Here is a 57,123-nt window from a genome sequence, read left to right as displayed (position 1 = left end):
AGGTGCTTGATTTTGCCGATGGGCGGGTGCGGCTGGTGGGCATCAAGGCGTTTTATGGTGGTCCCTTGGTGGGCAATGAGCTTTCAACCCTGTATGAGCATATGCCCAATGTGGATGCCAGAGTGGCGGCCATCTACCGGGAGGGTGAGGTGATCCAGCCCCAGGGGGATACGGAGATCAAGGCGGAGGATGAGGTCTTCTTCATTGCCGCAGCGGAAAATATCCGCTCGGTGATGAGTGAGCTACAGAAACTGGAAAAGCCCTATAAACGACTGATCCTGGCCGGTGGCGGCAATATTGGCCGACGGCTGGCCTCCTCACTGGAACAGAAATACCGGATCAAACTGATCGAAAACAATCAGTCCCGGGCACGGGAGATTGCAGAGCGTCTCGATATGACCATTGTGCTGCATGGGGATGCGGCGGATGAAGATCTGCTGCTGGAGGAGAACATCGAGAACACCGATGTGTTCTGTGCTGTCACCAACGATGACGAGGCCAACATACTTTCGGCGATGCTTGCCAAGCGTCTCGGCGCGGCACGGGTGATGGCGCTGATCAACCGCCCCTCCTATGTGGATCTGGTGCAGAGTGGGATCATCGATATCGCCATTTCTCCACAACAGGCCACCATCGGTACCCTGCTGACTCATGTGCGGCGGGGCGATGTGGCCCAGGTTCACTCACTGAGGCGTGGTGCGGCCGAAGCGATCGAGGCGGTTGCCCACGGAGATCGCAGCTCATCCAAGGTGGTTGGCCGGGTGATTGAGGAGATCAAACTGCCCAAGGGCTCAACCATCGGTGCGGTGGTGCGAGGCGAAGACGTCTTGATCGCCCATCATGACACCATGATCGAGAGTGGCGATCACGTGATCCTGTTCCTGGTGGACAAGCGAAAGATCCATGAAGTGGAAAAACTGTTCCAGGTCGGTGTGACCTTTCTATAAGGGCCTGTCTGTAAGATGCATCTGTTTGTGGTACAGCGAATATTGGGTGTGTTGCTGATGGTGTTCAGCCTCACCATGTTGCCGCCCCTGGCGATCTCTGTCTGGGTGGATGATGGTGCGCTGATCGGTTTTACCGATGCCTTCATCGTAACCCTGGGTCTCGGGGTGGCCTTCTGGGCGCCGGTGCGCAATCGGCATCAGGATCTCAGGGTGCGGGATGGCTTTCTGGTGGTGGTGATGTTCTGGGTGGTGCTCGGCCTCACCGGCTCCCTGCCGTTCATGTTTGCCGAGAGCTTCAACATGAGTCTCACCAATGCGGTGTTTGAATCGGTCTCCGGACTGACCACCACCGGGGCGACGGTGATCGTCGGCATCGATGAGCTGCCGATGTCGATCCTCTACTATCGTCAGCAGCTGCAGTGGCTGGGTGGCATGGGCATCATCGTGTTGGCCGTCGCGGTACTGCCGATGCTGGGCATCGGTGGTATGCAGCTCTATCGCGCCGAGACTCCGGGACCGGTAAAGGATAACAAACTGACCCCGAGGATCACCGAAACCGCCAAGGCGCTCTGGTTCATCTATCTGGGGCTGACCCTGAGCTGCATGCTCGCCTACTGGCTGGCCGGCATGAAACCGTTCGATGCCCTGGGGCATGCCTTCTCAACGGTGGCGATCGGCGGTTTTTCCACCCATGATGAGAGCATCGGCTACTACGACAGCACGCTGATCGAGATGATCGCGGTGGTCTTCATGCTCCTCTCCGGCGTCAATTTTGCGCTGCATTTTCTCGCCTTTCGCCGCCGCTCACTGAAAACCTACTTCGAGGATTCGGAGTTTCGCGGCTATATCACCACCCTGAGTATCGTCATTATCCTGGTCTCCGTCGCCCTCTTCCTGATGGGCGTGTACGGTACCTGGAGCGAATCGATCACCCGCGGCATCTTTCAGGCGGTCTCCATCGGCACCACTACCGGCTTCACCACCGCCGACTACTCCCTCTGGCCAGGATTTATCTCGATCCTGTTGCTCTTTGCCAGCTTCATCGGCGGCTGTGCCGGCTCGACCGGCGGTGGCATCAAAGTGATTCGCTTTCTGCTGCTGGTCAAACAGGGGCTGCGGGAGATCAACCGTTTGATCCACCCCAATGCGGTGATTCCGATCCGGGTTGGCGGCAAGACCATACCCTGGCGCATCGTCGATGCGGTGTGGGGCTTCTTCGCCCTCTATGTGGCCAGCTTCGGGGTGATGTATCTGGCACTGGCCTCAACCGGTCTGGATCTGATGACCTCCTTTTCAGCGGTCGCGGCGAGTATCAACAACCTCGGCCCCGGGTTGGGCGATGTCGGAGCCCACTACGATAGCCTCAACGACCCGGCGAAATGGATACTCTGCTTCGCCATGCTGCTGGGACGCCTGGAGATCTTCACCCTGCTGGTGCTGTTGACCCCGGCCTTCTGGCGCAAGTAGTTAAGTAATATATTGCCGTGAATCAGCACCGATTTTCCGCAAGATTTCAAACCCCCAAACAGTAACTTCAAAAGCCCCTCTCCCTTTATGGGAGAGGGGTTGGGGAGAGGGTGGACGCGAAGCGTTACATCTGGTTACGAAAGATAAACACGCAGTGAGCCCTTCTCTTTAGCGTACTTAATTCTGATTTATCAGCGATTACAGTGCTACCTCTGAAAGCCAGATAACTACGGCGTAGCGTATCCCCTTGCCTAATCCGATAAACAACATGGCCAGGCTGAATCTGACGCCTGCCCAGCCGGCAGCCAGGCAGAGTGGATCCCCAACGATAGGCAGCCAGGAGAACAGCAACACCGGGCTGCCGTAGCGGCCGATCCGCTCCAGCGCCTGTCGCTGGTGCTGATCCTTCAGGCCCTTTCCGGGAAAGCGTTTCGCGAGCCACCAACCGATCAGCCAGCTGCTCAGACCACCCAGGGTATTGCCCAGCGTGGCCGTAAGCCAGAGCAGTTGCGCTGGATGAATGTCTTGTTGGAGATTCCATATCAGTATGGCTTCCGAGCCGCCAGGTAGAAGTGTGGAGGCAAGGAAGCTGGATCCGAATAGGGTTAGAATGGAAGACATTGACTATGGATATGTTTTGTAACGAGAGTATGTAAATAGTGATTTACTAAAATCTGCTAAGGGATTGCTATAACCAAACAATCACCTTCCTACTTTACACAACACCGGAACCTCGAAACAGCCTTCCAATATGTTTCATTGAGAACAGTCGAGCGATAAATTCGAGTAAAGAGGTCAGTCTCTATTGCTTGGTGTGCATTTTTCGGTTGTATGGATTGGTAATTTAGTTGGGTAGCTAAGGCTTATTGGCACCAATCAGGATAGCAGGCAATTTGCACGAAATGACCAGGTTAAAAATAGTCCCTCTATCACATGAAAGGCCGTAACCCTGGAAAAATGATGATTATTTGTATAATAAATAGGCAGACAAGGAGGTTGGCGCAGATCGGTTTTCCCTCCTGTAGATCGTAGATAGATGGCAACTATTCCGTTTATCGCGGTGAAGATGGTCTGCTATCCAGTAATAATTGCAGGATAGCGGGAAGGTGTCACTTTGAACTGGGTGATTAGTCTGGATGTAAGGCAATATGCCTTTGAATACATGTTATGCATAGAAGGGAAGTATGAATAGTATTGCAATAATTGGACTACGAATTATTTCAATATACCAGATCGTTATTGGCATCAATGCCATTGCAGGTATGGGTATTGCGTTACCGATAGTTAATTCAAACTTTAAAGAAGAGCTGTCAACTCTCCAGCTTCTTAGTATAGCGATGCCATTATTGAGTGGTATTGTTATTTGGTTGTTATCAGTACCCATTTCAAAGTTTGTTATTAATAATAAAAGTACAGAAGTTAAATTGATTGATGATGTAAATATTGTGGCAGCAGGAACATTCCTAATTGGTGTATATATGGCGTTTTCACAACTTCCGACATTGTATTTCGTTATGGGTAAATACAATGAACTTGAATATGGCATGGATTCAACATCAATTATTACTGCATTAAAGCTGTCATCGATTAGTTTTGTGATTGGATTGTTACTTATGATTGGGCATAGGTTTTTTGTAGAAGTATACAAGTGGTTACGGGGGGCTGGGTAATGCATAACCTGTCGCAGCAGAAGGATGCACGTATCACTCTCGCCTCTGAGCGTAAGCGCTATGTGATTTATAGAAATGACTAAGCCAGCAGAATTAGCAAAAAGTTACATGAAATCATTTTTTGGTAATGAGTCATTGGAAAATATGGAGCCATTGTTGGCGGACAACTTAATTTTTGATGGTCCGTTTCATAAGTCCTCATCTGCAAAAGAGTACTTGGTAGCTTTGCGAAAAAATCCTCCTATAGATGTGCACTACGTCTTAGAGGAGGTTTACGAAAATCAAAACTCGGCGTGCTTGGTGTATATATTCTCAAAGGCAGGAATTCAAACACGCATGGCACAAATCTTTGAGGTTGAAGGTGAAAAAATATGTAAGATCAAACTGGTATTCGATGCCAGTGTTTTCAGATAACAGCGCATTCAAAAGGATGTGGAAATGCTTCCAAAAAAGTAGACGCCTTAATCCAACAGAAAAGAGGTAGAATGCCAAAATCAGGATTAAGAAGGATTCATCGAGACTCAGATTTGTTTAAAGGGTCAAAAGTTGGGATGTCCTTAATTTTGCTCGGTTACTTTCTTGGCTGTCTGCTCCGCACAAACTGTAAAATATCGCCTTTAAATTCGTTGTCTAGATAATCACTATTTTCAGGCTTAGAGAATGAAGATCTATAACCAAGCTCAAGCAGTTTATTTGCAAGTTTGTTTTTCCTGCCTCGCCCAGGATCTACAATTATAACTTCGCATTCTGGATTTGAATGTTCTCGAATAAAGTTAGAAAGTAATCCTATATGCTCATCCTCATACAATAGATCACTGCCAATAATTAAATCAAAACGTCCTAGGTTATCGTTGTTATCCGCCCAACCTGTTCTCTCAAAAGGAATAAGGGCATCTCCGTTAAGCTCGGAATTTCTATTTAAAAAATTTTCGGCTTCTGGGTGATAATCTGTTGCTGTAATATCCACGTGCTGCTTATTGAGCAGCAAGCTACTGAGAGCTGTGCCGCACCCAATCTCTAAAACTCGTTTAGAACCAATACCATAGTTGCAGATATGGTGTGCCAGAACCAAACTTGACGGCCAAACTACTCCGAAAATTGGCCAAGCCGCGGAAGAAATGCCTAGCTTTTCAGCGATACCCTCCGGGTCATGGAATTCCTGTTTATTCCGAAGCGTGCAAAGGTGTATATCTATTTTTCCAAACTCAATGGTTTGGTAACGTAAGCGTGGATTTGTCATTTGACCGCCTCAGTGGTTGAGCGCTTGGTCAGCTATCAAGGATAAATGACAAAACGAAGAGTCTTCAGGGTATAGTAATTGGCTAGGAAAGCAATTTATTTAAACAAATCAATCAATGAGCGCCTCTGGCAGTGCCTTCAGTCGTTTCGCTCCATTCGTCTCCATATTGAGGCGTTAGGGTTGAAAACGAAGAAAACAGAGGTAGCATGGCTAAGTTAAGTCTAAATGGATTTGGCTTTGCTCTATGTTCAGTGTATTTGATATCACTATTCATAAAGAACGTGCTATTGATTATGCTCGATAGATACTATTCGATTAGTAAATATATACGGCTTCTAAATTTGAGATTGGAAGCTGCATTGGAAGCATTGCTGTTAGTGAAGTTGCACTGTATTTACTTACAGGTGGAAGAGTAATGCATATATAACTACTAAAGTGAGAAAGTACTGAAAGTGAATCACACCAACAATTCATTACAGCAAACAAATCGAAGAATGCGATGCTGTGCAATAAATGACATACGATGAAACTAAAGGTTTGGATAAAAAGCAGGGCAGCAGATCGGGTTTTAGCGCCATTACGTAAAGAATTACTAGAGCTAATAGATCATGGTTCATCCATCATTGAAATTGGGTGCGGTACAGGTGATTTGATTTTTCAATCCGCATCAAAAATCCGAAGTGGATATGGTGTCGACCTTGATCGAGATATGATTAACTATGCCGAAGGGAAACGGCGAGAAAAAGAACTGGATCATATTACTTTTGAATGTATCAATGCTCTAAATCTATCTAATTTAAAGTATGATATTGCTACTAGTACATTATGTTTGCATGAACTATGTGAAAAAGATGCATGTAAACTACTGAGAATGATGGTGGACGTTTCAAAAAAAGTCTTGATAGCCGACTACACAAAGGCAAATTCTTTTTCGGGTAAGCTTGGCATTGGCATAGATGAATTATTTACCGGGCACTATGGTAATTACAAACGATATCGAAGAAATGGAGAAATTCCATCATACGTTTCGAAAATTGGCGCCAAAATAATTAGTGTGCAAGCAAGCACAGTAGACGGTATTTCCATATGGGTTATCAGCGATAAAATAAATGCATAACAAGCGCTTGACAACTGATTACGTTCGTTCTCCATAGAGCCTGGGCGTTTTACAATAATTCAGGGCGCCCATATAATAAGAATACTGAGTAAAAAATACCTGGTTCCAAGTTGAAAATTAGGCTGATTGTAAATTTCTTTCTATCATCACGGATTTTTAGAATTTAATTTTACACTATTAGATTGAAGCAACATGTTACAAATTCGGTGTACAGCTAAAGTCCAAAAAGAGCTCGGTATCAAGAAAAGTGAGCTCGCTGTGGTTAAACAAAGTCACACTTTGCTGGGTGACTGGTATGCCAACTTGTTTACAGTGGATAGACGTAAAACGCTAATTTTTGTAAATGAAAAAACACTGCTGTCTTTTATTCTGTTTGGCGTGAAGAAGAGGAACATTAAAAGACTTCCAGAAATATTCCTGGAGAGTCTCGATCAATTGTTAACCATCGAGGGTTTTGATGTTGGCCAAATTAATAAAGTGTTTAGCGGCTATGAAGAACATGAGTTTACAAAAACAGTCAGTAAACGTGTGATCGGTAATATGAACGACCTTGTCTACTTGTATAAGAGTTCAATTCTGTATCACGGCGGGTTTAAATACATCGATATCGGTGAGCTGATTCTAGAGACTAATCGAACCCCTCAAAAAAACCTTGGCTGGTCTTATTCAATCGATTTAGTCGGAGAGTTATTGCAAGGAAACCATAGAAATCTGAGCTGACTGAGTCGCCTAATCGTACAGTCAGACTGCGGCTAAACACGGCTGGTAAAGCTTCCGGGTTTGAAAAAACTTCCTTACTCGGATCTGTCTTTCTCTCTAAGCCTCCTACCCATGCGAATGGGGTAGAAGGTTAATCGTGTAATCGATTTGCAGAGCTACTCGGTTACCAGGTCCCTCGCGGAGTTGGCTGAAGCGGACTCATGCTCATCTTCTGCCGCCTCAGCCTGGTGATCCTTGGCCATCAGGACATAGATGGAGGGTAGTACGAAGAGGGTGAACAGGGTGCCCACCGCCATGCCGCCGACCAGTACCAGGCCAATCGAGTTTCTCGCTGCCGCACCGGCGCCGGTGACCAGGATCAGCGGGAAGTGACCCGCCACCGTGGCGAAGGTGGTCATCAGGATCGGCCGCAGTCTTGTCATCGCCGCTTCCTGTACCGCGTCGATCTTGCTCAGCCCCTGCTCCTGTAGCTTGTTGGCGAACTCGACGATCAGGATGCCGTTTTTCGCAATCAGTCCCACCAGGGTCACCAGGCCGACCTGGGCATAGATATTCAGGGTGGTAGTCCAACCGTTTGTCCAGAAGGGGAGGTTCGGATTGGGCATCTTCAGAAAGGTGAACAGCAGCGCGCCGAACATCGCCAGGGGAACCGAGCCCAAGAGGATGATACCCGGGTCGCGGAAGGAGTTGAACTGGACCGCCAGGGCGAGAAAGATCATCACGATCGCCAGTGCAAAGGCGGGCAGAAACTTATTGCCCTCCTGACGCAGCTGTCTCGACTCGCCGGTGTAGTCGATGCCGTAACCTGGTGGCAGGATCTCGGCCGCCGCCTCTTCAAGTACCGCCAGTCCCTGGTCCAGGGTGCGGTTGGTCATGCCGGAGAGCTTGACCGCATTCAGCTGCTGAAAGCGGTTCAGCGAACGGGGCACCGTGGTGTTTTCGATATGCGCAACCGCACTCAACGGGATCAGCTCACCCTCGGGTCCGCTGACATAGATTTCCGTCAGCTGATCCGGATTGAGCCGCTGGGAGCGTTCGATCTGTGGAATGACCTTGTAACTGCGCCCGGCAATATTGAAGCGATTGACATAATCGCCACCGAGCGCCGCCGCCATATCCAGGCCAACCTGGTTGAGGTTCAGTCCGAGCGCGCCGATCTTATCCCGGTCGAGCACTACCTGGGCCTGTGGCTGGTCATACTTCAGGTCGATCTGTGGCGGAAACATGAACATGCCACTTTCGATTGCCTTGCCCTGGATCTGTTGGGCAAACTCCAGCAGCTGTTTGGCATCCGCCGTCGAGGTGATCAGGAACTCAATCGGAAAATTGCTGCCGCCGGGCAGGGCCGGTGGGGTGGTGGCAAAGATCTGGAAGCCGGGTATGGAGGCGAGCTTGCCCTGGATCTCCTGCTGGATCTCGAACACGGTGCGCTCCCTGGGAGCATGCCAGGGTTTGACCACCACACCGGAGAAGCCGTCGGTATCGAATTGGGCGCCCACCGAAGGGGCGAACAGAATCTGGAAGCTGAGATCCGCCTCCTCCACATCCAGGAAGGCCTTCTCCACCGCAGCGCCATAGAAGCGCTTCTGATCGGCAGTGGCATTGGCCGCTGAGTTGATGATGCCGAACACCACGCTCTGATCCTCACTGGGGGCTAGCTCCTTGGGGGACTGCATGTACATCGGCACAGCCGCGGCGGCCACCACCAACCAGATCACATAGACGTAGGGGCGGGACTGCATGGTTCGGCCGATCAACCGGCCGTAGGCTGCGCGCAGTCGGTCGAAGTGGTGATTGACCCAGCCGGTGAACCCCTTCTCCTCATCGGCGGCACTCTTCAGCATATGAGACGACATCATCGGCGACAGGGTCAGGGCGACGATACCTGAGATGGTGACCGTCCCCGCCAGGGTCAGGGCAAACTCGCGGAACAGGGCGCCGGTCAAGCCTCCCTGCAGAGCGATCGGCATATAGACGGCGGCCAGGGTGACGGTCATCGCGATCACCGGTCCGAGCAGTTCCCGGGCGCCGAGCAGTGCGGCCTCCCGTTTGCTGCGGCCTTCACGAAGATGGCGTTCGATGTTCTCCACCACCACGATGGCATCGTCCACCACCAGTCCCACCGAGAGCACGATGGCCAGCAGGGTCAGCAGATTGAGGGTAAAGCCGAAGATCTGCATCAGAAAGATACTGCCGATCAGCGACACCGGTATCGCGATGGTCGGCACCAGGGCCGACCGGATCGAACCGAGAAACAGAAAGATCACCGCGATCACGATCAGCAGGGTATCTCCCAGAGTCTTGGTCACCTCGGTGATCGCATTGGCGATGTACTCGGAGGCGTCATATCCGATATTCACTTCCAGCCCGGAGGGCAGATCCTTGGCGATGGCGTCGATCTCCACCCGCACCAGCTTGATGACATCGATGGTGTTGGCGCTGGGCAGCGGGAAGATGCCCATGAAGACAGCGGTCTGTCCGGTGTAGCGCACTGAGGTGTCGTAGTCTTCCGCGCCCAGGGTCACATCGGCGATATCCTGCAGGCGAACGATGCTGTCGCCGCTCTGGTGGATGATCAGCTGTTCGAACTCTTCCACCGAATGGAGATCGGTGTTGGCGGTCATGTTGACCTGCACCAGGGAGCCCTTGGTGGTGCCGATGGCGGCGAGAAAGTTGTTGGCGGCCAGTGCCTGGCGCACCTGGGAAGGACTGACGTGCAGCGCCGCCATCTTGTCCGGCTTCAGCCAGATGCGCATGGCGAAGGTGCGGGCACCCAGCACCTCGGCCCGCTGCACCCCGGCGACCGCTGCGAGTCTGGGTTGAACCACCCGGATCAGGTAGTCGGTGATCTCCGCCTGGGAGAGGATATCCGAGGCGAAGCTGAGATAGGCGGAGGCAAACTGGGAGTCGGCGGATTGAATCGAAATCGCCGGCACCTGGGCCTCGGCGGGCAGGTCGTTACGCACCTGATTCACCTTCGCGGTGATTTCCGCGAGGGCCTTGGTGGGTGGATAGTTGAGCTTCAGCCGGGCGTTGATCATGGAGAAGCCCTGCAGACTCTTCGAGTCGATATACTCGATCCCGTCGGCCGAGGCGATCGCCTGCTCCAGGGGCGTGGTGATGAAGCCCCGCACCAACTCCGCATTGGCCCCCACATAGACTGTGGAGATATTCACAGTGGAGTTTTCGCTCAGTGGGTACTGGCGGATATTGAGGCTGTTCCAGGCCTGGATGCCGGCAATCACGATCAGTAAGTTGACCACGATGGCGAGAACCGGGCGCTGGATAAAGAGATCGGTAAAGGCTTTGGTTTTAGCCACAGGATGAATGTCCCTATGTAGTTAACAGGCCCTAAAAGATGCCTGGTTCTGGTTTATTCGTTGGCCGGCTTGGGCTCCAGCTTGGCGTCCAGTGCCAGAGTGTTGTCCACCACCACCGCCATGTTCGGCCGTAACTTGAACACCCCGCTGGTGACCACGGTCTCACCCTCCTTGAGGCCGGTGACGACCGATACATAGTCTCCCCGGGTCTGTCCCAGACGGATGATCTGCTGACGCAGGGTTTTCTGTTCCTCGCCGGTTGCCTCATCCTTGGTGGTGTCGATGACAAACACCGTATCGCCGTAGGGGGCATAGAGCACCGAAGTGGCCGGAATGGCGAGCACATCATCCTGCTGCGGCATAATCACTTTGACGTTGGCAAACATGCCGGGACGCAACAGCTCCTCCTGGTTCGACAGGGTGGATCGGATCCGCACGGTGCGAGTCGCCTGATCGATCTCCGGATTGATGGCGACGATCTTGCCGTTGAAGCTTTTGTCTTCAGCCGCATCGGTGGTAATGCGCACTTCGTTGCCGACGGCGATACTGGAGAAGCGCTGCTGGGGCAGGGAGAAATCCGCATAGATCGGGTCGATGGTCTGCAGGGTGACTACCGGTGTGCCCTGTTCGATGATCTGCCCCAGGTTGACCTGGCGCAGGCCAAGCTGACCGGAGAACGGTGCGCGCAGGGTCTTTTTGGCGATGGTGGCTTTTACATTTTCAACCTGAGCGGTGGCCTGTTTGTAGTTGGCTTCAGAGGTATCCAGATCGGATTGGGAGACGGTCTTGTTGGCGCGCAGGCCGCGATTCCGGTCGAGATTGATTCGCGCCAGCTTCGCCCCGGCCTCGGCCGATCGCAACTGTGCCTCTTCGGCCGTGGTGTCGAGTCGCACCAGCAGGTCGCCGACCTTGACCCGGTCGCCGGATTCAAAGGCGATCTTATTGATCTTACCGCCCAGCTCCGCACTCACGGTCACACCCTGCACGGCAACCAGGGATCCGGTGGCTGAGAGGGTGTTGGGCCACTGTTGCCGTTTCACCTGATCGGCGGTGACGATCTCTGGCGGCATGGTCATCTGCATATCGGCCATGGCCTGGAACTGCTGCATTTTGATTGCGGCTGGAATGCCGATCAGCACGGCCAGTCCGATAATCGTCAGCACTACTTTTGTCAGCATTTGTTCTTCATCCCTGCTAGGTCGCTTAGGTTTTGGATTGTCGCTGTTCGAGAAGGTTTGTGAGTCACTTGTGCAGCGGATTCGACTGCTGGACTGAATCAGAACCGACCCGGTCTATAGCTCGCTATGAGAGTGTAATTTTTGCGTTGCGTCAAGTGTCGGTCTCAATTAACCCGGCGAGCAAATTGTTCACTTTCAGGACTTCAAGCAGACCCTTGATCAAAGCCTGGCATGCTCACTGCGGCTGAAAGTGAGCGTTTTGCTCGCCGGATTATTTGTCAGACAGGTGAATTGGCGGAAGGTGCCGGAAAGGTCCAGCATCGATAGGGCAGACGACGCTTGAAATCTTCCGGCACAATCTGCTGGGTGATCTCCTGGCAACCGGCTCTCTGCGCCAGCTCCGGAGTCAGCTTGAAGCCTTTGCGGTTGGTGGAGAAGATCAGTTGCCCATTCGGGTTGAGCAGAGCAAGACAGGCATCGATCAGTCGCTGCTGATCCCGCTGGATATCCAGGGTCTCATCCATACGTTTGGAGTTGGAGAAACTTGGCGGGTCGAGAATGATCAGGCCAAACTGGCGACGTTCCCGGTTGGCCCGCTGCAGATATTGGAAGACATCCTCCCGGATCAACTCATGCTCATCACCGTTGAAGCCATTCAGCTTGAGGTTTCTGCCGGTCCACTCCTGATAGGTGTTGGACATATCCACACTGACCGTGGCCAGGGCGCCTCCGGCGGCTGCGTAGACGGAAAAACTCCCGGTATAGGCAAACAGATTCAGTACCCGCTTGCCGGCGGCTTTGTCGCGCACCAGCTTGCGGGTGTTGCGGTGGTCGAGGAACAGACCGGTATCCAGATAACGCCTCAGCTCCACTTCAAAGCGCAAGCCCCCCTCACTGACAATCATCGGTTCGCCGTGCTCTCCGGTCTTCTCATACTGATTCAGTCCGCGCTGCCGTTGGCGAGTTTTTACCGCGATCCAGCTTTGCGGGATCTGCAGGGTTTCACTGACCGCTTCACCGATCTGCTGCTGTTGGTGATGATCCAGGGGCTGCATCCCCTTGCCGGCAAAGATCTGCAGATGAACCTGACCGTCATACCAGTCGATGACCAATGGGAACTCGGGGATGTCCCGGTCATAGATGCGGAAACAGCTGATCTCCCGTCGCCTCGCCCATTTGCTCCAGTGGCGATGGTTCTTCTGCAGACGGTTTGAAAAGGCCTGAATATCCATCAGTGGTGTTGCTCAGCGGCGGCTCACGGGTTATCGGGGGTGCAGGTCGGGCAGGCGCCAGGCGCCGATCACCAGGGTTAGCCAGCCGGCAATGAAGGCCGTGCCACCGATCGGGGTCAACAGGGCCAGGCTGCGCAGGTCGGTCAACGCCATCACATAGAGGCTGCCGGAAAACAGCAGAATGCCGGCCAGAAACAGCCAGCCTGAGAGCAGCAGTGCACGAACCGGATGGTGCAGGATCAGCACGCCGACAGCCAGCAGGGCAAGGGTATGCAGCCCCTGATAGTGGACCGCTTTCTGCCACCAGACCATATGGGTTGCGGGGATTGCCCGTTCCAATGCGTGGGCGCCAAAGGCACCCAGGGTGACCAGCAGCAAGCCGCTGATCCCGGCGATGATGATGAAGCGTCTGGCCATGCTACCCCTCGTCCAGCTGTTTCAGCTCATCCAGGATACCCAGCACCATCTTTTCGGTACGGCTGTCCATCCCTTTGCACAGTTTGTCGGCTTCCCGTTCACCGTTGATCATGGGCCTGATCACGGCGGCAAGGTGAGCCATCGGCCCGCCTGCCTTGTTCATCTGGTCGGCCATCTCAGCGATGATCTGCAGAGCCTGAGGGTTGCCGGTACCGGCCGCATGGATCATTGAGGCCAGCCCGGGGGCCGCCAGTGCAGGATCGGGCTTGGCATTGGGGTCGGGCAGGGTGGAGGGGTCCTGCAGGCCCTGCAGGATCGATTCGGCGATCACCCGGTCCTCTTCATCGAGCGGGTTGAGCAGCTCCAAATCCCGTCGACCCTGCTGGAAGATCTTGCGAATGCAGGCGGTCAAGTCGGTCCAGCCGCTCTGCTCAGCCAGAGTCAGCAGCTCTTCGAAATCATCCTGGCGATCGGGTTGCTGTCCGATTGTAACAACCTGATTGATGAACTGAGCATGCATCGTCAGTATCTGATCCCGTCTATCCATTAAACCTCTTCCGCAAATTATGATGGGTTGTGCCAAGCTGGCCACTTGAGTATGGTGTCTCGTATTGCTTGACGATTATAGAAGCTCTCTCTGGCCAGGAGTCAAGGCGCAATGCCTGGCAATGGAGGCATTGCAACACTGGATAGAGTCGCTATCCGCTGACATTGTTCAAAAGCGCCAATGACTCTTCTGCAATCTCCCTGACATCGGGGTGGCTGTCATTGACCATTTCCAATAGTGCCGGCCTGGCATCCGGATGGTGGGTCAGGCCAAGGTAGTGTGCCACATCGGCGCGGATATTGGCCTGCTTCGAGCGACTGAGCGTGATCAGGGTCGGCAGTGCGTGACTGAGTCGGGGGTCGCCTTCCAACTGTTCCATCACCACCCCGATACCGATACGTGCCGCCATCGGGGTGGCATCGTTCTCCTGCAGCTCCAGCAACACCTGCAGATCCTGTGGACTCTCCTCCAGCCAGTGGATCACCTTGTCACTGCGTTGCGCTGCCAGGGATTCACTGAAATAGTCCGCCACACCCGTTTCAAGCGCTGTCCGTTCAATCCATTGGGACACCTCTTTCGGTGACATCACCCCATCCAGTTCAAAACGGCCGATGCGGGTCCAGGGTACACTGCGGACTCCCAACTGCTGGGCGACTTCTGGGCTGTTGACGATGTTGACCGCATCGAGTCGGGCGAGATTGCCCTGTTTGAGCTGCTGAGTCAGGCTCTCCAGTACCATTGGGCAGTGGTGGCAGCCGGTGGCGAGCAGAAACAGGACCTCTGGAGGGTGTGATTGGCTCATGACAATGTTTCAAAAAGTCCCACTCTAACCCAATCCCGGGGAGAAGTTCAGTTTATTGGCCCGGTAGCTGGGAAAGTGGCTGTCAATAAACCTGGTTTTGGTTCTGAAAGTCTTTCACAAGAGGCGCTATGTCAATGGTGTGAGTGATGGAAACTACTCTGTTGGGCATGAGTAGCATCGGTTGCAATCGGTTCTAACTGTCTTCCATGGGAGAGATAAGTTCAGGTAGGTGCCGATGATTGGCTTCTTGGGAGAGAGGCTTTTATGATCTTATCGCTGATTTTTGATATCGATCAAGAGTTGTTAAGATAAGTAAAAGATTAAGATTTACAATGGTGTAGGTCATTTTATCGTCTATTATCTGCCCTCAACGAAGAAAGTTTGGCTAGCGCCCCTCAAGGCGTTAATGTTGTCGCCTGATTTCCGGTCGTGCGTGTGTTTGCGAAGGAGCGCCTACCATCGTGGGCTGGCCGAGGCTGGTTCGTATCACGGGCTTAATCATTAGTGAGAATAAAATCTCCTACGCCGGGATTTTCTTTCGATTGTGCTTTAAAGTCGCTGCTTGGGCGGCAGCTGAATCACTGCAGTGAACCCTTAGGAGAAAAACCCCATGCCTACATTTGTGCGTACTGAGAAGTGCGATGGCTGTAAAGGCCAGGCCATGACAGCTTGTATGTATATCTGTCCTCATGACCTGATGAAGCTGGATATGGACGGTAGTGAAACCGGTCATGCCATGAAGTCATACAATCAGGAGCCTGAGCAGTGCTGGGAGTGCTATTCCTGTGTCAAGATCTGTCCTCAACAGGCGATCGAAGTGCGTCCATACGCCGACATTGTTCCTCTCGGCGCCATGGTACAGCCTCTGCGCGGGACCGACTCCATCATGTGGAGCATCAAGTTGCGCAACGGCACCATGAAGCGCTTCAAATTCCCGATCCGCACCACTCCTGTGGGTTCTATCGATCCTTATGGCGGTAAGCCTGCTGCGGATATGGCTAAGATCGACGAGCCCGGTTTCTTCAATCATAACGAGCAGAACGGCTATCGTGCCGGTGATGCTGACGAGCTGATTCGTAAATAAGCTGGATTCAATCTGATTATTCAGGATATAGAGTTAATTTGAGGTATTGGTATGGCTGAATTCGGAAATCCGGAAGTTGTCCTGGAGGAGGTAGACATCCTCCTGATCGGCGGCGGTATGGCCTGTTGTGGTGCTGCCTACGAAATCGGTCCCTGGGTGCAAGCCGCCGGTGGTGATATCAAAGTCAAGCTGATCGACAAGGCGGCTGTGGATCGGTCCGGTGCGGTTGCCCAGGGTCTCTCCGCAATCAACACTTACATCGGCTCTGAACAGGATCCTGCTGACTACGCCCGTATGGTCTCCAACGATCTGATGGGAATCACCCGTGATGACCTGACTTACGACCTGGGTCGTCACGTCGACGAATCCGTACATCTGTTCGAAGAGTGGGGCCTGCCGATCTGGAAGACTGACGAGAAAGGGGAACGTCACGACGGCTCCAAAGGCATGACTTTGTTGAAAGACGGCGGGAAGCCGGTACGCTCCGGTAAGTGGCAGATCATGATCAATGGTGAGTCCTACAAATGGATCGTTGCCGAGTCGGCGAAGAAAGCGTTGGGTGCGGACAATATTCAAGAGCATGTCTTCATCGTTAAGTTGGTTAACGACAAAAACGACAACAACCGCATTGCCGGTGCTGTCGGATTTTCCGTGCGTGAGAACAAACTCTACATCTTCAAGGCTAAAGCCATCCTGCTGGCCGCCGGTGGTTGTGTAAACATCTTCCGTCCACGCTCGGTGGCTGAGGGTCAGGGTCGTGCCTGGTACCCTGTATGGAATGCCGGTTCCACCTATGCCATGGCTGCTGAGGCGGGTGCAGAGCTGACCATGATGGAAAATCGCTTCGTCCCTACCCGGTTCAAGGACGGATACGGTCCAGTCGGCGCCTGGTTCATGCTGTTCAAGTCGAAAGCTACCAATGCTTTTGGTGAGGACTACATGGACCGCAACAAGGAAATGCTGGATGACTATCCGCCTTACGGAAAGGCGGCCGTTCCCGCATCCTGTCTGCGTAACCACCTGCTGCTGAAAGAGCTGCGTGAAGGTCGCGGTCCGATCTGGATGGATACCGTAACCGCTCTGGGGAATCTTAGTGAGACTCTCTCTCCTCGCGAGGTTAAGCATCTGGAAGCTGAAGCCTGGGAAGACTTCCTCGACATGTGCGTCAGCCAGTGCGGAATCTGGGCCGGTGAGAATATCGAGCCCGAAAAAAAGAATTCCGAGCTGATGCCCACTGAACCCTACCTGCTGGGTTCTCACTCCGGCTGTTGCGGAATCTGGACCTCCGGTCCTGATGATGTGGGTGCGCCGACCGACGAGACTGAAACCGGCGTACCGGATCACCTGCCTAAGGGTTGGCATTGGGGCTACCGCGGTATGACCACAGTTTCAGGTCTGTTTACCGCCGGTGACGGGGTGGGTGCTTCCGGTCACAAGTTCTCTTCCGGTTCACACGCTGAAGGTCGACTGGCTGCCAAGGCGATGGTCAAATACGTCATGGACAACAAAGAGTTCACACCTGAGTTGGACGCCGACGTCGATACCCTGGTCGAAGCGATCTACCGTCCGGTCCGTAACTACCTTGAGCACAAGGACTACACCACGGCGATCGATGTTAACCCCAACTACATCACGCCTCGCATGCTGCAGTTCCGTCTGCAGAAGATTATGGATGAGTACGTTGCCGGTATTTCTACCTATTACACCACCAACGAGCAGATGCTCGGACTGGCTGAGCAGAAGCTGGAAATACTGAAAGAGGATGCGCTCAAGATGCGTGCGAAAGACCTCCACGAATTGCTGCGTGCCTGGGAGAACTATCATCGAATCCTGACTGCTGAAGCTCACATGAAACACATTCAGTTTCGTCAAGAGTCTCGTTATCCCGGTTTCTACTATCGTATGGATAAGAATTTTATCGACGAAGAGAACTGGAAGTGCTTCGTCAACTCGATCTACGACAAAGAGAGTAAGACCTACAAGTGTTTCAAGCGTGCACATGTCGACATCGTCGACAAGTCCAAGCTATTCAAGTGATAGCAGATAGCTGTTACAGACCAAATCGGGTCTATGTTACACAGACAATGTCGTCGCATTCTCTGAGGATCTTGTGGTGAAACAGCCAAACCTGAACTCGGAGCTCCATGATGAGTGAAAAAATCGAGTTTCCCCTCAAGAGCAGTTTCGTACCTGCGGTTCTGGAACCAAGTGCCAAGATTAAATTTGATTGCCACACGGGGATATCCTGCTTCAATGCCTGCTGTAAACACGCGGATATTCAGCTGACGCCTTACGACATATTGCGTCTGAAAGACAATCTGGGGGTCAGTGCCACAGATTTCCTGAAAAACCACACGATTCCCTTCGAGATGGACAAGGATGGGGTGCCGGGTGTGAAATTACGCACCGACAATGGCGGTGCCTGTGATTTCGTTACCGAAGAAGGTTGCAGTGTCTATAAGGATCGTCCGACTGCTTGTCGTTACTATCCGGTTGGTCAACTGGCGCTGAAGGAAGCGGATGCCCCAGAGGAAGAGACCCGTAATTTTCTGATTCAAGAGGATCACTGCAAGGGGCACGGGGAAGATCGTGAAACCGCCGTCGACGACTATCGGCATGAGCAGGAGGTCGAGCTCTATGATCAGATCAACCGGGAGTGGCTGCAGCTGATACTGAAAAAGAGATCGGCCGGACCCGCCATCGGTCGCCCCTCCGATACCAGCCTGCAGTTCTTCTTCATGTGTTCCTACGATGTGGATCGATTACGCCGATTTGTACTGACTGATTCATTCAAAGCGTCATACGATATGGAAGACTCTTTCTATGAGAGAGTTGAGAATGAGGATCTGGCGCTGATGCAGTTTGGCGTCAGGCTGCTGAAACAGGTGCTGTTCGGTGACCTCACCATCCCACTCAAAGAGCGTGCGGTAGCGATGCGTCTCAAACAGCGGAGAGAGTTCCTCGAGATGCGGAAAAAGGCAGAGATCGAGCGGCACAAACAGATGCAGGATCAACAGATGAAGGATGCCCTCTCCTGATAATCCATAAATGCGGTGCGACAATGCTGCGCTTTTTTGAGTTTATTGCCCGCAAATAAGGGCGGCGAATAGGGATAGTGTATGCGCCAGTGGGGCATGCCACCCTAAACTTAGCGCTCATTTGCCGTCTTTCTTACCTTTCTTGCCGCTCACCCGTTATACAGCTGGTCGGTTTTCGCCGCCATGATGAAATCGTTACGGTGCAGGCCTTTGATCTTGTGCGACCACCAGGTTACCGTGGTCTTTCCCCATTCGGTGAGCAGCGCAGGGTGATGGCCCTCATCCTCGGCCAGAGCACCTACCTTGTTGGTGAAATCCAGTGCGGCAACATAGGTTTTGAAAGGGAAGGCTTTCTCCAGCTGCATGATCCCGTCCCGAACCTCGATATTCCAATCCGGAATGGCGCGAATCAGCTCAGCAAGCTCCTGATCGCTGACTTTTGGTGCGTCAGCGCGACAGGCCTCACACTTTTCCTGTGTCAAGGTTTCCATAGGAATATTTCCTCTAATGGTTTATGTCGGATATAGTTGAGTAACGGAACCCCTGAACAAGTCTGAACCGATATCTTGTCGCCAAAATGCACCGCTTCTGCGTTGCAGATCTTCGCAATAGCGGGCTATTAGGTGCGATCTGCGCCTTCAATCGGCACATTTTGATCGACAATCTGTTCGGCCCAGACTTTTTCTGAGGTTCCTAAGCGGGCCGACGTTCAAATCGGGCGGCTTGTAATATGGATTATCATGTAGTTTGCTGAAATAGCATACCTAGAAACAACAGGGGAAAGGATTGGCGTCGTGACGGGATCTCAGACAAAAAAAGCACTCATTGTCGATGACTCGAAAACCGCTCGGCAAGTGCTCTCTAGCAAGCTGCAGAAGTACGGCATTATGGTAGACGCAAGAGAGTCTGCGGCGGCGGCCATCGACTATCTCTATGAGAATGCGCCAGATGCGATTTTCATGGATTATGAGATGCCTGGCATGGATGGCTTTCAGGCACTTAAGGTCATTAAATCCAATCCAAACACAGCGGTTATCCCGGTGATGATGTACACCTCCAAAGAGGGTGGACTGGCGCTCAGTCAGGCACGGGCGCTGGGTGCTGTCGGGGTACTGCCAAAACAGCTCGAAGCCCAGGATTTCGAGGATGTTCTCAGCAGCCTGCATCTGATGCCGGAACAGGACTCACTGGTGCACGACTTCAAAAATGAGGGATTGGATTCAGTGCATCGTCATGTGCGTACGGATAATGTCCACCCGATCAGCGACCATGAGCGTCATAAGCCTGCCAAAGTGGAGATGGTCGGTCTGCCTCTGGATAGCTTTCAGGAGAGTCTCTCTGCCGGGGAGTCACTGAAGCGCTTTTTCCGCCGCGAGCAGAGCATGGCTGAAGAGCGGTTACAACAGAGGCTCGACAAACAGTTTGCTGAGTTACACAGTGAGATGTATGAGCTGGAAGCCATGCAGGAGGAGCAGAGTGGCCGTAGCTCACGCGCGTTCACGGGGGGGTTATTGGGCGGCGTATTAGCCCTGGCCGCCGCCGTGCTGCTCTATCTGAGCCTCTATGGTCAGGAGTTGCCAGCCGCTGCAGGCGGTGACAAACAGCTGACGGAGATGATTGCGCAACAGAATGACAGAATCGAGCAGCTGGCAGCCCAACTCAAGGTGCCGCTACAAGCCCAGGTGGAGGAGCCACAGAAGGAGATTGTACTGCCATTGAAGCTGATCGAATGGGCGGCCAATCAGGGAGCTGAATTTACCTATGGGGAGCGCCCATTTGATGATCAGCGGGCCCTCTGGTTATCGGAACTGGTGGGGCAACTGAAAGAGTCCGGGTTTCAGGGTACGCTGGAGTTGCGGGCGAACCACGGTAACTTCTGTCTACGCAAAAATGCGGCGGGAGAGCTTGCAGTGGCGCCCCGTGAAATGGCGCTGAGTGACTGTGTCTATGCGGTCGACAACCGGAGTAACAATGAGTGGCTGAATGATCAGTCAGTTGCCTTTGCCAACTACATCAACGTGGAGTTGGCGAGGAGTGGCGGCGCGGTTGAGATCATCCTTTTCAGTAACGGTTTCGATGAGCCGTTGATGCCCTATCCGACAGCTTATGAAGCCTCTGCCGCCGGTGAGTGGAATGATGTGGCAGCGCAAAACCAGCGGATTGAAGTGAGTCTCTACAGTAATTGAGGGCCCATTTTTAGAGCAGGGATCTGCTTCTGACCTGTCTGGCGCCTGCTGATCGCCCGTCAATACATCGGATTTCCATTCTTGCTCTCCAGCGGTACTGGCTGAATGGAATCCCAGTGCTCGACGATCTTTCCTGCAGCGTCGAAACGGAAGAAATCCATCGTGACGTACTCCTGATCGCCAGGCCAGCTTTGATGGGTATGCAAGGAGACCAGGTCACCTTCAGCTACGGCTCTGACAAACTCGATGCTTTTTTCCGGATAGCTATTTGCCATTTCGGTGAAATAGTCGATGAAGGCCTGTTTGCCGTTAGCGACCAACGGGTTGTGCTGAATGTAGTGATCACCGACGTAGAGCTCTACCGCTTTGGCGGGATTGCCCAGGTAGGCCATGCGGTAAAAACTGATGGCGTTTTCTTTGTTGGTCTGTAGTGTGTCGTTCATGGTGATAGGCAAGGTTTTTTGAGTAGTGACAACATTATGGAGCCTAGCTGGTAGTTAGGTCTTGAAACATAACCTTGCAGCGATCAGGGTTTGAGTGCCGATCTGGATTTTTTCCGGATCGTCTCGATCTCTGCCTGACTGATACCGATGGATTCAAGGAAGTCCTGATGGGCCTCTGGTGAAGTGGCCTCAAACTCCCGATGCCAAAGCCACATGCCGGATTCATCGAGCCCGGCGGCGCTTAACATCTCAACCCACCTCTCTTTTGTAACGATACGGGTTTTGCTTAGGTTGCCCCGCTTGCTGATCAGGTTGATGATGACCTGTTGCTGATTTCTTAGGGTCTGAATTTCTCTATTTATGGTTAAGAGACGACGCTCCAGGGCGCTTTCAATCTCATCGAAACTCTGATCGATTAAAAGAGATATATCGGCCAGTGGCATACCTGCATTTCTGAGCAGAATGATGCGCTCGAGTTTGTTGATATCCTCAGCTGAATAGACCCGGTAGTTGGCATGATTTCTGCTGCTCGGATTTAGCACACCTTTGTTATCGTAATAGAGCAGTGTGCTCCTGGATAAATGAAATCGTTTTGCAACCTGTCCGACTGTAAGCATGAGTTTTTCCAATCAAGAGCACATGGAATAATAATTTTTCATAACCTATTCCATGTGCAGAGTGAATTAAGCAGAACGGATCTTACTGATCTCTTCAGCAGGAATATCAATCCATTCAAGAAATTCCTGATGACCGTCAGGATGTCTATGCTCGAATTCCTGGTGCCACAGTTGCATTTTGGAATCCGTGAGTCCAATGGCTTGAAAGATTTCAATCCAGATTTTTTTGTTAACGAAATTTGATTTCATAATGAGTATCTCCAAAAGTGAGTTTGCGAAGATGGTGTTGAGCCATCAATGGAGAGTCTCAACTATGAAGTTATAGACAGGTCAAGCTCTGATTTGAAGTTATTGGTTCTTATCTGTAGTGCGTTTTTGGAGTGGATGAAGCTGTCTGCGATTCGGTCATATTTATGTTGGCGATAGAGACCGAATGAGTCTGTATAAAAACAGCGTAATGGGCTTAGTCGACTAGATACGAAACGCCGCAACCATCAGTTGCAGCGATGCGGCCATGCTCGAGAGTTCCTCACAGGCGGCGGAGGTCTGCTGTGTGCCGCTGGCTTTTTGTCAAAGGGTATTCGATCAAGAAGGATCACTCAATTGAATTGCTTGTTTGGAGAACTGTAATCTAGGGCCTATTGGATTAGTGTTAACAGGCCCTAATACTTAAAGAATCGAAATAACTGCTTATGAAAGAGTATAGATTGATTTGTATCAGAAGATTGTTCTGAGAGTTGTCAGTTTACCGTATTGACTAACCAGTGCCTGTTTTTGCCAGTTTCTTGCAGCGATACATCTCCTAGTCAGCCATTTGAAGCAGTTGCTCAGTGGTCATATAGTCATCCGGACCGGTCTGAGCATAGCCGATACTCAACTTGGGATTGTCTGGTTGTTGTACCAGGGCTTCACTGAGTCTTTTTTTCCAGGCATTACTCGCTTCCTGTTTGATACAGTTCGGCATGATGATGCAAAACTCATCGCCACCGTAACGAAAACAGAAATCATCAGTCCGGCTACTGCTCTTCAGGCCTCTGGCGACTCTCTGGAGTATTTCGTCTCCTTGTCGATGGCCTTGTGTGTCGTTAATGTTCTTGAAGTCATTGATGTCGATATAGGCGACGGTAAGCGGCTCATTTCGCCGTTGTGCGGCACGCAATGCCTGGGTCAATATTTCATCGAAATGCTGTCTGTTCAGCAGTCCGGTAAGGGGATCGGTTCTTGATAGCAGTTCAAGCTGCTTGGTACGCTCTTTGACCTTCTCTTCAAGTGCACTGGCATATTGTTCGGATTTGTCTTTGGCGATTTCAATTTCAGAAATCAGGCTTCGTATATAGGTGTCAAATACCAGCGACACATCGAGCATCAATAATTTTTCCAGTGCTGTTATGACGGCATCCGGGTCATTTTCAGCTGGAACGCTATTTTTGATGTGAGTGATGAGCAGTTGTTTGAGGGTCAGAATGGCAGCCAGGTAGAGTTTGGGTTCCACGCCGATACGTTTGTGAACCATGCCGATTCGCAAGCGATTATTGACATATTCAATATCGTAATAGCCTGAAAACAGGTCGGTGATGTAAGCCTTTTGTGCGTTATGCAGTCTACTCAACGTATCGGCATCACCAATCAGCAGTGCGATGTCGGGTACCTCGATCTGGTATTTGTAAAAGGTTTCGACGATTGAGTTCAGGTCAGCCTCGATATAGGGCTTGGCATTTTTAAGTCTCTCTGCATCTTTGGCAGAGATGGAGAACAGACTTTTGCGGTTGGTGATCTCAAAGTCCGTGATCCTCATCTGTTGAATGAGCGATTTTTCTGTGTTTTTCATAGGTATCCCATTTATATGAACACCATTCAGCCTGCGCAATCAGTCAGAATATGATGGGTCTGTTGTTGTGTTTTTATAATATGCGCATATTCACCGCTTTGTAATGGAACGAACCCCTATTTGGGGGATGGATTTAGTCTGGTGGTTCCCCTTGGTAGAAGTTCTTTGCCCATCCGTTTTTGAATGGTATTTGTTTGAGCTGAATAGGCCAATGGTTCCAGTTTGTCTGGTTTGATGCCGATTGGATTCCCTTCTAGAGAGATGGCGTAATCCGGCGTGTTTTCGTTCTGTGGAGAATAGAGACGAATGTTGATCAGGGTAACTGGACGCGTCCCACGGCTGTAATGATGGTTATCACTATGACATGTGTAGTGGTAAATAACCTTACATATTTTCAGGATTAGGCAGTAGATACCTATTAAGTAAATCATTGTTTATTAAAGCTAAAAAAATAACGGCATAAAAATTGCGGTTTTGCAGGGATTCTATCCGCGCCTGGTGAGGTCCAGCGCGATCTTTTTATACCCTGGAGACCGACGATGGCAGAGAGCGATTTCGATTTTTCAGCAGTGGAGAGGCGCCTTGGTGTTTCCCGCCGGACTTTTCTCAAGTTCTGCAGCGGTGTGGCGGCCTCTCTGGGGCTACCCTCCGGTGCTGCCATGGCGATGGCCGAGGCGGTGGCGGATCCCAAGCGTCGTCCGCCGGTGATCTGGCTGCATGGTCAGGAGTGTACCGGCCCCAGTGAATCCCTGCTGCGCTCTGAACAGCCCTCTCTGGAACATCTCATTCTCGATCTCATCTCCCTCGACTACCACCAGACCCTCGACACCGGCGCCGGCCACCAGGTGGAGGATATCAAGAAGCAGGTGATGAAAGAGAACAAGGGTAAATACCTGCTGGTGGTGGAAGGCGCCATTCCCATGGCCAATGACGGCATCTTCTGCAAGATCGGCGGTGAGACCATGGTGGAGATCACCCATGAGGCGGCGGAACATGCCGCCGCGATTGTCGCGTTTGGCTCCTGCGCCAGCTGGGGTGGTGTGCAATCGGCGTCACCCAATCCAACCGGTGCGGTTGGTGCGCCTCAGTTGCTGGAAGGGAAGACCGTGGTAACCATTCCGGGTTGTCCTCCCAATCCGGCCAATTTCATTGGTACCGTGCTCTACTTTGTCACCTACGGCAAGCTGCCGCCGATCGATGAAAAAGGGCGTCCAAAGTGGGCCTACGGCCGTCTGATCCATGAAAACTGTTATCGCCGTCCCCACTTCGATGCCGGGCGCTTTGCGCTGGAGTTTGGCGATGAAGGACACCGCAAAGGCTACTGCCTCTATAAACTCGGTTGTAAGGGGCCCGAGACCTATAACAACTGTCCCTCACTGGAATACAACAATGTGGGCGGTGGTGTCTGGCCAATTGGGGTGGGCCATCCCTGTTTTGGTTGTTCCGAAGGGGGTGTTGGCTTCAACAAACCCCTATTCAGTCTGGCGGATGTGAAGACCCACACCCCGCCCAACATGTTTCCCTCCATCGATGACCGGGAAGGCAATGCGCCTGTCTCGGCCGGTGCAGCGGCGATTGCCGGAGCTGCCGTCGGTCTGGCGGTGGGCGCCACCGCCATGGCGTCAAAGAAGCTGGATAAAAAAGAGTCGGATGGGGAGTAGGGGGAGCGGACATGAAACGCAGAGATTTTCTTAAGGCCTCCCTTGGTGGTGCTGCCCTGTTGGGTGCTGGCGCTGCGCAGGGTCGGGGCAACCTGAAGCCGGCGGAAGAGGCTGTCGGCATGCTGTTTGACTCGACCCTCTGCATCGGCTGTAAGGCCTGTGTGAGCAAATGCAAAGAGGTCAACGGTATGCCGCCTACTCCGTTGGAGGATGAGACCTATTGGGATGCGGCCAGGGATCTCTCCCATGAGACCCTGAATGTGATCAAGGTCTATCAGGAGGGTGAAGCGAGTATCAAGGATGCGGCGGAGAACGGTTACGCCTTCGAGAAGCGCAGCTGTATGCACTGTGTGGATCCGGGGTGTGTCTCGGTCTGTCCGGTTACCGCCATGCGCCGTGATCCCAAGACCGGTATCGTCACCCATCATCCGGATGCCTGTATCGGGTGTCGTACCTGTATGGTTGGCTGTCCCTATAACGTTCCTCAGTTCGATTACGACAACCCCTTTGGCGAGATCCACAAGTGCCAGATGTGTAATCAACAAGGGGTTGCCCGTATCGACAATGGGGAGATGACCGGCTGTGCCGAGGTCTGTCCAACCGGCGCCACCCTGTTCGGCTCTCGCAAAGCCCTACTTGAGGAGGCGAAACGTCGCATGACCCTGAAGCCGGGTGAGACCTACAACTATCCCCGAGGGGATGTGCGCAAGCCGGAAAGTCACCATGAAAAGGCGGTGCCCAGCTATCAGAATCATATCTGGGGTGAAAAGGAAGCGGGTGGCACCAATGTTCTGCACATCTCTTCAATCCCGTTTGAAAAACTGGGTATGCCGCCGCTCGAGGAGCGTTCCTACGCTTCGATCTCTGAGACTGTGCAACACACGATCTACAACTATATGGCTCTGCCGGCAGCAGCCCTGGCCGGGCTCACCTATATCGTACGTCGCAATACTGAAGATGAAGATGGAGGTGAATCATGAGTGCCTATCAACCGCTGAAGCGGCCGGTGATTACCTTCCCGTTTCTGGTGCTGAGTGTGGTGGCGTTGATTGGTACCTATTTTCTGGTACAGCGCTTTCTCCACGGTATGGGGCCGGTGACCAATATCAATGGCGGTTACGCCTGGGGTATCTGGGTGGTCTACGACGTGGTGGTGGGTACCGCCCTGGCCTGTGGCGGGTATGCTCTGGCGATCACTGTCTATGTGATGAACAAGGGCAAGTACCACCCGCTGATTCGACCGGCGCTGCTTGCCAGTCTGCTCGGCTACGGTCTGGGTGGTATCGGTGCGATGATCGATATGGGGCGCTGGTGGCAGTTCTATAACATCTTTACCCCCTGGCATATGAACTTCAACTCAGTGATGTTGGAGGTCGGACTCTGTGTCGCCACCTATATCCTGGTGCTCTGTATCGAGTTCGCTCCAGCTCTGTTGGAGAAGATCGGTGCACAAGGGGTGATAAAGGCGCTCAACAAGGTGTTGTTTTTCTTCATCGCCTTGGGAGTGCTGCTGCCGACCATGCATCAGTCCTCACTGGGCTCGATGCTGATCGCCATGGGTTACAAGGTGCATCCTCTATGGCAGTCGCTGCATCTGCAACCACTGCTGGCGATTCTCACCGCCTTGACGATGGGCTTTGCGGTGGTGGTCTTTGAAGCCTCCTTTAGCAGTGCCGGTTTCCGTCGTCCCGATGAGACGCCGATCCTGTCCGGACTGGGCAAGGCGATCATGGGGCTGATCAGTGTCTATCTGCTGGTCCGCTTTGGTGAGATTCTGATCAACGGCAAACTTGGGCTGATCTTTGCCGGTGACCTGGGGAGCCTGATGTTTCTCCTCGAGACGACGCTGTTTGTCTTTCCTTTGATTGTGCTGTTGTCTGAAAAACGACGAGGGCATGGACCGCTGCTGCTCTGGGCCTCGGTTTCGATGCTGTTTGCCGGCGCTCTCTATCGCTTCAATGCGTTTCTCATTACCTATGATCCGGGCCCGGGTTACAGCTACTTCCCCTCCACACCGGAGATCATGGTAACCGCCGGTATGGTGGCCATTGAGATCATGGCCTACCTGATCATCGTGAAAAAATTCCCCGTGCTACATAACGCAGAAACTGCGTAATACTGATTAGGAGATTTGATTGTGACAACACGTATTACTGTCGACCCGATAACCCGTATCGAAGGTCATCTGCGTATCGATGTGGAAGTGGATGATGGCAAGGTCAGTAAGGCCTGGTCATCCGGTCAGATGTGGCGCGGCATAGAGAAGATTCTGGTGGGGCGCGATCCGCGCGAGGCCTGGACCTACACGCAAAGGTTCTGTGGCGTATGCACCACGGTGCATGCGATCACCTCAGTACGGGCGGTTGAAAACGCCCTCGATCTGGAAGTGCCGGTGAATGCTCAGTTGATCCGCAATATCATTCAGACCGCTCACGCGATTCAGGATCACATCGTCCACTTCTACCACCTCTCGGCGGTGGATTGGGTGGATGTGGTCTCGGCGCTGGATGCAGACCCGGTGGCCACCGCCAAGCTGGCGGAGAGCCTCTCTGACTGGCCGCTCAACGGTCCCCATGAGATGAAGGCGGTGCAGGAGCGGCTGAAGACCTTCGTCGGCAGCGGTCAGCTCGGCCCCTTTGCCAGTGGTTATTGGGGACATCCGGCGATGAAGCTGCCGCCTGAAGTGAATCTGTTGGCGGTGGCCCACTATCTGCAGGCCCTGGATGTGCAGAACAACGCCAACAAGATCGTCGCCATTCTCGGCGGCAAGAGTCCGCATATCCAGAATGTGGCGGTGGGTGGTGTGAGTAACTCCATCAGCCATGATGCCCCATCGGTGCTCAATATCGAGCGTCTGATGTTGATCAAAGGCTTCATCGACAAGCTGGAGCATTTCGTTAAGTCGACCTACCTGGTGGATGTGCCGGCAGTGGGCGCCTTCTACCTGGACTGGGCTGGTGTCGGCGGTGGCGTCAACAACTACCTGACGGTGCCCGACTGTCCACAGGATGCCAAAGGCACGATCTTCGATCTGCCCGGAGGCTATATCGAAAACGGTGACATCAACAGCCTGAAACCGATCACCACCTTCGGTGATGCCTATTTCCGTGACGGTGTGGCGGAGTCCTCCAAGCATGCCTGGTATAGCGGCGGCGATGCCCTGCATCCCTGGGTGGGCGAAACCGAGCCGGAGTACACCGACTTCCAGGATGAAGGTAAATACTCCTGGGTCAAGGCGCCCACCTTCTACGGCAAGCGGGCCGAAGTTGGCCCTCTGGCCGATGTGCTGGTGGGTGTGGCGAGTGGTCATGCGGGTTATACCCAGTATCTCGATCAGGCGATGGGCACCCTCAAGGCGGTCTCCCAGAATCCGGACATTCCCCTCTCCGCCGTCAACTCCACCATCGGCCGTCATGCTGCCCGGGCAGTACGCTGTGCCGTGATGATCGACGTGTTGAATGATCAGTGGCAGAAGCTGGTGGACAATATCGGTACCGGCGACCTGGATACCTTCAACGCCCCGGTATTTCCAAAAGGTGAGGTCAAGGGTGTCGGTTTCCACCAGGCGCCTCGCGGTACCCTCTCCCACTGGGTGGTGATTGAGGACGCCAAGATCAAGAACTACCAGGCGGTGGTGCCCAGTACCTGGAATGCGGGCCCAAGGGATGCCAACGACGAGATCGGTCCTTACGAATCCTCGTTGATGGACAACCCGGTTGCCGATCCTGAGAAGCCGCTGGAAGTGTTGCGTACCGTTCACTCCTTCGATCCCTGTATCGCCTGTGCGATCCACATGGTGGATACGGAGCAGAAAGAGATCGTGCGGGTCAAGGCGCTTTAAGATCGGGAGTCGGATGATGACTGAGCTAGAAAAAGAGCAGATCCTGGTGATCGGCATGGGCAATGTACTGATGCAGGATGAAGGGATCGGTGTGCGGGCGGTTGAAGAGCTGGTGCAGCACTACCAGATACCGGAAAGTGTCGAAGTGGTCGATGGTGGCACCACCGGCATGGAGCTGTTCGAACCGATGCGCAAGGCGCGCTATCTGATCATTGCCGATGCGGTCAATACCGGTGCTGCGCCCGGTAGTCTGGTACGCATCGCGGATGAAGAGATTCCCGCCTTTTTTCAGACCAAACTTTCCAACCACCAACTGGGGGTCTCCGATCTGCTGGCATTGCTGGCGCTGAAAGGTGAGACCCCTGAGCGGGTATCGATCATCGGTATGGTGCCCCACTCACTGGAAAACAAGCTGGGCCTGACGGCAGAGGCAGAACAGGGCTTAAGCGGTATGGTCAGCATGCTGGTTGAAGAGCTGTCGAGCCTGGGTATTCAGTTAGCCCCCAAAAGCAGCGTAGCCAGCGGCCATTGGCGGAGAGAGGCCGAGTATGAGCAGGCTGCCGGGCTTGCCGGTTAGATAGAGAGCAGGAAACGAAATATGTGCATAGGTATACCGGCTCAAGTGATTGAGGATGGCGACTTCGTGGCCCGCTGCCGCACCCGGAATGGGGAAGAGCAGATCAACATGATGCTGATCGGTCCCCAACCGGCCGGTACCTGGCTGCTGACTTTTCTCGGTTCCGCCAGGGATGTGATCAGTGAGCAGGATGCCCGTCATATCGATCAGGCATTGGATGGTCTGAGTGCGATCATGAGTAACGATCAGGATATCGATGTGGACCACTACTTCCCCGACCTGGGGAAAGCCTGAACCAATTTTCAGGAGAGACTATGCAAGACCTATCCAGTATGACCCAGCAGATTGAGACTGTTTTCAAACGCATTGAGCGGGAGCAGATGCAGGATATTCCTATTCTCAATCCTGCTTTACAGGTGGAGACGATTGGATTTCAGGTGTATCAGGGGCGTCTGATTGGTGTCCTGATTACGCCCTGGATGATGAACCTGATGCTGTTTCCGGCTGAGGGTGAAGATTGGAGTGAGCTGAAGTTGGGCGATAAGCAGTACCATCGCCTGCCAGCCAATGAGTACCGCTTCATGGTCAATGAGATTGACCAGATCGGTCTCTGCCAGACCCATCCAATCTATTCCCCGATGCATGAGTTCATGAATCAGGAGCATGCGATGGCGGCTGCCGAGAGCTTCATGAAAACCCTGATGATTGAAGTCGAGGAGCCTGAGACGGATCCCCATGATGAAGCCCTGTTGGGTCGTATTCTGCGGGGTGAAGAGAGTGTGGAAGTGGAGATGGATGGCTTTGCCCTGGCTGAAGCCAAGTGCAAACAACAGAGTGGAGAGGAGTTGTCCGCTGAGCCTGTTCATCTCTCCAGACGGGCGTTTCTTGGTGGCAGAGACAGTTAAAGAATTCTGAATGTTCCTACCTACAGTGAAGGCCAGAATCGTGGCGTCATCATCGCTGGGATTGTGGTCAGCGACATCGATCAACATGCTCCATTTTTTAAATGCTACTCTCGAAATATATACTGCAGAGTCGCTGGCTTTCGCTGAATCATGGGGCAAGCCGGAAGCTTACCCACCTGGCACAATCAACCCAGTCTACCGGGTTGTTGGTTATGCAAGTTGGAAATAACTCCAACCTAGAGATCGATTACTCTCTACTGCGAAGCGGTAGTGTTGCCTTTTAGGTATCCTCTCACTGCAGTTTGTCAAACAGCTAGAGAGAGTAGCTCCCCTCTCCCCTTGCGGGAGAGGGGTCGGGGGAGAGGGGGAGTATCCACAGCACTCTCAACAGCACACAATCCACATCAGAAGGATTAATGAGTGAATGCGTCTTACGCTTTCAGTTGCATCAATCGCTTGATGATCACCCTCTCCCATCAAGGGAGAGGGGCTATTACGTCAATAGGGCAGGATGTCTCTCTATAATATTCTATAGACCAGCGGGTTTATCTCTTATCCGTTACCGGCCTTCGCTTGACGCCGATGGCAAAGGCGGTAGAGTTAAACAACAACCCACGGATTCAGATTAAGTCTCTTACATGGGGGATATCAGGCTCATGGCGATTGATGCGACAGAAGTACCCGACCTGGTCGAACGGATGCCTGCGTTTCCCCAGGGGGTAACCAAGGTGCTCGACCTGGCCTCCCGTCCCGATTGTGCCCCCAAGGCTTTGGTTCAGGTCATCGAGCACGATCCGGTGATGACCATGAAAGTGCTGAAACTGGTCAATTCCGCCTACTTCGGTCTGTCACGCCCGATCAACTCAATCAACCATGGTGTGGTTTATGTGGGGATCAACACCATCAAGAATCTGGCCCTGTCGATTGCCGCCATAGGCATGCTGCCCAAGAGTAACAAGGCAGGGTTGGATATGAATCAGTTTCTCGCCCATTCGCTGGGTGTGGCTTCGGTGGCCAAGTTGCTCGCGACACACCTGGGGGTGCCGGATAAAGATGCCACGGATTTCTTTGTGGCCGGATTGCTACACGATTTTGGTAAAGTCGTGCTGGCACAGTTCAAACCCGAAGAGTTCCGTCACTGCCTGGATCAAGCCGCTGAGCAAGAACGCAGTTTGCATGAGGTAGAGCTGGAGAGCCATGGGATCAGTCACGATGAGATTGGCGGACGCCTGGCTGAGGCTTGGAAATTGCCCACAGCATTGGCGCACGCCATTCATCATCACCATCACCCGGAACATGGGGCTGAGGATGGCGGTGATGGTATGTGCGAAGCGGTATTTGCCGCCAACCAGATCGTACGTTCATTGGGCTTTGGTGATGCCGGCAATCCACTGATTGCGGAATTTCCTCCCTTGGTATCTGAGCGATTTGGCAATGATCTATCGGGTCTGATGTCGGTACTGGGAGATCTCAGTGGAGAAATGGAAAAGGCCCGATTGTTCACACAGCTTTAAATTATGGATTCTGGTGTTTGCATGTTGTTAGGTTTTGAGTTGGTGCAAGGCCTCTGTTTTTTATCAGCAGGAAAGGATAAGCAAAGTGCATTTTAAATTTTGGGGTGTGCGTGGGTCGATTCCAGCACCCGGACCCAAGACCGTTCATTATGGGGGCAATACCACCTGTATCGAGGTGCGTGGCGAGAATAACGAACTGCTGATTCTGGATGGTGGAACCGGTATTTTTCCTCTGGGTCAGAGTCTGGTCCCAGAGTTTCCTCTCAAGGTTCATATCTTTATCACTCATACCCACTGGGATCATATTCAAGGTCTGCCAATGTTTTTACCTATTTTCGTTCCGGGAAACGAGGTCACTATTCACGGCGCTGCCGACCCTATTACCCAGCGGGATATCGGTGAGGTGTTGGCCAGACAGATGGAATATGCCTATTTTCCGGTACGTGAGGCCGAACTCAACGCCAGCATGAGCTATCTGAACATTCAAGAGGGTCAGAGCGTACAGGTCGGTGGGGTCAATGTTCGTAGCATGTTGTTAAACCATCCGGTACTCAATTTCGGATATCGTCTGGAATGTGAGGGCAAGGTGTTTGTCTTTACCGGTGACCATGAGTGGCCATACAACATTTATAACAAAGATGATCCGGACTACCCCGATTACCAGCAGATGGTGGATGAGCAACGGATCAGAGTAGTCGAGTTTTTTCGTAATGCCGATGTTCTGGTGATCGATACGGCCTACACCGATGCCGAGTATCCCAGTCGCAAAGGCTGGGGGCATGGCACCTTTGCCTCCAGTATCGAGGCAGCACGGGAAGCGGGGGTGAAGCGGGTATTCCTTACCCATCACGAACCAACCCGCAGCGATGCGGATCTGGAGGCGGCATTCGCTGAAGCCAGAAAGAGTCATGATGTGGGAAGAGAAAGGGATCCTCAGTTTGAATTAGCGCGAGAGGGGGTGATGGTAGAGATCTGAGAGATTTTCTCAGCCAACAGTAAATATCGTGTCGATGTCAGACCAGACCAACAGATAGTTTCGCCTTCCGCACAGGGAGCGGAAAAAAAAGCCACAACTGCCCACCCCCTCCTACAAACTGTGGCCTCGGATCAACTGCGAGGTAGTCATCGACAAGACATTGATTCTTCTCAAGTCCGGGGTTTGATCACCAGAGCCCTGAGGGCAGTGATGGTTTGCGGTAGTTAACCTGTATGCTCCTTTCCTGACTGCCGCCATCTAGCCTGTATACTTAAGAATAAGGGCTTACATCAACTCTCAGATTGTTTTAGCTGGAATGATCTCTGGCATGATCGGCATCGAAGGGGTTAAGTGATTGATAAATTATACAAATAAACTCGCTTTTTTTTGCTTTCTGGGTGTGCTCTTTTCAAGTCTGACAACGACTTTCGCTGATGCGGATCTCTCATCCGAGATGGCGAGCCCGGCCACGGCAAAACCTCTACCGATGTTGCCCAGTCTGCCAGCCAGCTGGTTTGCTCCAATGTTGGTTTTGTTGGCAGAGGCTACTGATCCGGGCTTTGGCCCTAGTCCAGGTCGTGTGGCTTCGATCACAGCGCGCGTGGCAGGCGGTGTTGCTGCTCGTGCTGTGGCTTTGGCTGCGGTTCGGCCCTGCACATCTTTAGGGTCCAGCTGGGATACGGCTGCATTGTATCCGTTGCGAGCCCGTTCGGCGCCAATGCCTTCACTCGCAGCCAAGGTTGAAAGACCCTGCAGGCCGACTTCGGCTTGATCAGTCCACTGTTGTCGTTTGGTGCTGGAACATGACCGGCCAACTGAGTTGCTGTCGTTGGTGCGGTGCTTAACTGCTCTGCCTTTGTGGGAGCGCTACTGAGCAGATCTGCAGTGGTTGGTGACAGGCTAAGGGAGTCTGCAGTCGTTGGGCTGTTTGCCAGATTGGAGCCTGTGGTGTTGTGGCAGGAGGTCTTGGAATCTTCCAAAGAGTTTCCGATACCGGAAACTCCGGAATTCAATCCGCCGATACTCTCTGATGTGCTGCTGTCAGATCCCCCGCCCATGCCACTATCAACACCAATACCAGAACCGCCAGAAGTTCCGCCAATACCACCTGCTGAATCTGCCATGATCGGGTCTCCACAAAACGATCTTAAGGATTTTTATCCTAGCTGTTAATCCATATGGTGGTGTATTGGAGCTATCCCTAGCTAGGGTTATTCCCAGCGCGCCAGTTTTTTTCATCTGTTCGGGTTTTTACAATTTTTATCCTGAGTGCGGATTTATGCTTTTTCCATGATCTGAATATTTAAGGAGAAAAGTCATGTTGCAAAATCCGAAAATTCACTTGGCTCTGATGGGCCTCTTCTCTCTGTCCATGAGTGTTTCGCTTGCCGCAGAACAGCGTGTGCAATTTGGCGTGGTGGCCTCGGCCAATAGTAGTTTTTATGAGGATGTCGGCCAGGATTACTATTTGCTGCCGCTTCTGCTGGTGGATTATGACCGTTTCTATCTGCAGGGAATCGATGCCGGCTATCGCTTCTTTGAGGGGGAGACTCAGAGTTTGGCATTGGAGGTTCGTCGTACCTTCGATGGTTATGAGAGCGACGATAGTGATGCGCTGGAGGGCATGCGGGACCGGGATCAGGCCTGGGAGGCTGGGCTGGTCTATGAGGTGAATCTGCTGGGCGGACAGGCCAAGGCCAAGCTGCTGCATGATATTTCCAATACACATGATGGATTCACAGGTCGGGTTGAGTATGAGCGTTCGTTACTGACCGGCAGTACCTATATGGTTAACTGGTTTGGCGGATCGGAATACTGGAGCCGTAAGAAGACCGACTACTACTTCGGCGTGACAGCGGAAGAGGCGACTTCAGTGCGGCCAGTCTATACGGCGGATGAGAGCTACAACCTGTTTGCCGGTGTCAACGCCGTGAAACGATTCAATGATCGATACTCGCTGATTGCCAGTGCTGAATACCAATGGATGACGGATGAGATCAATGACAGTCCCTTAACCACCAGGCAGGATCAGTGGACTCTCTACGCTGGTATCTTTTATGAGTTTTAACCCGGCTTCTCAGTTTTTTCTGGTGATCCGATTTTTGATAGAGAGGATGTGGCAATGAGTGAAAGATTTAACTACCAAGCGAAAAAATACTTTCTGACCGTGTTTGCAGCTACCGGAATCTTCTGGAGCGTTGGAGCTGTTATGAGCTTCCATCCTGATTGGGTTGATTACTATATGCTGCCCATGCTGCTTGGCTTAATGGTGCCGGCCATTGTGGCTGTGGTGTTGATATGGGAGCAGCAAGAGGATGACTTGCGTAGGGATTTCAAATGTCGTCTGTTCAGTCTCAGTCTGATCAGGCCTGGGGTGTTTCTTCTCTCACTGATGTTGATGCCGCTCTCTGTGCTGTTGTCGATTGTTATCTCGCTAGGAATTGGTGGCTCTGTCGATCAGTTTCAGGTCTCAGAGGCCTTTTCGTTCAACAGCGGTTTTGTACCGGTAATGTTGTTGCTGTTTCTGGCCGCCCTGTTTGAGGAGTTGGGATGGCGGGGTTATGGATTTGAGAGTCTTGAGAAAGGGCGAAGCTTTTTTTCGGCTTCCCTGCTATTCGGCCTGCTCTGGTCTGCCTGGCACCTGCCGCTGTTGTGGGTGAATGAATCGTATCAGTATGAGATCTATCAGATTAGCCCCTGGTATGCGGCTAATTTCTATCTGAGTACTGCGGTATTGGGTGTGATCATAAGCTGGGTCTGTCATATCAATCAACGCAGTATCCTGGTGGCGATCCTGTTTCATTTTGTCGTCAACCTATCACAGGAGATGCTGAGTATGACGCAACAGACGAAGAGTATTCAGACAGTTGTTCTGATTCTCTTTGCTCTGGTGATTATCCGTAATCAATGGTCGCTGTTCATGCGTAAGCGAGAGTCGGAGATCACCAGTACCAGAGATATTGACTCTGTTGGTCAAAATTGGTCTTAAGGTATTGGCCGGGTGTCATACCGGTATAACGTTTGAAATCCTTGATGAAATGAGCCTGATCAAAATAACCGCTGCGATAGGCCAGTTCAGTCAGGTTGATGGACTGGCCTTTCGATAGGGTATGCCAAAGCTGTTGATGGGTTTGCTGGAATCTCAGGTTGCTTTGGATTTGTTTGAAAGACATGCCATAGACTTCTGCATAGCGCTTTTGCAGCCAGCGTTCGCTCTTTTGGTAATATTGCGCCTGTTCGGACAGGCTCTGCTGCAGGCTGGGAAGCGGTGGTATAAAACCCTTGGTAGCAGTGGCCTGATGACTAATGCTGTTTGATGGTGAGATGTTGTGAATTTCGAGGCGTTGGTTGCTGATCTGCTGCCACAGGTGTTGAAGGAGGTAGCGCTCAACGATTTCGATCAATGCCTGACCGGTATCGGCGGCTTCCATCTCCTCCAGCATTAGACTGCTGGTGGGTTGACCTAAAAGATCGGCCAGTTGCAGGTCCTCTTCGTCGAGTTCTCTGGGAGCAGTTTGAAAGAGTTCATAGAAGGTTATCGGATAGAGATCTACCTTTAGATTCTTGATCGGCCTTGATTGTTTGTCACTGGCGAGTTGATAGATATCGAACCATTGTCCCAGGCCTAGTTTGATGTAGGTCCGTTTTGCAATTTCGTAGCCTGATGCCGGTTTGTTAGTGGCTGAGGCTGGTTTTTCAAGCTGGGCAAACCCGTGCCCCTGGCCACGTATTTCACTCAGTCCACCATAAAACTCGAAGTAGAGTTGGGTCATCACAGTGGGGTAGGCTCGGGTGATCAGTTTGGCATCCTGCTCGTACAGGCAGCCTATGGAATAGGTGTAACAGGCGATATACCGGTTTAACAGCGGATGAGTAGGGCTGGCTGATCCATAATCGACCCAAGAGCGATGTTGCTTCTGTTCGGCAAGTAACTTCAGGCGTTCAATGTCTTCACTGGCAGGCATGGCTACATAAAGGCATAGATCAGGAATGCGCCAAATGCTGCGGCTAACAGGCCACCAATCCGGCCATAAGTTTTTGCAATGGAAAGTGCCCAGGACATCAAGCCACGGAAGCCATTGCGGCCAATTACTGTTAACACGACGGCTGCAATAACCGAGAGCCAGCCGAGGACTTCGATGATTAATGGAAATTTCGATTGTGAGGACTGGCTGATCAGGAATATTCCCAGGATCAGCCTGACAGTAACGGCCAAGATGTGAAGCCCTGGCTCTTCCTGTTTGTCTTTTAAATAGCTTAAAACGATTCCCGGACTGGTCAGGATAATCAGACCAGCAATCAGTATCAGAGCCCCGAATAAGATTATTACTGAAATCATCGTGCGATCACTTAAGTTTAGTATTGGCTGAGAAAACCAGGTTAACAGGCTCTAGCTAAATCCATCCATCAACACAAAATCAAACTTTGCTGACAATTTTACTATACCATTGTCAGTGGGGCGAAACTCCGCCAGCACCATCGGGCGAAGTATGCTGGGAATGCGTTGAAACAGAAAATCTTCACTGTTTTGCGCTTCTCCCTCGACATAGATCTGAGTGACAAAGGGCCTCATACCATCACGGAAAACTGCAGCATGGATATGCGGTGTGCGACCCGGGTAGGGTACAGGCCGGATGGTGCGAAAACGGTAGCGCCCCTGGTCGTCCGTTATGTTTCTACCAAACCCCTGAAAATTACGGTCCATGGGTGTTGAGTGGTCATCTTCACTGTGCCGGTAGCGGCCGTTGACGTCGCACTGCCAGATTTCAACCACAACGCCGCTCAGTGGATTGCCGTTGATATCGATTACCTTGCCATAGAGCTCGGCGATGCTGCCTTTGGCAATCCCCTTCACGCCGGAGATTTGCGTCAGGTCGTTATCATCGTCGAGCATGGGAAGGTCCGGGTAGAATGGGCCGGCTGACTGACGGGGGGTTAATAGCTGCTTGGCGTAGGCAGGTAGGCTAAGCAGGCCGGCACTGCCGCCCAGTATCAGATTGCGACGACGTTTATTGATGTGCTCTGACATGGTTGTCTCACTATCAGGGTGTTAAGCGACTGAATTTGGTTTATCTACGGCTTTCGATTTGAGTTGTAAAACAAGAAAAGAAAAGCCCTGGGGGGAATTTTGATAGGCCAGTGACTGGCGATTCCCATCCTTGCCTCAATTATGGCTTGTTGGACATATTTATCTTTAATATGATCCATGTGTTTGCCATCCTCTTGAACTGCCGGATTAAATTATTGGTTTATAGAGTGGTGTTTGCTTCGTATCCGTGTTGTTTGTCAGTGTGCGGATCTCATCCACAGTATAGCGGGGAGTGATATGGCGTGGGCAGTTCCAGTCAAAAGCCTTGACCTTTAAGGTAACCAGTCGTTCTGTTTGGCCTTTGTAATCGGGATTCTCCAGCTGTTCACGCAATACGTGATCCTCATCGGCTTCCAGGATCGAGGCTTCTGCCCAGATTTTCAGGCGCTGCTGGTTTGGGTAATTCATTAAAATCAGTGAGACTTTACGATTGGCTTCGATGTTACCGGTAGAGATGTACTGCCCATTGCCGCGAAAATCTGCATAGCCCAAAGTGAGTTCGTCGATAACTTTCAGAAAACCGGGTTCACCCCCTCGAAACTGTACGTAGGGCCAGCCGTTTTCTCCGATGGAAGCCATATAGAAACTGTCACGGGACTGAATGAATAGCGCCTCTCTGGCCGTCAGTTGAAAACGGTCCCCTGACGCTTCCATGCGCTCATAAGTCTTGCGGGTACCGTAACGTGACTGGGCTTTTTTCACGCTCTCTGTGAATGCGTATTGTGTGAAGTTCTTGTTCATGTTGAATCTTCCTGTGTGTTACAGACCCAAGGTTGTACCCCCCCCTTTGCTGTAGGGGCTGTTTACACCGCTGGGTGCAAAAACGGTCCCAACCCCGAATGGTGGTGACTTAGCCAGTATTTGGTGGGGCATGGCCCCACCCTACACTCTGGATTCGACAGTAGGGTGGGGCCATGCCCCACCCAACGATCCTCAATACAGAGCAGGGGGTTGTCAGTCTCAATAGTGGGTGTCGTTAGCGCTCTTTTTCGCTTTGATCTCAGAGAGATCCAGCTTTGAGAGCTCATCGAATCCACCAATAGCGATGTCGTCGATGAAGATCTGCGGCACCGTGCGTCGGCCAGATCGCTCCACCATCTCAACCAGGCGTGCCTGGTCCGATGAGACATCGATCTCTTCATAATCGAGACCTTTGGCCTGTAGCAGGGACTTGGCCCGGTTGCACCAGGGGCATTGGTTGGTTGAGTAGATTTCGATATGGTTCATGATCTCTCTCCTTAAAAACTTTTTTTGGGTGATTGCTCGTTTCAGTGAAGGGTACAGCGCAAACGGCATGCCAGACTATTAATCCATAAAAAACAATCGGTTATAAAATCCTGGCAACCACAAAAACTTGTGTTCCTCAAAAACTTGAGCTTTACTCCTTAAAAATTTGAGGTGAAATCGATGGTCGATGAACTGTTTGAGCAGGCGCCAACCCTGCTGGCTCTGGTGGATCGGGATCTGACCTGTCGCAATCTGAGCCTCGGTTGGCGTGTCCGGCTTGGACTGGCCGCAACTGACGCTGCAGTGAGCCTCTCCCTGGCGGATCTGTTCCTACTGGAAGCGATGCCAGAGTTTGAGGGGCGGTTGAAGCAACTGCTGCAAGGCAGTCAGTCGTTGCAGGATCTACCAGTCTGTCTGTTAGGTGGGGATAAGGTGACAGACGGTTTTCTCTCGGCCTGGTGCATCGATGCCGAATCGCTTGTTCTGGCGGCGACCTGCAGTACTCATCTGAACCAGGCCCTGGAGGAGCTGCGCCAGCTGCGTACCATGCATGAGCTGATTCTCAACGCGGCGGGAGAGGGGATCTACGGTCTCGATGTCAATGGTCTGGGTACCTTTGGTAACGCCGCTACCACAGAGATACTCGGCTGGCGGCCCGAGGATGTGATCGGCAAACGCTCCCACGACATCCATCACCACTCCCACTTGGACGGCTCGCCCTATCCCCAGGCCGAGTGTCCGATCTATGCCGCATTGCAGGATGGTGAGGTACACCGGGTCGATGATGAGGTGTTCTGGCATGCAGATGGGTCGCCGGTACCGGTTGAGTACACCAGTACGCCGATCGTTAAAGAGGAGAAGATTCAAGGCGCGGTAGTCGTGTTCCGGGATATCTCGGAACGTAAGGAGAATGAGCGTCAACGGGATGCGGCTTTTGAAGAGATCAAACAGCTTAAGGAACAGTTGGAGCAGGAGCGGGACTATCTGCGGGACGAGATAAAGAGTGAATCGGACTATGGTGAAATCATCGGTGCCAGTGAGGCGTTGAAACGCACCATGGCACAGATAGCAGCAGTGGCGGCAACACCTGCCAATGTGCTGATTCTGGGTGAGTCGGGGGTTGGTAAAGAGATAGTGGCCCGGGCGATCCACGAGCGAAGTGAGAGGGCGGGCAAGCCGCTGATCAAGGTTAACTGCGCCTCCATCCCCAAGGCGTTATTCGAAAGCGAGTTCTTCGGTCATGTCAAAGGGGCGTTTACCGGTGCTCACCGCGACCGCATCGGGCGTCTGCAACTGGCCCAGGGTGGCACCCTGTTTCTTGATGAAGTGGGAGAGATTCCACTGCATCAGCAGGGTAAGCTGCTGCGCGCTCTGCAGGAAAGGGAGTTTGAACGGGTTGGAGACGATCGGACAGTCAAGGTCGATGTTCGGGTGGTGGCTGCAACAAACCGGAACCTGATGAACGAGATGAAGCGGGGTAGCTTCAGGGAAGACCTCTACTACAGGCTGGGTGTCTTTCCCATTACGGTGCCGCCGTTGCGTGAGCGCAGAGAGGATATCGCTCCTCTGGCTGACCACTTTCTTGAGCGAACCTGCCATGAGCTGGGACGCGATCCCATGCGATTGTCGAAACAGCAGGTGAAGCAGCTATCGGCGCATCCGTGGCCAGGCAATATTCGGGAGCTGAAAAATGTCATTGAACGGTCGGTGATCCTGAGTACAGGCAATCGTGCCCGTCTCGATCTGGCACTTAGCGTCAATAGTGACCCTGCTGCAGTGGCGATGTCCGTACAGAGCGTGGAGGATGAAAGCGGTTTTCTGACCGATGCGGAAATGCGTGCCAGGGAGAAGCAGAACATTATCGCGGTATTGCACCATGCTGATGGACGTGTATGGGGCCCTGAGGGTGCCGCCGATCTATTGGGGGTTAAACCATCGACTTTGGCCTACAGGATGAAAGTGCTCGGACTGAGTAAGACAGGTTAGTTTCAGATCAGAGGATAATCTGGGTACTCCTTTACAGGTTCTGTCCTGTTCAGCTAAAACTCAGGTTTGCTGGTTAACCACGCTGTGCGTCATGGGTGTCGCCAGAGCGATGCTATGCCTTTCCGCCGTCTGCCAGATGATCTCCCGGAAAAACTGCCGAATCTTGATCAGATTGCGAACATCCTTGGTGTAGTAGTAGATTGACCATTCAATTGCATGATCACCGGTATCGTTGACTCGAATCTCTAGCTCATACTGTTTCTCAATACCGATGTCGGCACTCTTCTTCACTTCCTCGTAGGCCTCTTCAAACATCTCCCGTACTTTAGCGGCATCCACATCGTAGCCGATCTTGAAGCCCATCTTTTCACGCAGGCCTTTTGCGGATGCGAATTTCGACAGATTGTGAATCGTGTAGTCACGGAACTTGGCATTCTTCAACATGATACGGTGGTTGTTGACCATATTGAGGATCTCTGTGTGGAACATTTTGGTCTTGTAGACCACGCCGATATAGGGTGTGCCTTCGGTGATCTCTACCACATCACCCTCCTCAGCCATGCCGCTGTTGAGGATGATCAGGCCACTGAAAATATCCGGTGCCCAGGCATTGTGGGTCAATGCCAGGAAAACGCCAATGAAACCAATCACGCCCCCGGCCTCCAGCAGGCCGCTAAAGCCGAGAATCTGTACTACCGAAATCAAAACAATGATGAAGATGAAGATGCCTGATAACAGGGTCATCAGGCGGCTGTTGTAGGTTTCGACACTCTTTTTAACGCCATTGACCTCTCTGGTTTTGCCGAATTTACGCCGTGCAATGTAACCAATGATGTGAGCGGAGAGGTAGCCCAAATAGATCACCACGAAGACAGAGACCAGCTTCAGTCCAATACCCCTGTCACCAGTTGGCAGATAGAGGTGGTAGTAGCCAAAGGAGAGAATGATGAGCAGGTTCAGGGCACGGATGACATGCACCCGGTTGAGGTTGCGGTTGGCGCTCACATTATCGTGATAGATCAGCTCCAGTATCCGTCTGGCAAATATCATCAACAGGATATTGACAGCGATGACGATAAAGTCCAGCGCGCCCAGACGTGTGAATATGTCGGCATGGTCTCCGATCAAGCCTCTAAACAGCTCCGCTATTGCTTCCATAATCAAGTCCTGGGTACATGATGTTTGTAGTGTTCTGTTAGGTAAAACAATCTAACATGCGGGTGGTTCTCTGTAGAATATAGAAATAGAGCGTAACTTAGGGCCTGTTAACACTAATCCAATTGGCCCTGTTGTCCCTGAAAAAGCGCCAATTGGATTAGTGTTAACAGGCCCTAGCAGCATAGTAGCCAGATCCGAGTTGTGTAATCTATAGTACCTCCTGCTTTGTTTAAGCGTTCACTGTTCGAGTTGAGGCCCAGTTACGTAAATAGCTGATCTTCTCCGCCATCAACACAGAGAGTGGTCTGGTCTGCTTGATCTCATTGAGAATGTGTGCCGTATCCAGGGACTGCTTGGATGCGTGGGAGGAGTAGAGTGCGGAGACGATTGCTTGCTCTATCTCTGCGCCGGAGAAACCCTCACTTGCTTCCGTCAATTTGTCTAAATTGAATCGCTGAGGCTCCAGGTCCCGCATGCTGAGGTGGATGTGAAAGATCGCTTCACGTACTTCCTGGTCTGGAAGATCTACAAAGAAAATCTCATCGAATCTGCCTTTTCGAAGTAGCTCAGGCGGTAGCCTCTCGATGTCATTGGCAGTGGCTACCAGAAAGACGCGGGAGCTCCGCTCAGCCATCCAGGTCAGTAGGGTGCCGATGATTCGTGTTGAAGGCCCTCCGTCAACATCAGTGGATAGGCCCTTCTCAATTTCATCGATCCACAGTACGCAGGGCGACATCGATTCCGCTGTCTTGAGCGATTCCCGCAGATTGCGTTCGGTTTCCCCGTAATACTTGTTGTAGAGTGCGGCGAAATCCAGGCGCAGCAGGGGAAGGTGCCAGCTTCCGGCTACCGATTTTGCGGCTAAGCTCTTACCACCACCCTGGACGCCCAATAGTAGTGTTCCTTTGGGAAGATCGAGGCCGCGTGGTGGTTGTTCAGCGATAAAGATGGAGCGGCGCTGCTCTAGCCAGCGTTTTAAATTTTTCAAACCAGCCACTTGACTGAATTTAGCGCTATCGAGTTCAAGAGAGAGCACTCCGGTGTCGTCGAGCAGACGATACTTTGTTCTGGCCAGGTCATCCAGGTCTGTCTCGGTGAGCATGCCGTCATCGTAGATAGCGTTACGTATGAGGCGTTTGGCATCCCTCTGGCTGAGGCCGGAGAGATTGCTCAACATCGGTTCTATCACTTCCCGCCGTACTTCCACATTACGATTGTTATGCCGCCCCCACTCTCTGATCTCTGACTACAGCAGATGATTCAAGGTGCTTTTGTCCGGTAGTGAAAGCTCGAACCTGGTCGATAGTGAACGCAGTTCGTCAGGAATCTCGGCATCGTGACTGACCAATACAAGGGTTTGCAGTGGATTACCCAGCGCAATCTCTTTGAGTTGGCGCAGAGTCAGTGGATCGTCAAGCCAGTGATGGATATCCATCAACATATAGATCGCGGGTGGAGTCCGACCGGCCAGTTCAGCCAGGATTCGTGAAGGCTCTTTGATCGCTAAGTGGATGGTTTGATTGGTATGCAGGTTGGTCAAGCCACTGGCCACGGTCCAACGGTGGAGTTGTCTGCCCAAATGGATTGAGAGTCGTTCGAACAGGGTTTCAACCTGCTTTTCATCATCGCTTTCGATGAAGAGTATGGATGTGCCCGATCTGATGATGAGTTCGAGGTCTTGTAGGTCGCTCATTCCCTTAGCTGTTTATCTCTATTCAAATGTTAGCCGATAATGAGTGACAATCTATCGGTTAAGCGGCGTCTGTTCAACTCCATGAACTCTCGAACCGGACTGTCCGTGCGTTACAGGCAGAAAAGAGCCCGCATCAGCGGGCATTTTTCTATCGGCATTGTGTCGAGCGGCGGGCATCCGGCATTCAATGCCTGGTCCTGGGGGGCGGCTTAACGGCCGTAGTTAGAGAAGTGGTGATGAAAGGTTCTACTGCCTTCCATCAGCATCTGTTCGAATACCTCACCGGGAACCGGTGGGCTGTAGAGATATCCCTGGCCCTCCTGGCACCCCATCTTTTGCAGCAGTGACTGCTGTGCCATCGTCTCGATGCCCTCGGCGGTTATCCTCAATCCCAGGTTTTTGCCAAGAGAAATAATCGCCTGTGTAATCGCAACCGCATCGCTGTCATGAGGCATGTCGCGGATGAAGGAGCGGTCGATCTTAAGCTTATCGATCGGTAGTTGCTTCAAATAGGAGAGGGAGGAGTAGCCGGTGCCGAAATCGTCGATGGCGATCGATACACCGAGCTTCTTGAAAACGTCCAGTACTGGCACGGAGTTCTTCATTTGCCCCATGAAGATGCCCTCGGTGACCTCAAGTTGCAGCATATCCGGTGGGCAGCCCGACTCGGCTATGATCTGTTCGAATCGCAGGATCAGATCGGTCTGCATGATCTGTCGGACGGACAGATTGATCGCCATGCGCCCCTGGAAAATACCCTGTTTGTAGAGGTAACGGGTTTGCTGGCAGGCCTCGTTCAAAACCCAGTTGCCAATCTCATGGATCAGGCCCGACTCCTCGGCCAGCGGGATGAAGCGGGCCGGAGGAATGATGCCCAAGCGTGGATGGTGCCAGCGTAGCAGCGCTTCGGCGCCGGTCATCTCACCATTTTTCAGTGAGATTTGCGGCTGATAGTAGAGCAGCAGCTGATCCTCTTTGAGGGCGCTGCGAAGCTCGGTCTCCAAAAGCAGTCGCTCGAACGCGCTGCGTGTCAGTTCAGAGGTATAGTATCGGTAATTGTTGCGCCCCTGCTCTTTGGCCTGATACATAGCGGCATCGGCGTTCTTGGTCAGGTCGGCCACATCCTTGCCATCTTCAGGAAAGATGCTGATGCCGATGCTGGCAGTGACATGCAGTTCGCGGCTGGCGATCTTGAACGGGGCCTTGAACTTGTCCTGAATCTTGGCCGCTACCACAGCTGCCTGGCTGGGATCTTCCAGATTCTCCACCAACACGGTAAATTCATCACCACCCAGTCGGGCCGCAGTATCATCATCCCGTAAAATGTTCTGTAACCGTTTGGCGACCTCTTTGAGCAACTCGTCACCCATGGCATGGCCGAGGCTGTCATTGATGTTCTTGAATCGATCCAGATCCAGAAACAGCACCGCGAGTTGTCTCTTCTGGCGTTTGGCCTGTGCCAGGGCGTGCTCCAGTCTGTCCTCGAACAGCAACCGGTTTGGCAGATTGGTGAGTGAGTCGTGATGAGCCAGATGTTCGAGCTGACTCTGGGTCTGCTTCAGGCTGGTAATGTCGGAGAAGACCATCACATAGTGGAGCGCCTCTCCCTGCTGGTCACGAACACAACTGATGGTCATCCAGACCGGATATATCTCACCGTTCTTGCGCTGGTTCCACAGTTCACCGCGCCAGGAGCCGGTGGATCTCACGTTATCCCAGAGTTCGCTGAGAAATTCCGGGCTGTGTTTAGTTGAAATCAACGACCTTGGATGGTTGCCGATAATCTCAGCTTGGGTATAGCCGGTGATCTCGGAGAATGCGGGATTGGCCGATTCAATGGTCCCGTCGATATCGGTGATCAGGACCGCTTCCATAGTGTGTTCGATGATTTGTGCGGCCTGCTGCAGCTTGGCGTCCGACTCCTTGCGGTTGGTTATATCGGTAAATACCAGCTGTATGGCTGGTGCTCCTTCATATTCAACCGGACTGATGAACACCTCAGTCTGTATGGTATTCCCATCCGCACGTTTTAGGGTGGTTTGCCGTGGTTGATCGTCCTGTTCTGCATTGGTTTTGCTGGATCGGAAACTCAGCAATGTAGAGGGGGATTCGAGGAACAGCTGATCTGCCGGTCTATTGATCAGGGGTTGATTTAGTGAGGCTGCCAATGCCTGATTGGCTGCCTCGTTTAGAAAAACGATCCTATCATTCTGCAGTAGAAGTATTGGAGTCGGGGAGTGGTCCACCAGTTGACGGTAACGGTTTTCACTGCGACGTAGGGCCTGTTTTGTCTTTTCCGCCTCGCGACGTACCGCAGCCTCTTTCAGTTCCCGGACAACAGCGGGTACCAGGCGGGCCAGATTGTTGAGGTTGATGTAGTCATTCGCGCCTGCTTTAAGCAGTGAGGCCACCTTCTCCTCGCCAATACTGTCAGAGACCAGAATAAGCGGGATATCCAGTTGTCGGTCGCTCAGAAGTTTCAATGCATCTTTGGGATTGAAGCCGGGGTTGTCGGTGTTGGAGAGAATAAGATCCCATTCACCCTGATCCAATGCCTGTGTCAATGCCTCACGGGTTCCGATGCGCCGGGTCAGGACATTGAGATCCTTGCGACGGAGGGCCTGGCATATAAATCCATATATGCGTTCGGATCCTTCAATGATGAGGATCCGGAGTTGTCCTGGCATTGACGTTCCCTGATACATTGCTTCAAATAAATCTACGGCTACTCTATTGTCGGCCTCTACCGGCATGCTGACTTCCAAAGCACGCCTGGAGAGGAGTTGTAACCCCCGATCCCTGGCTAAGCCCTATCCTCGAGTCTTCTGCTGGGTAACTCGCTGGACAGAGCTTAATACTACCATGTTTAGTTAGTAAGGCATCCATTGCCCTAGGGGTATGCTGTGAGTATAAACGCATTGATTCTTCAATGTGGTGAATTCGGGATGAGATTTGGGATATGTTTCGGTGTAAGGTAGGGATTTGCCGACAAATTAACAATTTCAGGACTTTAAGGGAGATCTGAGCAAGCTCTGAAATGGTTGATTTGTGCTGCCAGGGTTGGTTTTAATCCATTTTTAAGAAACTAAACCTCGACGCCAGCGAGGTGATTTTGTTGCACTGCGAGCTATCCATGGTGCCTTGTTGCCGCCAGTTTTTTAACGCTTGCTGTCTCTGAGAGACCCATTGACATCATCAATCCTCAAAACTGAAGCCCATGGGGTGGAACGTGAACCCTATGGCTTGGTGTTTGGGTCCGGCTGATCGTCCGCTTGTTTGCCGCGTGGCCCACTAGGCGCCTCTACGCACTTATTGTTTCAGGCAGCAAAGCTGATCACTTTTTTTTCAGGCCCAGTTAGCACTATTCATTTCGCTGTGATTGAGAAGATCAGCTTTCAGTGGATCGCTTGCATGCTCTGCGATTGCTACGAGGTGGAGTTCGATGTTTTCAATACCCATCGTGTCGATGACAAGCTGGTTGTGATTAAACAGCTGGTTTTTTCTCGATTGGGCATGACGAATTGCCTGCCCACAACTCGAGACTGCCGAGCTGATAGAACCTGACCTGGTGTTGCAGGGCGATGTGATAACTGAGTTGTGGGTGGTGAGGATAATCGGCGCCTATCACCGCTCTGATTAGAGCTGTCTATTAGTAATCACGAACAAACTTTACGGATTGGATTCGTCTATATGGGGCATGGCAGGACCTTAATAATATTAGCGAATTCATGATTTAGCAGTTGTTAAATCGAGCTAAATAACTTGATTTTGGCAGGTTGACTAGGCAACCTGCCTTCAGGTCACAAAGATGATCTCAAACTACCACCGGAGGATAATTATGAAGAGAACCCTGATAGGTTTAGCGGCATTCGGCTTGCTGTTATCAAGTGGCATTCAGGCAATGCCAGGATATGGTCATTCACCAGCCCACCGAGGCGGTGCTGCGGCCATGCAGCAGGAAGTCGGGCCAGGGATGATATTGCGAGAGGGGGTGACCAAGCTGCTCAAGTTCATGCGTCAATCAGATCAACCAAACCCCCAGAAAGTTGCGGCATTTTTGGAAACTGAGATTGCCCCCTATTTCGATTTTGACTACATGGCTGATTGGGCGGCTGGTCCTATGAAGCGTTATATGACGGGGCAGCAGAAAGCTGAGCTTGGTCAGCAGGTCAAAGTGCTGTTGCTGGGCACCCTGGCGAAGCGGTTGGGTGACTACAACAATCAGGATGTACGCTTTTATCGTCCGAGGTCGTCAGGTCGTAATGAAGTGAAAGTGCGTGTCGGTATCCTGCAGGCAGGTGGATACCCGGCCAACATCGATTTTCGTTTCTATCGCAGCGATTCTGGCTGGAAGGTCTTCGATGTTGCTGCAAACGGTAACAGTGCATTGGCTTACTATCGACAGCACTTCGCGAGCAAAATGCGTTCGCAGTCACCCGACAGAGGGTACCGTCGATAAGATCAGGCTTGGTAGTAAGCGGCAGGTGGTTTGTCTGGAATCGTCACCTGCCGCTCATCAACTGCTCAGTCCGGCTAGGTTTTGGCGGCTGGACACCCTCTCTTTCAGATAACTCTTATCTGCACCAGGGCCTGTTTTACAGAATGGGTGGTGATTTAATCGCTGGTTGAAATTGCAAAAAGCCACCCTATGTTATGTGTGTGAGCAGACCCTGAAAGTGACTTTCTCAGCCGCCAGGTTGTTAAATCGGGTCGATATCAAAAAAACAGCTTAACCAAGCCAAACCAATGAGTGTGTAAACGGTCTATCCGATTTATGAGTGAACAACAGAATTTCGGTCGATGGATGATCATTGCAGCATGGGTGCTGATGCTGGCGATGCTTACCCTGCTGTTTTCCCAATGGCTGGAACGTCAAAACAACCCCAATCGGCAGCTCAGTGTGACCACCAATCTCCAGGGTGAGTCTTCCGTGGTGCTGAAACGTAATCGTGCCGGTCACTATGTAGCGCCGGGTAAGATCAATGGTGTCGATGTTGTCTATCTGCTGGATACCGGTGCTACCCTGGTCGCTGTATCCTCATCATTGGCTGAGAAGGCGGGGCTTCAGCCTGGTGCGCCGAGTCAGAGTCGTACGGCCAATGGGGTGGTGAGAAGCTGGATGACTGAGATCGATCGATTACAGCTCGGTCCGATTACAATGCAGAATGTAAAAGCGTCGATACTGCCTAATATGCCAGCCCATGAAGTGTTATTGGGTATGAGTTTTCTGAAACATCTCAAGCTGCAGCAGCAGGGGGATGAGCTGGAGATTTCATTGCCGGATTAGCCGGGTTCTCAAAGCGGGGCAGTAAAAGAGCCCTGTTTACAGGCTGTCTAGGGTGGTTTGTTGCTGCCGTTACACTTGTAACGGCAGCAGACTGAATGATCAGATTTTGTCTTTCAGTGCTTTCAGAGCAGTCAGTTTTACAACGGTCTTTGCTGGTTTGGCTGCGATCTTGATCGCTTCACCGGTTGCTGGGTTGCGTCCCATGCGGGCTTTGGTTCTTGGTTTTACAACGCGACGGACCTTGATGCCGCTATCCGGAATCGTGAACTCACCTGATCCTCTTTTCTGTAAATGGCGGGTAACTAGAGTGTTCAGTGAGGAGAATACAGCCGCCACATCTTTGCGGGATAGACCGGTCTCTTCTGCAATGGTGCTTAAGATTTGTGTCTTGGTCTGCTTGGTTGTGATGGCTTTCAGGCGTGGTGCTGCAGCTACTTTTTTAGCAGTAACTTTCTTTTTTGCAGTTTTTTTAGCGGTCTTTTTTGCGGCTTTCTTTGCAACCATAAGGTTTGCTCCTTCTTACAATAGTGGGTAGGTTGTGTGTTAAAAATAACACAGTTTTTCAATAGGTAAACATAAAACGACCGTTTTTTACTGGCTTTTTTACAAAAAGTCTATTTTTTCTTTCATCTGAACGTGGAAAAGGATCAGTGTCAGTTAAAATCCGGATGTTGATACAGTGATGGATTTCTACAGTGTTTTGGATCATTGGTATATGACGTGAGTCATCTATCGATTAAAAGTCTTGTTTGTTATTGGATGTATCTATCAGGCAATCTATATTCAGCTTGATCGAGTGGCTTCGTATCATGAGTTACCTAAAATAGCTCCATACATTCCGTATTGGGCATGAATTTAGGCATCTATCGGCCAAGATTGGAAACAGTTGAGTGTTTAAGGAGAAAAATATGAAGCGGTTATTTCTACTGTGTTGGCTTTTGTCTCTCATATCAAATGCTGTCGCAAAAGATGTTGCAGGTATCAATCTGGATGAAACGATGCAACGTGCCGAGGACGGCGTGACACTTCAGTTGAATGGTGCAGGGGTCAGGGAGAAGTTCTTTTTCGATATCTATGTTGCAGCACTCTATCTGCAACAGAAGAGCAATCAGGAGTCAATGATTCTGAAGAGCGAGGCTGCTGCGAGGGTGGAGATGAGGGTGCTCTATTCAAAAGTGGATAAGGAGAAGTTCGTTCAGGGTTGGGAGGACGGCTTCAGTGCAAACCTCGATCAACAGCAGTTCAGTCAAATTGCTGAACGACTGAGTCGGTTTAACGGGTGGTTTGAAACTCTGACAGAGGGGGAGGTAGTTGAGTTGGACTATTTTCCCAATAAAGGTACCAGGGTGAAGATCAAGGGTGTCGAAAAGGGCGTCATACCGGGGGTCGATTTCTTTCAAGCGTTGCTGAGCGTCTGGCTGGGAGAGAAGCCTGTCACCAAGTCACTCAAGGAGGATCTATTGGGGCTGTGATTCGCCACTGCTGTGATTAGCGTATCGAAAGGTGCTTGGGCAGATAGTCAGTTACACCTGTTCGGGCCTGTTAATACTGACCCAATGCATCCTGCTGGCCGCAAAAAAAGACCCAGCCCTTCAGGCGCAACAGAACGTATTGGATTCGTGTTAACAGGCCCTGGTCATCAGTTGAAAAGTTGGCGCCAGACTCCACCCCGTCGTTCATCGCCGGAACCTTCCAGCATACCGTTGGATTTGAGTTTGACGCTATGGGCGCCACCGAAAAAGAGGTTCTTTTTTCTCCAATGCTGCTGCTTTGGAAATTCATCCAAGAGGGCGTGGCATGCGGTTTCATCATAACCGGGCTCGATGCTCAGCAGACCGTTTTCGTAGTGTATGCGTGGGTTGGAGACCGCCGCTTCAAGTGGCATATGGTGGTCGATGTGGTTGAGTATGATTTGCAATACCGCGCTTCGGATTCGGTTGGAGCCACCGGAGCCGGTGACCAGAGCATCGCCGTTTCGCTCAATGATCAGAGTTGGTGACATCATCGATGCCAGTCGGCTATTCTCCTGCCAGTGATTGAATCCGCCGGGATTCAGGTCCTCTTCACCCAGCATGTTGTTCATCATGATGCCACTCTGCGGGATCACATAACCGCAGCCTTCACCGTTGGAGAGGGTCATGCTGGCAAGATTGCCTTGGGTGTCTGCGATACTGATCTGAGTCGTCCCTCGTGTGGATATCCCACCGATATCCATTCGCTGGTGGTAGGCCTTGGCAAGTTCTGGATCGAGAATCTGCGCCATGGAATCGAGGCGTTCCTGCCTGACCTGCTGGGTAAGTTTCATACAACGGGCCAGTTGTCTCAATGAGGATTCAGGATCGCTTTTTGAGGTCTGCGCTGAATCTTCTGCCATCAATCCCAGAGAGAATGCGATCAGGGTTCCTCCCAGTGAAGGGAGTGGGTTGGTGAACAGCCCTGCACCCCGGTAGTTGAGTTGCAATGGCTCTCGCAGGATAACCTGGTATTCGTCGAGATCCTCCATCTGCAACAGACCGCCCTGGTTTTTGCAGTCTCTGACCAGTTGCTGGCCGGCCTCTCCATTGTAAAAGAGTCTCTCACCTTCGTGCTGCAGTGCGTCAAGGAAATCGGCCAGATCCGGTTGGCGATGAAGTTCACCTTCGGCAATCAGTTGCCCGGGGTTCGCTGGGGACTCATTTAACGACATGACTGCCGGGGTTGCACGCAGGATCGGGCCGATGATCCGGGTAATCAGACTCTGGAAGCGGTTGAGCACAACCCCTTCTCTTGCGAGGGCGATGGCCGGTTGGAACAGTTCACTCAGGGGGAGTCTGCAGTGGTGCTGATGGATCAGAAACAGTCCACGGATGAACCCTGGTGTGGCGATTGAGCCCAGGCCGATATGAAAGGTCTGCCGGGCCGTACCGAAATTGGCCTCGATCGGATAGAAATCGAGATCCTCCAATGGTCGTTTCCGTTTTGGTGTATGGGCGAAGAAGTCATATACTTGTGGTGATCGGCCTTCAGCCCGAGCGGTCAGAAATCCCCCTCCCCCGGGGGAGGCCAGTACCGGTTCGGTGACACAGGCGGCGAGCATAGCGGCGACAACGGCATCGAAGGCATTACCACCAGCCTTTAATATTTCGACAGCTGCATCAGCAGTTTCAGAATGGCCGGCAGCTACAACGCCATTTAATCTTTTCATAAGGTTTATAGCCTAGTGTTAACTGGCCTTAAGTAGCAGTAACATGTTTATTCTGCTTGAGCGTGCCTGCAAAACATTGCGCCTTAGAGGCCACTGTAGCACGTATAGGAGATGGACCCCCGCATGCAGTCTCTGTAGTAGATACCGGTAAATCAAAAAAATTTTGATTTATGTCGTTGAAATAAAACATTAAGATCGTTATGGTTTCTCGGCTCTGATAAAAATGCAAACCTGTTCAATCTTTTACTTGGCAGGAGGGAGATTCCCATTCAGCTTTTTATTCAGGGTGCCGTTAAATAGAGGAGCGACGTTACCCTCAAATCATAGGATCGATATTCCTGAGCGCAGAAAGTATGGCCGTGCCAAACAGTAAAAGTGACGATGTTCTACTAAAAAATCTGGTGCCTTTGAACACGCTCTCTGAGGAGCAGCTTGGTCATCTGCTCAGCCAGATTGTGGTTGAAAAGGCGAAGAAGGGTGAATACCTTTTTCGTGAAGGGGACACTGACCACCAGAATGTCTACCTGTTGTCAGGTACTGTTGCCCTGTTGTCCGGGCAGAAAGAGATGGATCTGATCAGCAGCGGTACCCCGACCGCCCGTTTTGCCCTTGCCCATCAGCTCCCCAGAAAACACTCCGCACAGGCCAGAACGGCTGTGAACTATGTCCGCATAGACAGCCGCATGCTCAGCGATATGCTGGCGCGCAGCCACAGCGCCAGTTATGAAGTAAAAGACCTTGAACAGCCCAGCAGCGGTGATTGGATGAGTCTGCTTCTGCAATCCCCAGTATTCCAACAGATTCCACCAGCCAATCTGCAACGGGTGATGATGCGTATGGAGGAGATCCAGGTGCGCGCCGGCGAGCTGGTAATCCATCAGGGTGATGAAGGGGACTATTTCTATCTGATCAGTCGTGGCGAATGCGTGGTTTCCCGGCAACCCGAAGAGGGTCATGCACCGGTGGAGCTGGCCAGGCTGAAAGCGGGCAAAGGCTTTGGTGAAGAGGCGCTGATCTCCGATAAACCCCGTGGCAGTTCGGTTGAGATGGTCGCTGACGGGGTATTGGTACGACTCAGTAAAAGTGACTTCATCGAACTGGTCAAGCAACCCCTGTCGAGAACCCTGAGCTACTCGGAAGCGACCGGATATATCGAGAAGGGTGCGCTCTGGCTGGATGTCCGGACGCCGGAGGAGTATGAAGAGGGCCACTTGCCTGGGGCGATCAATCTGCCTTTTTTCTCACTGCGCTTTCAGGCTTCGAGCCTGACGCTGGACAGACCCTATGTGGTCTATGGTGAAGAGGTTGGGCAGTCCGCCACCGCCGCCTATCTGTTGACGGAGCGGGGAGCGGAAGTATTCGTCGTCGATATCAATTGGGCCGAGCTGGCCGAGCTGGTGGGTCTGAAGAGCCGTGATGGCGATCAACCGGCCAACAATGTCATCGATTTCAATCGGGATGGGGATGACGCCGCTCCTGCCGAGACCTCTGAGGAGCAGATTGCCGCATTTAACCGATTGAAGCGGGAGCTTGATGAGACCCGCAACCAGTTCCAACATGAGCTGGAACAACGACAGACGGAGATCAAGTTGCTTCGCCAGGCTCTGGCCGCCGCGAAGAGCAAGATTCAGAGCGGTGAACAGGAGGCATCAGAGGCTGAGGGGTTGCAACAGGAGGCCTCCGAGCTGCGCGAGGCTCTGCAGCAGGCTCAATCGAAGCTGTCTGAAAGTGAGCAGCTTGACGCTGACCGTGAGCAGCTGCAGGAGCGCATTGAGGCGCTCGAGGCCCGACTTGAGACTGGTCAGCAGGAGCTGGATATTGCCAGGCAGCATGCCACAGACGTCAAGGCCCACAGTGACGATCTGCATCAGCAACTGGAACAGATTCATGGGCGCCATCAGGAGAGTGAAGGGCGTCTGAAGGAGCAGATTACCGAGCTGCAGTTTGAGCTTGAGAACATCCGCGAGTCGAGTGATGAGTTGCAGCAGGAGAACCAGCGGCTGCTGGCTGAGATGGATAGCTTCAAAGGTGAGGCGGACGACTTCCATCAGCAGGCTGAAGCCGGAATGGCGACAATTACCCAGGAACGGGATGAGCTGGCAAAACAGCAACAGGAGACTGAAGCGCGCCAGCATCAGCTTGCGGATGATCTGGAGCGTCTGAAGGGCGAAAGGAAGCAGCTTACAGACGCCTTAAAAGAGGCTGAGCAACAGAACCAGTCACTGACTGAATCCGTCGACACGCTGACCGAAGAGCAGACATCACTGAAACAATCTCTGCAACAGGCGAACGGTGAGCTGGATCAGGCTCGACAGCAACATGATGGTTTGGCCGGCCAGTTTGAGGAGCATCAGGCTCAGGTCTCCGATAGTGAATCCCGCTATCAGCAACAAATCGAAGCGCTGCAGCAAACCATCGAACAGACCCAACAGGAACTGCAACAGCAGCGTGAGAAGGCCAGCGAGCTTGAGAGTCAGCATCAGCAGCGGCTTGAAACACTTCAGGCGTCTCTGGATCAGGCTCAGCAGGAGCTGCAGCAACAGCAACAGCAGGCGGCTGAGTCGGAAAGCGGATACCAGGGACAGATCGATGAGGTTCAGCAGTTCCTTAATCAGGCCCAGGAGGAGCTGCACCAGGAAAAGGTGCGTGCAGAGGATGCCGCCAATCAGCATCAGCAGCGGATCGAGGAGCTCGAACAGAGTCTCTCACAGGTGCAGGATGAGTTGCAGAATCAGCAGCAACAGGGTTCCGAATCCGAAGCCGGCTATCAACAGCAGCTTGAAGAGCTGCAGCAATCCCTGGCCCAGTCACAGGATGAGCTGCATCAACAGCAGGCACTCAATCAGCAATCTGTTGAGGACCTGAACAGTCAGATTGAAAGCCTGAATGAGTCAGCCAAGCTGACGGCTGAACAGGCCAGCGACGAGATCGCCGGTCTGCAGGAGCTGAAGCAGGATCTGCAACATCAATATGAAGAGTCGCAGACACGCATTGACCAGCTGCAGCAGCAGATCGAATCACTTGAAGGCGAGAAGCAGGAGCTGGTCAGCGATCTTGATGCATTGCGTAACGCCAGCGATGAGCTCGAGACAGGGCATGCGGATGCCATCAGCAAGCTGAAGTCTGAGCTTGAGCAGGTCAGAGGCGAGCTGGAGGGTTTGCAACAGGAGAAACAGCAGCAGGATACCACCCTGGCAGAACGTCAAGCAGCGCTGGAACAGGCTGAGTCGAGTCTCAGTCAGGCTCTGGCCGAGATGCAGGAGCAGCAGGATAAGGCAACAGAAGAGATCAAACAGCTGCAGCAGCAGATCGCCGCTTCCGATCTTGAAAAAGAGCAGTCGGTTGAGCGTCAACAGCAGCTTGAGGAGGCTCTTGAAGAGTCCCGCCTGGGCAGTGATGAGGCTTTGGTTGCACTGCGCGAGCAGTTGCAGGAAGCGCAGCAGGCAACCCGTAAACAGAAAGAGAAACGGGTTGAGTTTGAAGCGCGTCTTGAACAGGAGCATCAGACCGCTGTATTCCTGAAACACTCTCTGGAGACAGCGGAACAGGCGGTGGAGGTCAGTACCGAGCAGCTATCGGAAATAGAGCAGGCCAAGCTCTCTCTGGAAGAGCAGCTGGCGGCCAGTCAGACTGAGCTGGAGCTGAGTCAGCAGCAATTGACTGAGCAACAGAATGAATGGCAAAGCCGAATTGACAGCCTGCAAGATGAGCTGAATGAGAAACAGCAGTCGGTTGAGGCCATTTCGGAGGATCTGGCGGCCGCGAAGGGCTCGCTGGATGAGCTCAACCAGAGTCATGAACAGGTGGCCAGTGAGCGGCAATCCGTGCTGGATGAAAAAGAGACGCTGGCGCAGCAGTTGGCTGACCTGCAGGGGCAAATCGACGCTCTGCAGAGCCATAACTCCGATCAGCAGCAGGATGTGGAGCGCCTTTCCGCAGAACTGGCTGAGGCAAACCAGTCTCTGGACGAGCTGAGCCGGGCACAGCAGCAAGTGGAAAGTGAGCGTGAGTCCCTGCAGAGTGACAAAGCGGCACTGCAAGAGCAGCTGGACGGAGCCCGGGCCGAACTTGAAGAGACCAGGCAGAGCCAGCAGAGTGCGTTGTCCGCACAGAGCTCGGCAGTTGAGACGCTGCAAGCTGAGCTGGCCGAGCAGAAACAGAATATCGAGTCG

General features: G+C 52.2%; 52 protein-coding genes (2 of these 52 only partly in view). 27 read left to right on the top strand and 25 right to left on the bottom strand.

Translation table 11 applies throughout. The features are described 5' to 3' along the window. Both trkA and AC4IE8_RS14795 read left to right on the top strand, forming a co-directional pair. On the top strand, positions 1–947 hold the 3' portion of the coding sequence (trkA, locus tag AC4IE8_RS14800; RefSeq protein ID WP_490791345.1) for a Trk system potassium transporter TrkA. Its footprint begins 427 nt before the window's first position; 947 of the gene's 1,374 nt are visible here — the last part of the coding sequence; its start codon lies beyond the left edge, outside the window; its stop codon occupies positions 945–947. Positions 948–962: 15 nt separating this feature from the next. Then, positions 963–2,414 carry a TrkH family potassium uptake protein gene (locus tag AC4IE8_RS14795; protein WP_068988925.1) on the top strand — a complete coding sequence of 484 codons (1,452 nt, stop codon included), beginning with the start codon at positions 963–965 and terminating at the stop codon, positions 2,412–2,414. Between the two features lie 198 nt (positions 2,415–2,612). Here AC4IE8_RS14795 and AC4IE8_RS14790 read toward each other — a convergent pair whose 3' ends face one another. After that, positions 2,613–3,035, bottom strand: a complete 423-nt coding sequence (locus AC4IE8_RS14790; protein ID WP_068988927.1) for a YqaA family protein — start codon at positions 3,033–3,035, stop codon at positions 2,613–2,615. Positions 3,036–3,598: 563 nt separating this feature from the next. Here AC4IE8_RS14790 and AC4IE8_RS14785 point away from each other — a divergent pair. Together AC4IE8_RS14785 and AC4IE8_RS14780 are read left to right on the top strand one after the other, a co-directional pair. After that, entirely contained in the window at positions 3,599–4,084 is a 486-nt protein-coding gene (locus tag AC4IE8_RS14785) for a hypothetical protein (protein WP_068988931.1), read from the top strand. A gap of 75 nt (positions 4,085–4,159) precedes the next feature. After that, a complete protein-coding gene (locus AC4IE8_RS14780) occupies positions 4,160–4,498 on the top strand; it encodes a nuclear transport factor 2-like protein (RefSeq protein WP_490791344.1) in 339 nt (112 codons plus the stop codon). Positions 4,499–4,655: 157 nt separating this feature from the next. Here AC4IE8_RS14780 and AC4IE8_RS14775 read toward each other — a convergent pair whose 3' ends face one another. Continuing rightward, positions 4,656–5,324 carry a class I SAM-dependent methyltransferase gene (locus tag AC4IE8_RS14775; RefSeq protein ID WP_068988937.1) on the bottom strand — a complete coding sequence of 223 codons (669 nt, stop codon included), beginning with the start codon at positions 5,322–5,324 and terminating at the stop codon, positions 4,656–4,658. A gap of 523 nt (positions 5,325–5,847) precedes the next feature. On the opposite strand from AC4IE8_RS14775, the gene AC4IE8_RS14770 reads away from it, so the two are divergent. Together AC4IE8_RS14770 and AC4IE8_RS14765 are read left to right on the top strand one after the other, a co-directional pair. Further along, complete coding sequence (locus tag AC4IE8_RS14770; protein WP_068988943.1) at positions 5,848–6,441, top strand: class I SAM-dependent methyltransferase; 594 nt, start codon at positions 5,848–5,850, stop codon at positions 6,439–6,441. A gap of 192 nt (positions 6,442–6,633) precedes the next feature. After that, positions 6,634–7,161, top strand: a complete 528-nt coding sequence (locus AC4IE8_RS14765; RefSeq protein ID WP_068988948.1) for a DUF6933 domain-containing protein — start codon at positions 6,634–6,636, stop codon at positions 7,159–7,161. A gap of 155 nt (positions 7,162–7,316) precedes the next feature. On the opposite strand, the gene AC4IE8_RS14760 is transcribed toward AC4IE8_RS14765, so the two are convergent. The 6 genes from AC4IE8_RS14760 to AC4IE8_RS14735 all read right to left on the bottom strand — a co-directional run bounded on the left by AC4IE8_RS14760 (position 7,317) and on the right by AC4IE8_RS14735 (position 14,657). Beyond that, complete coding sequence (locus AC4IE8_RS14760; protein ID WP_068988951.1) at positions 7,317–10,481, bottom strand: efflux RND transporter permease subunit; 3,165 nt, start codon at positions 10,479–10,481, stop codon at positions 7,317–7,319. Between the two features lie 53 nt (positions 10,482–10,534). Then, positions 10,535–11,659 (bottom strand): efflux RND transporter periplasmic adaptor subunit, encoded by a 1,125-nt coding sequence (locus tag AC4IE8_RS14755; RefSeq protein WP_068988954.1) that lies wholly within the window; start codon positions 11,657–11,659, stop codon positions 10,535–10,537. 278 nt (positions 11,660–11,937) lie between these two features. Continuing rightward, entirely contained in the window at positions 11,938–12,891 is a 954-nt protein-coding gene (locus AC4IE8_RS14750; protein ID WP_490791343.1) for a class I SAM-dependent methyltransferase, read from the bottom strand. Between the two features lie 30 nt (positions 12,892–12,921). Further along, positions 12,922–13,308, bottom strand: a complete 387-nt coding sequence (locus AC4IE8_RS14745) for a DUF423 domain-containing protein (RefSeq protein WP_068988961.1) — start codon at positions 13,306–13,308, stop codon at positions 12,922–12,924. A 1-nt stretch (position 13,309) separates the two neighbouring features. Beyond that, the gene (locus AC4IE8_RS14740) at positions 13,310–13,855 is read right to left on the bottom strand and encodes a hypothetical protein (RefSeq protein WP_068988964.1); all 546 of its coding nucleotides are present in this window, start codon (positions 13,853–13,855) and stop codon (positions 13,310–13,312) included. 151 nt (positions 13,856–14,006) lie between these two features. Then, positions 14,007–14,657: a HEAT repeat domain-containing protein gene (locus AC4IE8_RS14735; RefSeq protein ID WP_490791342.1), complete on the bottom strand. Its 651-nt coding sequence runs from the start codon at positions 14,655–14,657 to the stop codon at positions 14,007–14,009. Between the two features lie 610 nt (positions 14,658–15,267). Between AC4IE8_RS14735 and aprB the strand changes: the two genes are divergently transcribed. From aprB to AC4IE8_RS14720, 3 genes are all read left to right on the top strand, one after another. After that, positions 15,268–15,741 carry an adenylyl-sulfate reductase subunit beta gene (gene aprB, locus AC4IE8_RS14730; protein WP_490791341.1) on the top strand — a complete coding sequence of 158 codons (474 nt, stop codon included), beginning with the start codon at positions 15,268–15,270 and terminating at the stop codon, positions 15,739–15,741. A 51-nt stretch (positions 15,742–15,792) separates the two neighbouring features. Continuing rightward, on the top strand, positions 15,793–17,778 hold the full coding sequence (gene aprA / locus AC4IE8_RS14725) for an adenylyl-sulfate reductase subunit alpha (RefSeq protein WP_068988972.1): 1,986 nt from the start codon (positions 15,793–15,795) through the stop codon (positions 17,776–17,778). 110 nt (positions 17,779–17,888) lie between these two features. Beyond that, a complete protein-coding gene (locus AC4IE8_RS14720; protein ID WP_490791340.1) occupies positions 17,889–18,779 on the top strand; it encodes a YkgJ family cysteine cluster protein in 891 nt (296 codons plus the stop codon). Positions 18,780–18,928: 149 nt separating this feature from the next. Here the strand turns inward: AC4IE8_RS14720 and AC4IE8_RS14715 are convergent, their stop codons facing one another. Further along, positions 18,929–19,270 (bottom strand): 4a-hydroxytetrahydrobiopterin dehydratase, encoded by a 342-nt coding sequence (locus tag AC4IE8_RS14715; RefSeq protein WP_068988976.1) that lies wholly within the window; start codon positions 19,268–19,270, stop codon positions 18,929–18,931. A 303-nt stretch (positions 19,271–19,573) separates the two neighbouring features. On the opposite strand from AC4IE8_RS14715, the gene AC4IE8_RS14710 reads away from it, so the two are divergent. Further along, on the top strand, positions 19,574–20,965 hold the full coding sequence (locus AC4IE8_RS14710; RefSeq protein ID WP_490791339.1) for a response regulator: 1,392 nt from the start codon (positions 19,574–19,576) through the stop codon (positions 20,963–20,965). Between the two features lie 59 nt (positions 20,966–21,024). On the opposite strand, the gene AC4IE8_RS14705 is transcribed toward AC4IE8_RS14710, so the two are convergent. The 4 genes from AC4IE8_RS14705 to AC4IE8_RS14690 all read right to left on the bottom strand — a co-directional run bounded on the left by AC4IE8_RS14705 (position 21,025) and on the right by AC4IE8_RS14690 (position 23,853). After that, positions 21,025–21,408, bottom strand: coding sequence for a nuclear transport factor 2 family protein (locus AC4IE8_RS14705; RefSeq protein ID WP_068988983.1), 384 nt, complete (start codon positions 21,406–21,408; stop codon positions 21,025–21,027). A gap of 83 nt (positions 21,409–21,491) precedes the next feature. Then, the gene (locus AC4IE8_RS14700; protein WP_490791338.1) at positions 21,492–22,025 is read right to left on the bottom strand and encodes a MerR family transcriptional regulator; all 534 of its coding nucleotides are present in this window, start codon (positions 22,023–22,025) and stop codon (positions 21,492–21,494) included. Positions 22,026–22,091: 66 nt separating this feature from the next. Beyond that, a complete protein-coding gene (locus AC4IE8_RS14695) occupies positions 22,092–22,274 on the bottom strand; it encodes a MerR family transcriptional regulator (protein ID WP_068988988.1) in 183 nt (60 codons plus the stop codon). A 553-nt stretch (positions 22,275–22,827) separates the two neighbouring features. Beyond that, a complete protein-coding gene (locus tag AC4IE8_RS14690) occupies positions 22,828–23,853 on the bottom strand; it encodes a GGDEF domain-containing protein (protein WP_490791337.1) in 1,026 nt (341 codons plus the stop codon). A gap of 539 nt (positions 23,854–24,392) precedes the next feature. Between AC4IE8_RS14690 and AC4IE8_RS14685 the strand changes: the two genes are divergently transcribed. From AC4IE8_RS14685 to AC4IE8_RS14645, 9 genes are all read left to right on the top strand, one after another. Further along, the gene (locus AC4IE8_RS14685) at positions 24,393–25,514 is read left to right on the top strand and encodes a hydrogenase small subunit (protein ID WP_068988994.1); all 1,122 of its coding nucleotides are present in this window, start codon (positions 24,393–24,395) and stop codon (positions 25,512–25,514) included. Positions 25,515–25,525: 11 nt separating this feature from the next. Beyond that, a complete protein-coding gene (hybA, locus tag AC4IE8_RS14680) occupies positions 25,526–26,494 on the top strand; it encodes a hydrogenase 2 operon protein HybA (RefSeq protein ID WP_490791336.1) in 969 nt (322 codons plus the stop codon). After that, a complete protein-coding gene (gene hybB, locus AC4IE8_RS14675; RefSeq protein ID WP_068988997.1) occupies positions 26,491–27,630 on the top strand; it encodes a Ni/Fe-hydrogenase cytochrome b subunit in 1,140 nt (379 codons plus the stop codon). The genes hybA and hybB overlap by 4 nt, the downstream gene beginning before the upstream one ends. Before the next feature lie 21 nt (positions 27,631–27,651). Next, entirely contained in the window at positions 27,652–29,355 is a 1,704-nt protein-coding gene (locus tag AC4IE8_RS14670) for a nickel-dependent hydrogenase large subunit (RefSeq protein ID WP_490791335.1), read from the top strand. A gap of 16 nt (positions 29,356–29,371) precedes the next feature. After that, positions 29,372–29,932, top strand: a complete 561-nt coding sequence (locus AC4IE8_RS14665; RefSeq protein ID WP_490791334.1) for a HyaD/HybD family hydrogenase maturation endopeptidase — start codon at positions 29,372–29,374, stop codon at positions 29,930–29,932. A gap of 21 nt (positions 29,933–29,953) precedes the next feature. Next, on the top strand, positions 29,954–30,226 hold the full coding sequence (locus tag AC4IE8_RS14660; RefSeq protein ID WP_068989003.1) for a HypC/HybG/HupF family hydrogenase formation chaperone: 273 nt from the start codon (positions 29,954–29,956) through the stop codon (positions 30,224–30,226). A gap of 20 nt (positions 30,227–30,246) precedes the next feature. Next, positions 30,247–30,837: a [NiFe]-hydrogenase assembly chaperone HybE gene (hybE, locus tag AC4IE8_RS14655; protein WP_068989005.1), complete on the top strand. Its 591-nt coding sequence runs from the start codon at positions 30,247–30,249 to the stop codon at positions 30,835–30,837. A 656-nt stretch (positions 30,838–31,493) separates the two neighbouring features. Beyond that, the gene (locus AC4IE8_RS14650; RefSeq protein WP_068991531.1) at positions 31,494–32,351 is read left to right on the top strand and encodes an HDOD domain-containing protein; all 858 of its coding nucleotides are present in this window, start codon (positions 31,494–31,496) and stop codon (positions 32,349–32,351) included. An 85-nt stretch (positions 32,352–32,436) separates the two neighbouring features. After that, the gene (locus tag AC4IE8_RS14645) at positions 32,437–33,327 is read left to right on the top strand and encodes an MBL fold metallo-hydrolase (protein WP_490791333.1); all 891 of its coding nucleotides are present in this window, start codon (positions 32,437–32,439) and stop codon (positions 33,325–33,327) included. A 590-nt stretch (positions 33,328–33,917) separates the two neighbouring features. Here the strand turns inward: AC4IE8_RS14645 and AC4IE8_RS14640 are convergent. Next, positions 33,918–34,451 carry a hypothetical protein gene (locus AC4IE8_RS14640; RefSeq protein WP_068989013.1) on the bottom strand — a complete coding sequence of 178 codons (534 nt, stop codon included), beginning with the start codon at positions 34,449–34,451 and terminating at the stop codon, positions 33,918–33,920. Between the two features lie 194 nt (positions 34,452–34,645). On the opposite strand from AC4IE8_RS14640, the gene AC4IE8_RS14635 reads away from it, so the two are divergent. Together AC4IE8_RS14635 and AC4IE8_RS14630 are read left to right on the top strand one after the other, a co-directional pair. After that, positions 34,646–35,395 (top strand): MipA/OmpV family protein, encoded by a 750-nt coding sequence (locus tag AC4IE8_RS14635; RefSeq protein ID WP_068989014.1) that lies wholly within the window; start codon positions 34,646–34,648, stop codon positions 35,393–35,395. Positions 35,396–35,449: 54 nt separating this feature from the next. After that, complete coding sequence (locus AC4IE8_RS14630) at positions 35,450–36,316, top strand: CPBP family intramembrane glutamic endopeptidase (protein ID WP_068989016.1); 867 nt, start codon at positions 35,450–35,452, stop codon at positions 36,314–36,316. Here AC4IE8_RS14630 and AC4IE8_RS14625 read toward each other — a convergent pair. The 5 genes from AC4IE8_RS14625 to grxC form a co-directional block, all read right to left on the bottom strand. After that, positions 36,270–37,292, bottom strand: a complete 1,023-nt coding sequence (locus AC4IE8_RS14625) for a helix-turn-helix transcriptional regulator (protein ID WP_068989020.1) — start codon at positions 37,290–37,292, stop codon at positions 36,270–36,272. The genes AC4IE8_RS14630 and AC4IE8_RS14625 overlap by 47 nt on opposite strands. Positions 37,293–37,294: 2 nt before the next feature. Continuing rightward, a complete protein-coding gene (locus AC4IE8_RS14620; RefSeq protein ID WP_068989022.1) occupies positions 37,295–37,666 on the bottom strand; it encodes a hypothetical protein in 372 nt (123 codons plus the stop codon). 51 nt (positions 37,667–37,717) lie between these two features. Continuing rightward, a complete protein-coding gene (locus tag AC4IE8_RS14615; protein WP_068989024.1) occupies positions 37,718–38,356 on the bottom strand; it encodes a dioxygenase family protein in 639 nt (212 codons plus the stop codon). A gap of 207 nt (positions 38,357–38,563) precedes the next feature. Further along, entirely contained in the window at positions 38,564–39,157 is a 594-nt protein-coding gene (locus tag AC4IE8_RS14610) for a pyridoxamine 5'-phosphate oxidase family protein (protein ID WP_068989025.1), read from the bottom strand. Positions 39,158–39,376: 219 nt separating this feature from the next. Further along, the gene (gene grxC, locus AC4IE8_RS14605; protein ID WP_068989026.1) at positions 39,377–39,643 is read right to left on the bottom strand and encodes a glutaredoxin 3; all 267 of its coding nucleotides are present in this window, start codon (positions 39,641–39,643) and stop codon (positions 39,377–39,379) included. Between the two features lie 180 nt (positions 39,644–39,823). Between grxC and AC4IE8_RS14600 the strand changes: the two genes are divergently transcribed. Further along, positions 39,824–41,629, top strand: coding sequence for a sigma 54-interacting transcriptional regulator (locus tag AC4IE8_RS14600; protein WP_490791332.1), 1,806 nt, complete (start codon positions 39,824–39,826; stop codon positions 41,627–41,629). A gap of 60 nt (positions 41,630–41,689) precedes the next feature. On the opposite strand, the gene AC4IE8_RS14595 is transcribed toward AC4IE8_RS14600, so the two are convergent. From AC4IE8_RS14595 to AC4IE8_RS14585, 3 genes are all read right to left on the bottom strand, one after another. Further along, positions 41,690–42,787: a mechanosensitive ion channel family protein gene (locus AC4IE8_RS14595; RefSeq protein WP_083225983.1), complete on the bottom strand. Its 1,098-nt coding sequence runs from the start codon at positions 42,785–42,787 to the stop codon at positions 41,690–41,692. A gap of 229 nt (positions 42,788–43,016) precedes the next feature. Beyond that, the gene (locus AC4IE8_RS14590; RefSeq protein ID WP_490791350.1) at positions 43,017–44,027 is read right to left on the bottom strand and encodes an AAA family ATPase; all 1,011 of its coding nucleotides are present in this window, start codon (positions 44,025–44,027) and stop codon (positions 43,017–43,019) included. Between the two features lie 6 nt (positions 44,028–44,033). Next, a complete protein-coding gene (locus AC4IE8_RS14585; RefSeq protein ID WP_490791331.1) occupies positions 44,034–44,480 on the bottom strand; it encodes a hypothetical protein in 447 nt (148 codons plus the stop codon). A gap of 39 nt (positions 44,481–44,519) precedes the next feature. On the opposite strand from AC4IE8_RS14585, the gene AC4IE8_RS14580 reads away from it, so the two are divergent. Then, on the top strand, positions 44,520–44,693 hold the full coding sequence (locus tag AC4IE8_RS14580; RefSeq protein WP_490791330.1) for a hypothetical protein: 174 nt from the start codon (positions 44,520–44,522) through the stop codon (positions 44,691–44,693). Here AC4IE8_RS14580 and AC4IE8_RS14575 read toward each other — a convergent pair. Continuing rightward, positions 44,690–47,167, bottom strand: coding sequence for an EAL domain-containing protein (locus AC4IE8_RS14575; protein ID WP_490791329.1), 2,478 nt, complete (start codon positions 47,165–47,167; stop codon positions 44,690–44,692). The two genes, AC4IE8_RS14580 and AC4IE8_RS14575, sit on opposite strands and share 4 nt — an antisense overlap. A 1,151-nt stretch (positions 47,168–48,318) precedes the next feature. Between AC4IE8_RS14575 and AC4IE8_RS14570 the strand changes: the two genes are divergently transcribed. After that, positions 48,319–48,939 (top strand): MlaC/ttg2D family ABC transporter substrate-binding protein, encoded by a 621-nt coding sequence (locus AC4IE8_RS14570; protein WP_490791328.1) that lies wholly within the window; start codon positions 48,319–48,321, stop codon positions 48,937–48,939. A gap of 315 nt (positions 48,940–49,254) precedes the next feature. Continuing rightward, positions 49,255–49,767: a retropepsin-like aspartic protease family protein gene (locus AC4IE8_RS14565; RefSeq protein ID WP_490791327.1), complete on the top strand. Its 513-nt coding sequence runs from the start codon at positions 49,255–49,257 to the stop codon at positions 49,765–49,767. A 99-nt stretch (positions 49,768–49,866) separates the two neighbouring features. Here the strand turns inward: AC4IE8_RS14565 and AC4IE8_RS14560 are convergent, their stop codons facing one another. Next, complete coding sequence (locus AC4IE8_RS14560) at positions 49,867–50,271, bottom strand: HU family DNA-binding protein (RefSeq protein ID WP_068989045.1); 405 nt, start codon at positions 50,269–50,271, stop codon at positions 49,867–49,869. A gap of 404 nt (positions 50,272–50,675) precedes the next feature. On the opposite strand from AC4IE8_RS14560, the gene AC4IE8_RS14555 reads away from it, so the two are divergent. Next, a complete protein-coding gene (locus AC4IE8_RS14555; RefSeq protein WP_490791326.1) occupies positions 50,676–51,239 on the top strand; it encodes a chalcone isomerase family protein in 564 nt (187 codons plus the stop codon). A gap of 167 nt (positions 51,240–51,406) precedes the next feature. Here AC4IE8_RS14555 and AC4IE8_RS14550 read toward each other — a convergent pair whose 3' ends face one another. Beyond that, positions 51,407–52,951, bottom strand: coding sequence for a gamma-glutamyltransferase family protein (locus tag AC4IE8_RS14550; RefSeq protein ID WP_068989049.1), 1,545 nt, complete (start codon positions 52,949–52,951; stop codon positions 51,407–51,409). Between the two features lie 353 nt (positions 52,952–53,304). On the opposite strand from AC4IE8_RS14550, the gene AC4IE8_RS14545 reads away from it, so the two are divergent. After that, positions 53,305–57,123, top strand: partial view of a cyclic nucleotide-binding domain-containing protein gene (locus tag AC4IE8_RS14545; RefSeq protein WP_490791325.1) — the 5' portion only. The gene runs 1,443 nt beyond the window's last position; 3,819 of the gene's 5,262 nt are visible here — the first part of the coding sequence; it begins with the start codon at positions 53,305–53,307; its stop codon lies beyond the right edge, outside the window.

Source organism: Candidatus Thiodiazotropha sp. AKAK2 (genome assembly GCF_058244685.1).
Note: the sequence above shows the minus strand (reverse complement) of the source record. Positions and strands in the feature narration are given on the sequence as shown.

Bases quoted from the DNA above. Each gene is read 5' to 3' on its own strand.
- AC4IE8_RS14785 (WP_068988931.1), top strand. From the start codon at position 3,599: ATGAATAGTATTGCAATAATTGGACTACGAATTATTTCAATATACCAG.
- AC4IE8_RS14555 (WP_490791326.1), top strand. From the start codon at position 50,676: ATGAAGCGGTTATTTCTACTGTGTTGGCTTTTGTCTCTCATATCAAAT.
- grxC (WP_068989026.1), bottom strand. From the start codon at position 39,643: ATGAACCATATCGAAATCTACTCAACCAACCAATGCCCCTGGTGCAAC.
- AC4IE8_RS14750 (WP_490791343.1), bottom strand. From the start codon at position 12,891: ATGGATATTCAGGCCTTTTCAAACCGTCTGCAGAAGAACCATCGCCAC.
- AC4IE8_RS14765 (WP_068988948.1), top strand. From the start codon at position 6,634: ATGTTACAAATTCGGTGTACAGCTAAAGTCCAAAAAGAGCTCGGTATC.
- AC4IE8_RS14745 (WP_068988961.1), bottom strand. From the start codon at position 13,308: ATGGCCAGACGCTTCATCATCATCGCCGGGATCAGCGGCTTGCTGCTG.
- AC4IE8_RS14580 (WP_490791330.1), top strand. From the start codon at position 44,520: ATGAGTGACAATCTATCGGTTAAGCGGCGTCTGTTCAACTCCATGAAC.
- AC4IE8_RS14625 (WP_068989020.1), bottom strand. From the start codon at position 37,292: ATGCCTGCCAGTGAAGACATTGAACGCCTGAAGTTACTTGCCGAACAG.
- AC4IE8_RS14665 (WP_490791334.1), top strand. From the start codon at position 29,372: ATGACTGAGCTAGAAAAAGAGCAGATCCTGGTGATCGGCATGGGCAAT.
- hybB (WP_068988997.1), top strand. From the start codon at position 26,491: ATGAGTGCCTATCAACCGCTGAAGCGGCCGGTGATTACCTTCCCGTTT.
- AC4IE8_RS14630 (WP_068989016.1), top strand. From the start codon at position 35,450: ATGAGTGAAAGATTTAACTACCAAGCGAAAAAATACTTTCTGACCGTG.
- aprA (WP_068988972.1), top strand. From the start codon at position 15,793: ATGGCTGAATTCGGAAATCCGGAAGTTGTCCTGGAGGAGGTAGACATC.
- AC4IE8_RS14705 (WP_068988983.1), bottom strand. From the start codon at position 21,408: ATGAACGACACACTACAGACCAACAAAGAAAACGCCATCAGTTTTTAC.
- AC4IE8_RS14565 (WP_490791327.1), top strand. From the start codon at position 49,255: ATGAGTGAACAACAGAATTTCGGTCGATGGATGATCATTGCAGCATGG.
- AC4IE8_RS14715 (WP_068988976.1), bottom strand. From the start codon at position 19,270: ATGGAAACCTTGACACAGGAAAAGTGTGAGGCCTGTCGCGCTGACGCA.
- AC4IE8_RS14660 (WP_068989003.1), top strand. From the start codon at position 29,954: ATGTGCATAGGTATACCGGCTCAAGTGATTGAGGATGGCGACTTCGTG.
- AC4IE8_RS14635 (WP_068989014.1), top strand. From the start codon at position 34,646: ATGTTGCAAAATCCGAAAATTCACTTGGCTCTGATGGGCCTCTTCTCT.
- AC4IE8_RS14550 (WP_068989049.1), bottom strand. From the start codon at position 52,951: ATGAAAAGATTAAATGGCGTTGTAGCTGCCGGCCATTCTGAAACTGCT.
- AC4IE8_RS14640 (WP_068989013.1), bottom strand. From the start codon at position 34,451: ATGGCAGATTCAGCAGGTGGTATTGGCGGAACTTCTGGCGGTTCTGGT.
- AC4IE8_RS14570 (WP_490791328.1), top strand. From the start codon at position 48,319: ATGAAGAGAACCCTGATAGGTTTAGCGGCATTCGGCTTGCTGTTATCA.
- aprB (WP_490791341.1), top strand. From the start codon at position 15,268: ATGCCTACATTTGTGCGTACTGAGAAGTGCGATGGCTGTAAAGGCCAG.
- hybA (WP_490791336.1), top strand. From the start codon at position 25,526: ATGAAACGCAGAGATTTTCTTAAGGCCTCCCTTGGTGGTGCTGCCCTG.
- AC4IE8_RS14690 (WP_490791337.1), bottom strand. From the start codon at position 23,853: ATGAAAAACACAGAAAAATCGCTCATTCAACAGATGAGGATCACGGAC.
- AC4IE8_RS14700 (WP_490791338.1), bottom strand. From the start codon at position 22,025: ATGCTTACAGTCGGACAGGTTGCAAAACGATTTCATTTATCCAGGAGC.
- AC4IE8_RS14595 (WP_083225983.1), bottom strand. From the start codon at position 42,787: ATGGAAGCAATAGCGGAGCTGTTTAGAGGCTTGATCGGAGACCATGCC.
- AC4IE8_RS14685 (WP_068988994.1), top strand. From the start codon at position 24,393: ATGGCAGAGAGCGATTTCGATTTTTCAGCAGTGGAGAGGCGCCTTGGT.
- AC4IE8_RS14770 (WP_068988943.1), top strand. From the start codon at position 5,848: ATGAAACTAAAGGTTTGGATAAAAAGCAGGGCAGCAGATCGGGTTTTA.
- AC4IE8_RS14575 (WP_490791329.1), bottom strand. From the start codon at position 47,167: ATGCCAGGACAACTCCGGATCCTCATCATTGAAGGATCCGAACGCATA.
- AC4IE8_RS14620 (WP_068989022.1), bottom strand. From the start codon at position 37,666: ATGATTTCAGTAATAATCTTATTCGGGGCTCTGATACTGATTGCTGGT.
- AC4IE8_RS14795 (WP_068988925.1), top strand. From the start codon at position 963: ATGCATCTGTTTGTGGTACAGCGAATATTGGGTGTGTTGCTGATGGTG.
- AC4IE8_RS14560 (WP_068989045.1), bottom strand. From the start codon at position 50,271: ATGGTTGCAAAGAAAGCCGCAAAAAAGACCGCTAAAAAAACTGCAAAA.
- AC4IE8_RS14790 (WP_068988927.1), bottom strand. From the start codon at position 3,035: ATGTCTTCCATTCTAACCCTATTCGGATCCAGCTTCCTTGCCTCCACA.
- hybE (WP_068989005.1), top strand. From the start codon at position 30,247: ATGCAAGACCTATCCAGTATGACCCAGCAGATTGAGACTGTTTTCAAA.
- AC4IE8_RS14740 (WP_068988964.1), bottom strand. From the start codon at position 13,855: ATGGATAGACGGGATCAGATACTGACGATGCATGCTCAGTTCATCAAT.
- AC4IE8_RS14695 (WP_068988988.1), bottom strand. From the start codon at position 22,274: ATGAAATCAAATTTCGTTAACAAAAAAATCTGGATTGAAATCTTTCAA.
- AC4IE8_RS14615 (WP_068989024.1), bottom strand. From the start codon at position 38,356: ATGTCAGAGCACATCAATAAACGTCGTCGCAATCTGATACTGGGCGGC.
- AC4IE8_RS14610 (WP_068989025.1), bottom strand. From the start codon at position 39,157: ATGAACAAGAACTTCACACAATACGCATTCACAGAGAGCGTGAAAAAA.
- AC4IE8_RS14775 (WP_068988937.1), bottom strand. From the start codon at position 5,324: ATGACAAATCCACGCTTACGTTACCAAACCATTGAGTTTGGAAAAATA.
- AC4IE8_RS14585 (WP_490791331.1), bottom strand. From the start codon at position 44,480: ATGAGCGACCTACAAGACCTCGAACTCATCATCAGATCGGGCACATCC.
- AC4IE8_RS14720 (WP_490791340.1), top strand. From the start codon at position 17,889: ATGAGTGAAAAAATCGAGTTTCCCCTCAAGAGCAGTTTCGTACCTGCG.
- AC4IE8_RS14780 (WP_490791344.1), top strand. From the start codon at position 4,160: ATGACTAAGCCAGCAGAATTAGCAAAAAGTTACATGAAATCATTTTTT.
- AC4IE8_RS14600 (WP_490791332.1), top strand. From the start codon at position 39,824: ATGGTCGATGAACTGTTTGAGCAGGCGCCAACCCTGCTGGCTCTGGTG.
- AC4IE8_RS14735 (WP_490791342.1), bottom strand. From the start codon at position 14,657: ATGAGCCAATCACACCCTCCAGAGGTCCTGTTTCTGCTCGCCACCGGC.
- AC4IE8_RS14755 (WP_068988954.1), bottom strand. From the start codon at position 11,659: ATGCTGACAAAAGTAGTGCTGACGATTATCGGACTGGCCGTGCTGATC.
- AC4IE8_RS14650 (WP_068991531.1), top strand. From the start codon at position 31,494: ATGGCGATTGATGCGACAGAAGTACCCGACCTGGTCGAACGGATGCCT.